Source organism: Corynebacterium sp. 51B, assembly GCF_008930785.1.
Taxonomy (GTDB): Bacteria; Actinomycetota; Actinomycetes; order Mycobacteriales; family Mycobacteriaceae; genus Corynebacterium; species Corynebacterium megadyptis.
In genome coordinates this window covers 172,287-229,692 of sequence record NZ_PQMK01000002.1, presented here as the reverse complement: position 1 = coordinate 229,692, position 57,406 = coordinate 172,287, and the positions used below count along the sequence as shown (strand labels likewise).

Genomic DNA, 57,406 nt, shown 5'->3' with positions numbered 1-57,406 from the left:
TAGCGCCGAGCTGGCGAAACGAAGGATTTCCTCACCGGCGCGCCGTGAGTGTGAGGGAACCTTTACAGGATTGTTATTGCTCGAGGGCGGTGGCGGCGTCTAGGACAGCGTCGCTGAGCGCACCCAGGATGGGTGATTCGAGTCGCCAGTGCTGCCAGTAGAGGTGGACTTCTTCGACGCTGTCATCAAGGAGGACCACGTCGCCGCTGTCGAGGAGGGGGCGTAGTTGCGTCTCGGGAAGAAGGCCCCAGCCGAGGCCGACGCGGGCCGCGTAGACGAAGTCTTCCGATGAGGGGATCCAGGAGATGCTGCGGTGGCGGCCGTCTTCGCCACTGCGTAGTCGCCCGAGCAAGTCGTGTTCCTGGAGCTCGTCATTGGGGCCGTAGCGCAGGGCGGGCATCGAGGCCCAGTCGAGGCTGCCGTCGGGGCGGGTGAATGTGTCGAGGAGCCGGGGATGCGCGGCCGCCCGATAGCGCATGACGCCGAGATAGTGGGACTCACAGCCGGAGACGGCCTCGGCCTCGCGGGTGACGGCGCCGAGGACGTCACCGCGGCGCAAGAGGTTGCGGGAATGGGATTCGTCTTCGATGCGTAGTCGCAAAGACGCACTATTCCACGAGGCGACGTCGGCAAGCACCGGCCGAAACCAGGTGGACAGTGAATCGGCATTAATGGCGATGGCTAGGGGCACGCGGCCGAGGCGCCCCCGCATTTGGGCGTTGGTTTCGGCCTGCAGCAGCGCCATGCGGCGGCCCGCCTGGACGAGGATTTCTCCTGCCTCGGTGGCGCGGACGGGGTTGGCGCGTTTGAGCAGTACCCGCCCGATCGTGTTTTCCAGCGCTTTGATTCGCTGGCTGACCGCCGAGGGGCTGATGCCGAGCCGTGAGGCGGCTGCTTCGAAGCTGCCTTCATCGACGACGGCGAGGAGCGTGTTCAGCTTGACGTTGTCCATGAAGCAATTTTAACGCAGGTGAAGAATACTTAATTTTCCTTCACGCGAGGAGTACAAGAATATTGAGTACGTGATTGCACTGAATGGCTTCTTCGTTGGATTGTCCCTGATCATCGCGATCGGACCGCAGAACGCGCTCCTGCTCAAACAAGGCGTTAAAGGAGTCGCCGTGGGCGCGGTCGTCGCCGTCTGCCTCCTCTCCGACATTCTGCTCATTCTCGGCGGCACTGCTGGAATGGGCGTACTCGTCGAGAAGGCCCCCACCGCGCTCGTCGCCCTGAAGTGGGCTGGGGTGGTGTATCTCAGCTACTTTGCCTATACCTGTTTCCGGGATGCGCTCGCTCCGAAGGCAGGCGCACTACGCACCACGGATGTACGCGATCCCGAAGAGATGGATCTGCGTGGCGAGGATGCTACTACGCACAACACCCCCGAGATCATCGCCGAGGCAGGCGCACTCCAGGACACGTCTTACCGCCGCACCGACATCGGCGAGGAGCACGGCGATCACGGCAGTGGCTACGTCTCCGGCGGCAGTGTTGCCACCAAGCGCCGCAGCCGCATCTCAACCTCCGAAAAACCGTGGCTCAGGCCGGTGATCGCCGCGCTCGTGTTCACCTGGTTCAATCCGGCCGCCTATATCGACACGCTGGTCATGCTGGGCGGGCTCGCCAACCAATTCGGCCCCGTCGGCCGTTGGGAATTTTCCGCCGGTGCCCTGGCAGCAAGCGTGTTGTGGTTTCCCACCATCGGTTTCGGTGCGCGTGCGCTAGCCCGGCCGCTGTCGAAGCCACAGAATTGGCGCCGGCTCAACTTCGCCATCGGCATTGTCATGGTGATCATCACGGTGCGGTTGGCTTTGCACTAGCGTGTGAAGCGCATGCGAGGTGGCGTCGACAAGCATTATCGACGCCACCTCGCTTTTTCCAACCCGATGACCTGTGGTTACGGGGCTGCCCACTGCGGCTGCGTAGTTACTTCTTCTTCGACGCGGTCGCCCCGGCCCAAATGTTGATTCCGGCATCATCGGAGGCCTCGTCGATGGCGGTCAACTCGGCGTCTGTGAAATCCAAATTGTCCAGAGCTGCCACGTTGTGGCGCAGCTGTTGCACAGAGGATGCGCCCACCAGGGCCGAGGCCACCGTCAGCTCACCGAAGTCACCTTGCTCGCGCAATACCCAAGCGATGGCCATTTGGGCGAGGCTTTGCCCGCGCTCGCGCGCAATGTCGTCCAGGGCCCGCACCATGGCTAGATTGCTCTCGGAGAGCATGCTTTCGCCAAAAGAGCCCTTTTCGGCCGCGCGAGAATCGGCGGGCACGCCGTCGAGATAGCGGTCGGTAAGTAGCCCCTGGGCCAGCGGCGAGAAGGCAATCACCCCAAGCCCATTGTCGGCGGCGGATTCGAGCAGGGACTCGCCGTCCTCGCCGGGTTCTTCCACCCAACGGTTCACAATCGAATAGCTCGGCTGATGGATCAACAACGGGCAGCCTTCTTCCTGCATGATCGAGGCGGCTTCGGCCGTCAGCTCTGGCCCATAGGAAGAAATACCCACATAGAGCGCTTTTCCGGAGGCGACGATATCGCGCAGGGCATACATCGTCTCCTCCAACGGCGTATCCGGATCGGGGCGGTGGTGGTAGAAGATGTCCACGTAATCCACCCCCAACCGGTCCAGCGATTGATCCAGGGAGGACATCAAATACTTGCGCGAGCCACCAAACCCGTAGGGGCCGGGCCACATATTCCACCCTGCCTTAGAGCTGATGATCATCTCATCGCGATGCCCCGCGAAGTCGCTACGCAGAATCTCACCGAAGTTACGCTCCGCAGAGCCTGCGGGCGGCCCGTAGTTGTTGGCCAAGTCAAAGTGTGTGACGCCGAGATCAAAGGCACTACGCACAATATCTCGCTGCACATCGAGACGACGGTCATCGCCGAAGTTATGCCACAACCCGAGCGACAGGGGCGGCAATTTTAGACCTGAATTGCCCACGCGACGATAGTTCATGGACTCGTAGCGGTCCGGCGCGGGTTGATAAGACTGGGGTGCTTCTACTGTGAATGACATGCTCCCAGTGTGCCTGCGTCAGTGGCGATCGTGCTACTACGAAACAGAGCCTCTCCCCCATTGCCGCTGCTAGCCCATAATATGGGGAAGATGACTACGCATCAGCTCTACGACTCCACTCTTGAACTACTTCGTACACTGATCCGCAACGCCTGCGTCAACGATTTCACTCCCGGCTCGGGCAACGAGGAGCGTACCGCCGAGACTCTCCGTGAGTTCTTCTCAGACGCCCCGGCCGAAGTTCGTGAGCGTCTCTCAATTGACAGCATTGAGCCCAGCCCAGGTCGCACCACTCTCATCGTTACTGCCGCCCCAGCCAAAGATGAGGGGCTCTCGCCTCTTACCTTCTTTGGCCACACCGACGTCGTTGTCGTCGACGAACAGCACTGGACCAAGCCGTGCTTCGACGCGGTGATCGAAAACGGCAAGATCTATGGCCGGGGCGCAGTAGACATGTTGTTCATCACTGCAGTGCAAGCTGTTGTGACTAAATGGGCTGCCGCACAGAATCATCTTCGCCGCCCGATCCAATTTGCTGCTCTCGCCGATGAAGAGGCACGCGGTGGACTCGGGGCGGGTTGGATCGCCGAGAACCGGCCCGATGCTCTTTCCTTTGATCATTGCCTCGGTGAGACCGGCGGTGGGCACATCGTGCTCAATGGCACGTCGCGCTGCGTAGTAGTCAACGCCGGTGAGAAAGGAGCTGCCCAGCGACGTATTCACTTCACCGGAGATCCTGGGCACGCATCGACTCCGTGGGGAACAAAAATGACCACTGGCATCCTGGGTGAAGTCACCACCCGGCTAGCCGCATTGTCTATCCCTTCTGATCAACCCCTGTGGGAGCCGTTCGTCCGTGCCTTCGAGTTCGACCCCGAAACTGAGCGCGCTTTTCTCGCCCACGAGACGAGCGATTACAGCCCGTTTGGCGAGATGTCACGCTTCGCGCATGCAATCTCCCACACCACTGTGGCGCCCACGGTTGTTCGCGCCGGCGGCCCCATCAACGTTCTTCCCTCGTCTGGGTATGTGGATCTCGATATCCGCCCGACCCCGGGCATGACCCAAGACGATGTCGATGCCCATCTCCTCGACGCTATTGGCGAGCTGCGTAGTCACTGCCGCATCGAACGACTGATCTGCGAAGATGCCACAGTATCCCCCACCGATTCGCCGCTCTACGACGCGATCAGCGCAACTTTGGCCGAGCTCTTCCCCGAGGAGCAGGTGCTGCCCATCATCGCTTCAGGTGGTTCAGACTTGCGCTTCGCCCGTAAAATGGGCGGCGTCGGCTATGGCTTTGCAGCACATGCCGCGGGGCGCACGCTCGGCAACGTGCAGGCCCAGCTGCACGCCCACGACGAGCACCTGCATCTCGAAGACCTGGAGCTGACTCTCCGCGCATACCTAGGAGTGACTGAACGCTTCGCAGCTGCGTAGTCCCCATGCGCCTTAACGACGCCGCCCGCACTGTTCCCAACCGCCTCGCACGGGCGTCCACCCTCCTCGTCCGCCGCCACTGCTAGGGACGCAGGGGTGTAGTTCTCACCAAAGGTGGCGCAACGCTAACTCTGAGCGTCGGTGGCGGTGTCCTGGCTGTGATAGGCACACGGCTCGGGCCAGGGCTGGGCCCGTACTTTTGCACCGGGTGCTTGCTGCGCTGCCACGGAGTCGTTGACGTGGACTTCTGGGCTGGATTCTGCGGCGTGTGCCCCGCGGGTCGCACCTACTCGCCCCGTCTTGGGGTCCCGCGCTGCATGATGTTTGCTGTGGTGGGCGCGGGTGTCATCGTTGTCGCTGTGGTGGATGCGACAAAGACAGGTGAGGTTGTCAATATCTGTCGCCCCACCCTGCGCATAAGGCTCGATATGGTGAATGTCGCATTTGGAAATGGGGGTCGAGCACCCAGGATGCGAGCACACATTCTGCGCCGCAGCCAAGGCAATGCGCTGAAAAATATTGGCACAGCGCTCGAATCGCCCTAGCCGAAGAACATCGCCGGTATGCGGATCGTGGACTGCAAGGAATCCGTATTTTTTCATGCCGAGCGCCATGACTTGCTCAGTGGTCAAGGGAATACCTGTGTTGGTGGGGTGCTCGATGCCGGCATTGGCGTAATCGCAGTGGGTGAAATCTTTAGGCGAAATGCACACCACCAGCGTGCTGTCTGCATTCCCTGTGCCGCGTTTAATGACGGTGCTAAACGCCTCTTCGTAGCGTTGGTGATAAGAACGCTGATCACCCTTGGGGCGAGGCTTTCTCATTTCGCGATCGACCTGATCTGTCAGGACTGCTGCTGCATCAGGTGCAATACGCCCGAATATCCCCACATTGCCATCGGTTCCGGGTTTGGTGATAGTTAAGCGTCGAGAAGCGGCGCTATCGCGGTGCGCGTCGGGCAGCGAACTATTTACCCGGCGCACGCGCAGAATCAGCAGCTCACGGGTGTCATCATAGGAATGCTCGGCGCCATAGCTGACCGCCTCGAGGCGAATCGATTCGCGAATGCGCGCATCTTTCGTGCGCAACCCAGCCAAACTCGTTTCAATAAGCCGGCGCATATCGGCGCTCAACCGATGACGCCGCAGCTTATCGACGCTCAAAGCCCGCAACTGGCGAGCCTCTTCAACGCGCTGCGCCGTCTCGTGAGCCGGCTCGTCCTCTGGCGGTGCGTCCTTTATCGGCCCGTATAACCGTGCCGCTTGGGTAGACACATTCGATGCCCGCGTTTTCGACCACCCCAGGGTGTCTTGTAAAAACCGCACGGGCTTTTTCGTACCAGCCACAGCAACAGCCTTCTCACTTCGCACGCGGTGCGCGAGCAAAACATCAGTGTGAGCTTTCAGGTCTTGAAGCTGCTCCAATCTCTGATAGGTGGCTATAACGTGGTCGAAATCCTCCACCCCTGATTCCAATTCTTCGGTGAGACGAAGCAAAAAGGCCTCGTATTGGCTAATTTCGTCGATAAGTGCAGTCATCGTGTGTCCCCCATGGCAACAATGCTCGTCGTTGTGTGTGTTGACAGCACTGTGACAAATCCGTGCCCCCTCCGCCACGCTTTCGCCGTGCCACGCGACTGACTTGTGGATTGCGCGAAATTTATGCACAGCCTGGGACGATGGTTGTGCGGTCATCGACACTCTCGGGTAGGCACTACGCATCAGAGCGCACACAGGGAAAACACGCCGCCACCGCTAATGCGTAGTCCCTTCCCCCACACACCAACCCACCCAGGCTGCGCGCACGAAAAAGCCGGCAGCACCTCTCTCGAGGTCGCTGCCGGCAGCTCTGCTGCGTAGTTACTGTAGCTTCGAAGCGATGAGCTGGTTGACTACCGCCGGGTCGGCCTTGCCGCGGGTAGCCTTCATCACGGCGCCGACGATGGCACCGGTGACCTTTTTGTTGCCGGCCTTGTACTTTTCCACGATGTCAGGGTTGGCAGCCAAGGCCTCGTCGACGGCCTTCTCGATGGTGCCGTCGTCGCGCATCACTTCAAGGCCGCGCTGGGACACAACCTCCGAGACGCTGCCCTCGCCAGCGAGCACGCCATCAACGGCCTGGCGGGCGAGCTTGTTGGTGAGCTTGCCCTCGTTGATCATGCCCACAACTTCGGCGACCTGCTCGGGGGTGATGTCCAGCTGCTCAAGATCGACCTCGAGCTCGTTGGCCTTTTGGGACAGATAGGACACCCACCACGAGCGGGCTTCAGCAGAGGTGGTGCCCGCGTCCATGGTGGCGACGATGAGATCGAGGGCGCCTGCGTTCACCAGATCGCGCATGGCGGCATCCGATAGCTCCCATTCCTCCTGCAAGCGCGCCCGACGCACCCACGGCAGCTCCGGCAGCGTAGCGCGGATCTCCTCTACCCACTCGCGCGGTGCAACCACCGGCGGCAGGTCAGGGTCATTGAAGTAGCGGTAGTCATCGGCGGTTTCCTTGCGGCGACCCTGCGTGGTGGTGCCATCAGTTTCCTGATAGTGGCGAGTCTCCTGGCGGATCGAGCCCCCATCCTGCAGCACCGCGGCCTGGCGCTGCATCTCGAAGCGCACGGCCTGTTCCACGGACCGCACCGAGTTGATGTTTTTGGTCTCGGTGCGGGTACCGAACTCGCTTTGCCCGATGGGGCGCAGGGACAGGTTGGCGTCGCAACGCATCGAGCCCTGGTCCATGCGAGCATCGGAGACCCCAAGGGCCTTGACGAGATCACGCAGCGCAGACACATAGGCGCGGGCCACCTCGGGGGTGCGGGCGCCGGCGCCTTCGATCGGCTTGGTCACGATCTCAATAAGCGGCACACCGGCTCGGTTGCAATCAACCAGCGAGGAGGTGGCGCCCTGGAGGCGTCCGTCGGCACCGCCGATGTGGGTCAGCTTGGCGGTATCTTCCTCCATATGAGCGCGCTCGATCTCGACGCGGAATATCTCGCCATCATCGAGCACCACATCGAGGTAGCCGTCATAGGCGATCGGCTCATCGTACTGCGAGATCTGGTAATTCTTCGGCTGGTCCGGATAGAAGTAGTTCTTGCGGGCGAAGCGCGAGGACTCCGCGATCGAACAATTCAACGCCAAGCCAATCTTGATCGCCCATTCCACGCCCTTGGCATTAACTACCGGCAGCGCCCCGGGCAGGCCCAAGCTCACCGGATCCACATTCGAGTTCGGGGTGTCTCCGAAATGCGCGGAGCTCGCCGAGAACATTTTAGTCTCTGTCGACAGCTCCACATGCACCTCAAGCCCCATCACGGGATCGTAGGTGGCGAGGACATCCTCGAAGTCCATCAGGTCAAAATCCGCTTGCGTCATAGCACCCCATAATAGTTCATGGCCCGCACGGAGATATCCATGCGGGCCATCATCCTTCTACTCTTTAGCCAAACAGCGCCTGAGCAGTGCGGTAGCGTCCCTCGGGCACGCTCTTCAGCTTGCCCACGGCAACATCGAGATCCACCAGCTCGATGTGCTCACCGCGCAACGCCACCGACTTGCCGAAGTCGCCATTGTGGCAGGCGCGGGCAGCGTGCACGCCATAGCGGGTGGCGAGCACACGGTCGAAAGCGGTCGGGGTGCCGCCGCGCTGGATATGCCCCAGCACGGTGGTGCGCACATCCTGGCCAAGGCGCTTTTTGATCTCCTCGCCGATGACCTGGCCAATACCATTGAAGGTCTTGTGGCCGAACTGGTCTTCCTCACCCTCATCGAAGTCCATGGTGCCTTCCTTGGGCAGCGCTCCCTCGGCGACGACGATAATGCCGTACTTCTCGCCCATCTGGAAGCGGCGTTCCATGCGCTTACAAATGTCATTGATGTCGAAGGGATGCTCCGGAACCACGATGTAGTGGGCGCCGCCAGCCATGCCGGCGTGCAAGGCAATCCAGCCCACGTGGCGGCCCATGACCTCCACGATCATCACGCGGTTATGGGATTCAGCGGTGGTGTGGAGACGGTCGATGGCGTCGGTGGCCACAGACACTGCGGTATCAAAACCGAAGGTGTAGTCCGTGCCATTGACGTCATTGTCAATGGTTTTCGGCACGCCCACCACGGGGATGCCATTATCGGAGAGCCACTTCGCGCCCTTGAGAGTGCCCTCGCCGCCGATCGGAATCAGGGCGTCAATGCCCGCATCCTCCAGGTTCGCCTTGACTTGATCGATCCCCTCGCGGAACTGGTTCGGGTGCAAACGGCCAGTACCCAAGATGGTGCCGCCGCGCAGCAGGATGCGGTCAATACTCTCGTCGTCATAGAGCTGGGTGCGGCGATCCTCAAGCAGGCCCACCCAGCCGTCTTGGTATCCCACCACAGTGGAACCATACTCGGCGGTCGCAGTACGAACGATACCGCGGATAACAGCATTCAGGCCGGGGCAGTCGCCACCAGAAGTCAGAGTCGCAATACGCATGCGTTTCAGTCTAGTCCTTATCTTTGTGTTATGCCCGATCGGACAGCGTATTTTCCGGTTTCGGAAACGTGTATTTGCTTACAGTCACTAATCCACAGATCATCGCCAGCATCGGCAAGGACATCGCAAGCGCCACGCTCGTCGATAGCACCGCCCCCACAGCGGCGGCGCCAATCACCGAACCAAGCTGACGCGTAGTGTTATACACCCCTGAGCCCGCACCGGAGAGCTCCGGGGTCAGCTCCCGCATGGTCGCCACCGAGTTAGGGGCCCACACGAACGCGCTCGCCACACCGAAAAGAGTGAGCGGGATCATCAGCAGCAGCGGGGCGGCGTCGATAAGCATCAGCCCCGTCATCGCCCCAAGCACAAGCACGCAGCCGCCGAAACCCACCAGCGACATCGTGCGCGGATGCACCCGGTCGGACATGCGCCCTGTCACCGGGGCGAGCACGAAAGCCACCAGCGCCATCGGGATCAGCAGGAAACTGGCCTGCTGAGCGCTCATCCCGTGGGTGGACTGCAGAAACAGCATCACCGGCAGCATCATCGAGTTCACACAAAAGCCCATCATGGCGATCGAGAACGCCCCGATCGAGAAGTTGCGGTAACCGAAAATCTGCAGCGGAACCAGGGGGTCGCGCTGGGCGCGGGCGGCGCGGCGTTGCAGCGCGATGAATGCTACTACGCAGCAGAGTGCCAGGGCGAACAACACCCACACCACTGGTGCGTAGTGGAGGGCAGGCCCCTGCTGCACCGCGAAGACCAACGCGAACATACCGACCATGCTGATCGCCACGCTCGCGAGATCAATCCGGCGCGCCACCCGCTCCAGTGCCGGCACCCAGGCCCACACCAACACAATCGAGACCACACCGATGGGGACATTGACGAAGAAAATCCACTGCCATCCAAAGCGGGACACCAGTAGCCCGCCGAGCAGCGGACCGGCGAGATTCGCCAAACCCGCCACCGCACCCCACACGCCCATGGCGGCGCCGCGGCGATGACGCGGAAAGATCCGGTTAATCACACTCATCGTTTGCGGAGTCAACAGCGCCGCACCAATGCCCTGCACCGCGCGGGCGATGATCAGCGCATGCACCGACTGCGACAACCCGCACGCCAGCGAGGACAGCGTAAACACCGCCATGCCCACCATGTAGACCTCGCGCTGGCCATACCGATCCCCCAAGCGCCCGGTCACCAAAAGCGGCACCGCAAAACACAGCAGATAGCTACTGGTCACCCACACCACCTCGGTGAGCGTCGCATCAAGCTGCTCATACAGCTGCGGGGTCGCCACCGCCACGATGGTCTGATCCAGCAGAATCATAAAGAAACCGATGCACAACGCCGCCAGCGCTTTCCACTGCGGCCGCAGACTCTCCTGCTCCATCGGCGCCGCGGGCCCCTTACCAGGCCGCGCAGCATCAGCGCTTGTCGACGCAATCTCGGGGCCAGCCGCCGTAGCAGACCGCGCCCGAGCCGCGTCGGAATCCCGTCCGGGAAAACGAGGAGTAGACATGGCACGCCAGTTTACTCCGCCGCCTCTGCTCGCCTGCGGGGCCATCGCGCCAGCCCACACTCGTTAGTCTCACAGTGCTACTACGCAGCAGAGTGGCTCACCCCCGATCACCGCCTCGGTTCACCCCACCGGCTGCGCTCGCGGGCTACGATAGCCGGTATGAACCTGAAAAAAGCTGAGAACGTCAATACTGCCGCCATGGTCACCGTGGGGCTGATCGGTGGCTGGCTCACCGCCCGAGAAACCTTGATCCGTCCCCTCGGCGGGGCTGTCCTTGCTGCCGCCGGCGGCTATGCGGCCCGCAGCTGGTACAAGAAGAGCGGCGGCGTGGTTGCTGCTGGGCTGACCGGACTCTATGTTGCTGGTTTCGGCCTCTCCCACCCGCTGGCGAAGAAGATCGGCGCCTGGCCCGCCGTGCTGACTGTCACCGCCGCCTCCGCTGGCGCCGCATGGGCGCTTAACGATAACGCCTAATACCGCTTTCCACCGCAGCACCCCACGCGCCACGGCTCGTGCCTTTCTACTCAGGCATGTCTCGCCGCGGCGCGTGATTGCTGTGGGCCCCTCGCCCCGCCACCACCGCCCCGCTACCGGCAGTCACCTCGGCGCGCGCTTGCGGTCACGCCGATCATCTGTACCCTCTCATCACTGGGCGAGCGGAATGCTTCCCACACGGCGATGCAGCGCGCCGCCGCCTGGTCCCGCCCCCAGCTCGGAGACCAGCACGTGCACCCGATCCACGAGGAAACTGGGCCCCGCATAGAGCGCGCAATCCTGGGCGAGTTCTGCGGTAAGCGATGAAACGCACGTCTTCTCCGGCCCGCCTCGATGTGCCTGCGCTCGTCCCCGCCGCGTGCGGGCCACCGTGAGATGCGGGTGCGGGGTGGCGTGGTCCGGTTCGATTCCAGGCAGCACACACCGCCGCATACACTCGGTCATCTCGCGCCTGCTCTCTCCCACCCCGATCCACAGATAGCGGCCGTGGAATTCCCCCGCACCGCGCAGCGACAACCGAAACGCCGGCATGTCACGAAGCGACTCCGCCAGGTGCTGCTGCACCGTGTCGATACTCCCGCTCGGCATCTCGCCATAGAACTGGCACGTGATATGCCAACTGTGCGGCTCGCTCCACCGCAGCTGCCCCGCCGCGTGCCCCGCCGCGGAGAGACTACGCAGCGCCGCGGCCAAGTGCTCGCGGGCCGGGTCACTGGGATATACTGCGGTGAATAGTCGCACACTCATACCCCTCAGCGTAGCGTTCTCACCAGCGCTTTTCGACGCCACCACCCGCCGCGTCCCGGAGTGAAAGCCCGAGCGAAGCTGCACTGGGGCAGCCTCGCGTAGGCACGCAGTGCTCTGCTGCGTAGTAGCAGAAGGCGCGGCGCACCTGGTTGTGCAGGTGTGCCGCGCCTGATCCGTGGCGCCAGCCGGAATATCAGCCGGTGCCGACAACGACGCTAGGAGCGCCCGGCCTCGAAGGCGGCGCCGACTGTGTAGAGGCGGTCGTCGCAGAAGGCGGGTGCCATCAGCTGGAGGCCGACGGGAAGTCCGCTGTCGGAAGCCATGCCGGCGGGAACCGACATGCCGGCCAGTCCTGCCAGGTTCAAGGGCAGGGTGAAGAGGTCGAAGTTGTACATGGCCAGCGGGTCGTCGATCTTGTCGCCCAGTTTGAAGGCGGTGGTCGGGGTGACGGGGCCGGCGATGACGTCGACGGTTTCGAAGGCGCGGGCGAAGTCGCGGGCGATCATGGTGCGCACGCGCTGGGCCTGCAGGTAGTAGGCGTCGTAGTAGCCCACCGAGAGGGTGTAGGTGCCGAGAATGATGCGGCGTTTGACCTCGTCGCCGAAACCGGCGGCGCGGGACATGGCCATGACGTCGTTGGCGGAGTGGGTGCCATCGTCGCCGGTGCGTAGTCCGTAGCGCATGCCGTCGAAGCGCGCCAAGTTGGAGGAGATCTCCGAGGTTTGGATCAGGTAGTAGGCGTTGAGCGCGTGGTCGAAGCTGGGGCAATCCACCTCGACGATCGTTGCGCCCTGCTGCTTGAGCTGCTCGAGGGAGGCGTCGATGGTTTCAAGCACACCGGCTTGGTAGCCATCACGGATGAACTGCTTGGGGCAGCCCACGGTGACGCCGCTGAGGTCGCCGTGGGCGCCCTTGGTGGCGGCGTCGACCACGGGGGCGACGGGCTTGTTCACGGAGGTGGCGTCGAAGGGGTCCTCGCCGGCGATGACTTCGTGCAGCAGCGCGGTGTCGAGCACGGTGCGGGCGGCGGGGCCGCCCTGGTCCAGGGAGGAGGCGCAGGCGATCAGGCCATAGCGCGAGACCGTGCCGTAGGTGGGCTTCACGCCCACGGTGTTGGTCAGCGCGGCGGGCTGCCGGATCGAGCCGCCGGTATCGGTACCGATCGCCAACGGGGCCTGCAGCGATGCCAGTGCCGCCGCCGAACCGCCGCCGGAGCCACCCGGGGTGCGCTCGGTGTCATAGGGGTTGCGGGTGAGTTTATAGGCCGAGTTCTCGGTGGAGGAGCCCATAGCGAACTCGTCCATGTTAGTTTTTCCGAGAATCGGAATACCCGCCTCGCGCAGCTTGCGGGTCACGGTGGCGTCGTAGGGGCTCATATAGCCCTCGAGCATTTTCGACCCCGCCGTGGTAGGGGCGTCGGTGGTGACGAAGACATCCTTCAGCGCCAAGGGAACACCGGCCAGGGCCGAGGCGGGCTGCTCGCCGCGGGCGAGAGACTCATCCACGGCATCGGCGGCCGCCAGGGCCTGCTCGTCGCCAACATGCAGGTAGGCGCCGATATCTCCATCGACCTCCGCAATGCGATCAAGGTAGGCCTGGGTGACCTCGCGGGACGATACCTCGCCGGAGTGGATCTTCGTGGCCAGGTCGGCGGCGCTGAGCGAGAGAAGTTCTACGCTCGATTCAACATAAGAGCTCATGTGGTTGCTATCCCTTCTCTATTCGCCCAAAATCCGCGGCACGGCAAAACGCTGCTCGGCCGAATCGGGGGCCTGATCAAGTGCCTGCTCCGGGGTCAGCGAGGGCTTCACCACGTCCTCGCGCATCCCAGTGGATACCGAGTGCGGGTGGCTCATCGGCTCGACGCCTTCGGTATCGACTTCCTGCACGGCCTCGACGTGATCAACAATATTGATGATCTGCGTGCCGAGGTGATCGAGCTCCTCGTCGCTTAGGGCTAGCCGGGCGAGGTCAGCCAAGTGGGCCACCTCGCTGCGAGAAATATCAGCCACGGTGAATTCGTCCTCCTCTTAGGGTTTCGCTGTAACTTCCCTAGCTTAACCTACGGCTACTACGCAGCAGAGTGCCCCGCCCCATGCGGTCCCACAACCCCCACCTCCTGCCACCTAGATCACAAAAGTCGCTACTATGAACGGTGTGTCCTACCTAATAAGAGTCCTCCTGCCCGACGAACCCGGCAGTCTCGGCATGCTTGCTGAGGCGATCGGTGTCATTGGCGGCAATATCCAATCGGTGGATGTTGTGCACCAATTCGACAGCGGCACCGTTATGGATGACATCGTGGTGGATTTGCCTTCTGGCACGCTCCCAGACAGCATCGTCTCCGCCGCGCAGGAAATCCCCGGTGTGATCATCGATTCGCTGCGCCCCTTCTCGGGCGTGGTCGATCGCCGCGGCCAGATCAAGATGCTGGCTGCTGTCGCCGAGAACTCCAGGCGTATCGAGGTAGCCATGAAAGAGCTTGTCGACGTCATCCCCCGCACCATGACCTCTGGGTGGGCCATAGTGCTCGGGCCCGCTGGGCGTGTAGCCGCCTCTACGGCCGCCCCGGAAGACGACGGTAATCTCCCGGAGATCAACGTCCATTCCGCCCGCCTCCTCGACCCCGAGGAAGAAACATGGGTTCCGGAACGCTGGGCGCTCTTGGATGCTTCGCTAGCGGTGGTGCCGCTAGGCGAGACTGACTTGCTGCTGGTGGTGGGCCGCCCCGGCGGCCCCGATTTCCTCTCCAGCGAGGTCGAGCACCTCGGCAACGTGGGCCACGTTATTGGCTCAATCCTAAAAGCTGCATAAAGCCCGCCTCGTCGAGGATCTCAAGGCCGAGGTCTCGGGCCTTGGTTTCCTTCGAGCCGGCATTCTCCCCGGCCACCACATAGGTGGTCTTTTTCGATACCGAGGACGCCGCTTTGCCGCCGCGCGCGACAATGGCGTCCTTTGCTTCTTCGCGGGTGAAGTTCTCTAAGGTGCCGGTGACCACGATGCTCATGCCCTCCAGTAGCTGCGGCAGCTCCGCCTGCTCGGAGATATCTTCCTCCATGGTCACCCCGCTCGCAGCCCAGGTGTCCACGATGGCCCGGTGCCAGTCCACCTGCCACCAGTCGGCGATCGATTCAGCAATCGTCTGGCCCACGCCTTCGACTTCAGCGATCTCGGCCAGGGGAGCGTCGAAAAGCGCTGGGATAGAACCGAAATGCTGGGCGAGCGCGCGGGCGGCGGTGGGGCCCACGTGGCGAATAGAAAGCGCCACGAGCACCCGCCAGAGCTCCACCCCGGTGGAGGCAGCAAGATTGTCCAGCAGCTTTTTGGCGCTCGCGTTGAGCGCGCCGGTGGAAGTTGTATAGACCGCAGAGGCGCGCAGATCCTCCTCGCTGAGATCGAAAAGCCCAGCCTCGTCGCGGAGAATCCCCCGGTCGATCAGATCCTGGGCGCCCTTCTCGCCGAGGGCCTCAATATCGAAGGCGCTCCGCGAGGCCAGATAGGACAGCCGGCCGGTGAGCTGACCGCGGCACGAGCGAGTATTGGGGCAGCGCCAATCAGCGTCATCGGCCTTGGCCGGGCGCAGTCGCGTGCCGCATTCAGGGCAGAGCGTGGGGAAGATATACTCCCGCTCACTGCCATCGCGCGTATCGGCCACCGGGCCCAATACCTCCGGGATGATCTCGCCGGCCTTGCGAATCACCACGGTATCGCCGATGAGAACGCCCTTGCGGGCCACCTCCTCGGGGTTGTGCAGGGTGGCCATGCTCACCGTCGAACCGGCCACGAACACCGGATCCATCACCGCATACGGCGTGACTCGCCCGGTGCGGCCCACGCTCGCCCGAATATCGATGAGCGTCGTGGTTACTTCCTCCGGCGGGTACTTATAGGCGATCGCCCAGCGCGGCGCCCGGGATGTCGCACCATAATCGCGCTGCTGCTGCAGATCATTGACCTTCACCACCAAACCATCGAGCTCAAACACGGCGTCGTGCCGGTGCTTTTCCCAGTAATTGACCTGGGCGATGATCTCCTTCGTGCTGCTCGCCGTGGTGGTATAGGGCGAGGTCGGCAGCCCCCACGCCGTCATCGCCTCATAGACCTCGAGCTGGGAGGCGGGGCTAAAGCCCTCGCGGGCGCCGATACCGTGGCAGACCATGCGTAGTTTCCTACGCCGCACCGCCGCGGTGTCTTTTTGCCGAAGGCTCCCGGCCGCGGCGTTGCGCGGATTAGCAAAGGGCTTGCCGCCTTCTGCGATCCGCGCGGCATTGACATCGGCAAAATCCTCAATGGCGATAAACACCTCGCCGCGGATCTCGACCAGCTCGGGCACCGGATACTCCGCGCTGTCCTGCAGCTGATGCGGAATGTCCTCGATCACCTTGGCATTGGCGGTGATATCTTCCCCCACCCGGCCGTCGCCGCGGGTAGCAGCCCGCTCCAGCTGGCCCTGGCGATACACCAAGTCGATCGACAGGCCATCGATTTTCAGCTCTGTCAGGTACTCCGGCGCCGGAGTGCGCTCCAGCCACGCCCGCAGCTCATCGAGCGCGAACACATTATCCAAGCTATACAGCCGCTCGAGATGCGTGACATTGGCAAAGCTCGACGACTCCGACACCGGCGCGCCCACCTGCAGGGTCGGCGAGTCCGGCACCCGCAGCTCGGGGTGCTCGGCCTCCAGGGTCTCTAGCGCACGAAAAAGCTGATCAAACTCTGCATCCGAGATCTCTGGCTGCTGGTTGTAGTACTTCTCGCGGTGATGGCGCACAGTCGTCGCCAGCTCGTCCCACTTTTTGCGCAGATCGTCTGTAGTCACAATCCGACAGTCTAGCGCGTGCCCACCCGCAGGATTGTGGTGCTACTACGCATCAGAGTTGCGCGAGATGGCGTCGTCACGCGCCCTGCCCCAACCGCACGTGGCGACCGAGTGTCCGGGGCGCAGTTTAAGCTAAGTAACCATGAACCACTTCGATCCGCAGAACATGCTCACCTTCGATCTTGAGACCACCACCGCCGACCCCATGGAGGCTCACATTGTCACCTCCGCGATCGTCTCCATCAAGGGGCGCTCGGTGGAGCCGCTGGAGCTACTCGCCGATCCGGGGGTGCCGATTTCGGAGGCCGCGACGAAGGTGCACGGAATCAGCACCGACTATGCCCGCGAGCATGGCCGCCCGCACGATGAGGTGCTGCGTGAGACCATCGACCGGATCTATCAAGGCTGGTCCGATGGCCAAAGCCTGGTGGTCTTCAATGGCACTTTTGACCTGACGATTCTGCGCCAACGCTCCCAAGACTTCGTGATTAAAGGCCTGGTCTATGACCCATATGTGATCGACAAAGCCAAGGATCCCTATCGCAAGGGCCGGCGCACCCTGGGCAGCCTGTGCGAGTTTTATGGGGTGCGCCTCGATAACGCCCACGAAGCGACCGCCGATGCCCTCGCCGCGGCGCGCATCGCGTGGAAGCAGCTGCGCATGTGGCCGGAGCTGGCGCAGATGGACGCCGATGCGCTCATGGAACAGCAGGCCGTGTGGTACTACGAGCAACAATCGAGCCTGAAGAAATACTTCGAAAGCCGCGGCAAGGACTCCTCCACGGTCTCAACCGTGTGGCCCATGCGCGGCTAGCTACATGATCCGTGGGCGCGGCGGCGGGCTTAGAGAATAATCGCCGCCGCGATCACGGCTAGGAAAATCACAGAGACGATGATGCCGATGATGGTGCTGGAGCGATCGTCTCCAGTAAAGTCCGGCAAGCCGTATTTGTTTTTAGGGAGCGAATCCGGATCCAGCTCCTCGCCTTCTTCTCGGCGCACGACGTTTCTCCTTGGATCGGCAAGTGATCGATGCGCTGCTAATCCTAGCTCACCGAACCGCATCCGAGTTCTCCCCCGCCTGCGCAACGCTTATCGACGCCATCTCGCAGCCACACATCCCCTAGCCCAGCTGTGCGCTGTTGCCGCCTAGAGATCCCCGGCGTCCCGGCTGAGCATCTCGCTCACCACGCGGGCCGTCTTCAGTGCGCGCGCCGCACTGAGCAGATCGCCGCGGCTGAGATCCTCCGCCGGGGCAATATCCACCGAATCGACGAGGACGCCTCGTGGCAGTGCCAGTTCATCGATGAGTCCGGCGGCCTCCTGGGCGCGGGCGCAGGGGCACTCCCCGAGTTCATCGACATAATCTGTACTACGCACCAGCCTCAGCCCGAGGCTAGTGCCCTGCTCGATCGCCTCGGCGAGCGCATCTTTGGTGGAGCTATCCCAGCCAGTGGCGGTGCTGAGGATCGCGTCGAAATGCATGCCCACCCTGATCTGATCCGGGGTGAGGCTGGGAAGGTGCAGGATACGACGGTCGGCGCTGGAGCCGAGTGCAGCCAGCGCGGGAGTGAGCTCATCGCGGTGGATCGCCGGGATGGGATCCAAGGTGGTGGCTGGGGTGAGGGTGCCGCACAGAATGGGCGCGAGAAGCGGCTCATCGATTTGCAGCCACACTGATGCGTAGTAGCGTCGCCGAATCTCGGCGATGTGGCGGGTGATGCCTTCATACAGACTCGCGCTGAGATCGCGCATGGCCCCAAGGTCGCGGAGGAGCAGCTGGCCAGTGCTGAGCTCGATGGAGGCCGCCAGGCTCCACGGGCCCACGATCTGTTCTTTGATGACGCCGCCGACGCCGGTGCCCCAGCAGGATTCGAGCTCGTCCAAGTCCCGTTCGGTGCGGTCGAGTATGCGGCGGCTGGCGATCTGGGGGCGCGCATCCATGCGCCAGGAGCGCGGGCCGCGGGAGACCTGCAGCCCCTCGAGCAGGCTCGCAGTGCGGCCGATAGCGTCGGAGCCTAGACCGCGCTGCGGTAGCTGGGGGATGGCCCGGTGATCGCCGGTTTCGCCTGCGATCACGGAGGCGGCGTCGATAAGCGAAAGCCCAGGCATGGGGCCGACAGAGTAGGCAACCATTATCGACCCGTCCCGCAAATAGTGCCGGAGCCGAGCACGATATCGCCGCCGGGATCGGGGCGGTAGAGCACGGCGGCTTGGCCGCGGGCGACGCCACGCAAAGGCTCCTGCAAATCCAGCACGAGCCGATCGGCGTCGCGATCCACCTGCACCCGCGCCGCCACGACGCCGCCATGCGCCCGCACCTGGACCTCGCAGTCGAACACGCCCTCCATGTCCGGGTGGAGCACCTTCACCCGATCGGCCTCGATGCGAGTGACGGTCAGCGCCTCGCGCGGACCAACCACCACGGTGCCCGTGGAGGCGTCGATATCGGTGACATAGCGCGGTCGCCCATCCGCGGCCGGGGCCTTAATATCTAGGCCCTTGCGCTGGCCGATGGTGTACTCGTGCACCCCAGAGTGCTGGCGCAACACCGCGCCTTCCTGATCGACGATCGCGCCCGGGCGCACCCCGATGTGCTTGCCCAAAAACGCCTGGGTGTTGCCGTCGGGAATAAAGCAAATGTCGTAGGAGTCCGGCTTCGAGGCGACCGCGAATCCCATTTCCTTCGCCTCCTCGCGGATCTGCGGCTTGGGAGTATCGCCGACCGGGAACATGCAGCGCTTGATCTCCTCGATGCCCAGCACACCCAGCACATAAGACTGGTCTTTGTCTGGGTCCACAGAACGCCGCAGATAGCCGTCTCCGCCATCGCTCGGCTGGGTCAGCTGTGCGTAGTGCCCCGTGACAACCGCATCGAAGCCCAGCGCCACACCCCGCTCGAGCAAGGCGCGAAACTTGATCTTCTCGTTGCAGCGCAGACACGGGTTCGGAGTCTCGCCGGCCGCATAGGAATCGACGAAATCATCGATCACATCCTCTTTGAAGCGATCGGAGAAATCCCACACATAAAAAGGAATGCCCAACTTATCGCACACCCGGCGCGCATCCGCCGAATCCTCCAAAGAGCAGCACCCGCGCGAGGACTCGCGAACCGACTGCGGATCGCGGGACAACGCCAAATGCACACCAATAACCTCATGGCCCGCCCGGACCGCCCGGGCGGCAGCCACTGCAGAATCCACCCCACCACTCATCGCTGCGAGAACCCGCACTGCTCGATCTCCTCCTTGTGCGCTCCCCCACGCCCGTGGACGCGAAGGCTGTAGTTAGGGCCGGCGGCGCCACTGGGTCGCTGGCGCTGGTGTACTCCTGTGCGGCGCCGGTGCGTGGCGCCAGTGTTAAACGAGGCCTCATCCTAACAGGCGCGGTTTGCTACTACGCATCAGAGTGGCTGTACGTATTCCCCTCTGGCAGCGGCGACTGCCGTACAAGCCGCCGAACACACTGCCGGATACTCCTCGCGCCTCTATCTGGATGGGTGCAGCCACTGCTGTGTCAGCGTGTCGATCACCTGGCGCGCGGGCCCGCGTGCCGCACCGATCTGACGGACCCCGTGCACCGCGTTGAGGGCGATCGCACCGTCATAGTCCGAGAGCCGGCAGACGTGCTCGGGCTGCCATCCCAGCTGGGGTGTCTGCTCCCGCAAGAGCGCGACGGTGGTGCTGGGGAGAATATCCGGGCTGGCGGGGATGCGGACCTGGCCGCCGCGAATCACTGCTAGGGACCAAAAAGATCCCTCGGTGAGTTCGCCTGTCTCCGGGCAGCGGAAAAGGATGTCGTCGTATCCGCGTGATTGGGCAGCGGCGATGAGTTCCCGGACGGGCTGAATATCGGTGTGTTTCTCTGATGCGTAGTAGCGCCGATACGGCACTTCTTCTACCTGAGTAATCGGCGCCCCACAGCCGGCCGGCAGCCCCCGGGTGCTCACCTCGACGGAGTCCCTATAGGCGGTGATCCGCACCACGCAGGGATCGCTGGGCAGGGCGGCGAGATGGGGCTGGAGGGTGGCGTCGAGAAGCGAGAGGGGCATGTCGAGGCAGCTGCCGAAGGCGCGGGCATCGTGGCGGAGGCGGCGCAGGTGATGCTGCCAGCCGCGGATGGGGCGGGTGTTGAGGAAGGTGGTGAAATGCCCCTGCGGTCGCTGGTTCATGCTCCTCCTTGCCGGCGGTGGTCCTGTGAGGCTTCATCGTAATTGGCGGCGGATGCGCGGGGCAGATCGGTCGGGGTGGGTGGCTGCTTCTAGGATTAAGGCCCATGAAGGTTCTGCTGATCGATAATGTCGATTCGTTCACCTATAACCTCGTTGACTACTTTCACCGTCTCGGCGCGAGCGTGACCGTACTACGCAATAGCGCTCCGCTGCCCCCGCTCGATGCTGTGGACGCGATCGTGCTATCGCCGGGCCCAGGCAGTCCGCACGATCAGGCGGCACTGGGGTGTTCCAGCGCAGCGCTGGAGGCGGCCACGGCTCGCGGCATTCCGGTGCTGGGGATCTGTCTGGGCGCGCAGGCGATGGCGGTGGTCAATGGCGGCGAGGTGCGCCACGCCCCAGAGCCGATGCACGGGCGGGTCGACTCGATCAGCCACACCGAGCATCCGCTGTTTCGCGGCGTGGAGCAGGACTGCGCAGCGACGCGCTATCATTCGCTGGCTATTACCCGCCTGCCCGAGTGCATGGAGGTGCTGGCCCGTTCCAGTGATGGGGTGATTCAGGCGATCGCGCATCGCAGTCTGCCGCAGTGGGGTGTGCAGTTTCACCCCGAGTCGATTCGGACGGATGCGGGGCTGCAGATTCTCGATAACTTCCTGCACTTGGCCGCCGAACATGCCGGCTGCCAGGTGCAGATTCATTCTTTCGCGCATCTCGTCGAGGAGACGGAGCTCTACTGCGTAGTCCGCCAGTGGGCGCGCTACTACGCATCAGCCTCCATGTGGCTCAGCGCCGCCACCGACCGCTTCAGCTATCTTGGCATCGGCTCCCGGGTAGAGTCCTTCGGTTTCGACGATGCGCCCAGCATGCCGACCGTGCACATCGACCGCAACGCCCCGGAGCTGGGCGCATTCACGCTCGGCTGGGTGGGCTACTTCGACTACGAGACGCCCACGCACGACCCCGACGCCGCCACCACCGCCCGTTCGTCCGATCCGGCCAGCCAGTGGATGTGGGTGGACTGCTGCGTCGTCGTCGATCGCGAGCTGGACCAGATGCATCTGCTCGGCCGCGGCGGCCTCGAGCAGTCGCTTATCGACGCCATCTCCGCGCTTGCTCCCCTCCCCGCCGAGCAGCACCCTACGGCCCAGCCCAGCCAAGCGCCCGCGCGCCCGCCGGTGACGTTGCTCTCGCCGCCACGTATCCGCGACGATCGCGCCAGCTACATGGACAAAATCATTCAGGCGCAACGCCATATCCTCGACGGCGACACCTATGAGGTGTGTCTGACTACGCAGCTGGAAGTGGAGGCCGAGCTGGATGTGTGCGCGGCCTTCGACTATCTACGACGCCGCCACCCCGCCCCCTATTCGGCCTTGCTCGAATTTCCCGACGTGCAGATCCTGTCCTGCTCGCCAGAAAAGATGCTCAGCATCGACGCCTCCGGCCGGGCCGTATCGAAACCGATCAAGGGAACCCGGCGCCGCGACAGCGACCCGGCCGTCGATCGCGCTTTAGCAGCCGAGCTACACACCGAAAAAGAGCAGGCCGAAAATTTGATGATCGTCGATTTGGTGCGCAACGATCTCACCCGCCACTGCCAGCCAGGCTCGATCACGGTAGAGAAACTCTTCGACGTTGAAAGCTACCCGAGCGTGCACCAACTGGTCTCTACTGTCTCTGGGCTACTACGCAGTAGAGACGATGCCCTCCCTCTCGTGCGCGATTGCTTCCCTGGCGGCTCCATGACCGGCGCGCCCAAGATATCGACGATGAAAATCCTTCACCAGCTCGAAGGCGCCCCGCGCGGGATCTATTCCGGGGCCCTCGGCTATCTCAGTAGCAGCGGCGCCATCGACCTCGGCATGGTGATCCGCTCCTTCATCATCAAGGGCACCACGGTGAGCTTCGGAGTAGGCGGAGCGATCACCGCCCTATCCACCCCGGCTGCGGAATGGGAGGAGATCATGGTGAAGTCGCACCTATTCCGCGAACTCATGGGAATCGACGCTCTCGAACAACCGCCCGAGGACCACGCAGCCACCTGCTCGACTACCCCACCCACCACCTAAGGACCGATATGGCACGCCGCAAGCGCTCCCGCACCGAGAAGCATCCGCGCACCAGCACACAGGCACTTGCTGGAAACTATGAGCTCAGCCACGATGAGGCGACGTTGAAATTCGATAACGGCTGGTGGCTCTATATTGATGGCCACCCCTCTTCGCACCTCAAAATCGGAGAACCGCGCTATCTCGCTTTCGATTACATGCAATGGATCGCGGCCTGCGTCGATAAGCATGTGCGGGCACACCTTGATCCGCAGCGGCTACGCATCACGCACTTGGGCGGGGGCGGCTGCTCCTTGCCGCGCTACTTCGCGGACGTGTATCCGCGCTCGCGCAACTCGGTGGTGGAATACGACGCGGTGCTCGCCGAGAAGGTGCGGGAATGGTTCGACATTCCGCGCGCCCCACAGGTCAAGATTCGCGTCGGCGAGGCCGCCGCCACCACCGCATCCTTCCGGCCGGAATCGCGCGATGTCATCATCCGGGACTGCTTCGCCGGCGGCACTGTCCCCGCAGCCCTCACCGAGCGGGAGTTCGCGCACAATGTGCACCGCAGCCTGAGCACAGACGGGATCTACATCGCCAACACCTCCGGCGCGGCGCGGGCCGAACGCTTAGTGCTCGACGAATTTTTCGCACACACCGGGATCATCGCCCCCGCCGCTGTGTTGAAATCGGGGTCTGCCCGCGCCGCCAACGCGGTGCTGGTGGCCTCCGATCGGGCGCTGCCCGATCCCGATGCACTACGCAGCAGCATCGTTCCCGCCCGATGCGACTTCCACTAGCCGCACCCAAAAGCGCCGTTGCCGCGGCAGTTATACCTGCACCAGCGCCTGCGCCTCCTCATCGGTGAGCATGGCCTCCTCGAAGGCCTGCAGCGCCGCACGCTGATCGAAATTCACGCCAATGAGCACGACTTCATTGGAGGGAGCCACCCCCGCGCTCGCCCAGGGCGCGGCTGGCTGGATGGTGAGGTTGGGCCCGGCTTGGCTCCACACGTGGGCCATCTCGAGGCGATCGGCGAGCCAGCAATGCCCCTTGGAACGCACCAATCCAGTTGTGCTGCGTAGTGCCTGTACCAAGCGCTCGCGGTCGAAGGGGCGATCCCCGCGAAAGACCACGGAGGAAATCCCGTACTCCTCGGTTTCGGGCGTGTGCGGATTCGCCAGCTCCTCGGTATAGCCCTGGTAGGTTGCCGCGGTCTGGACGTCGTAGAGGGCGGAGTCGAGGATGGCGTCGGCGGCGATCTCGCCGTGGGTCACGGGCACGATACGCGCCCGCGGGTTCATCGCGCGCACCGCCTCGATGGTGGCCCCCGTTGCGGCTTCGCCGGCGATATCGGTTTTGGTGATGAGGATGAGATCGGCGAATTCTGTTTGCTCCACCAGCAGATCGGCGATGGTGCGCTCGTCGTTTTCGTCGAAGCTGGCGCCGCGCTGCAGCTGGGTGATGAAGCTGGAGGCATCCACGAGCGTGACCATCGAGTTGATGGGGGCGACATCGCACAGGCGGGTGCCGTCGTCGAAGGTCCACTCGAACGTGGCCGCCACGGGCATCGGTTCGGAGATACCAGTGGATTCGATGACGATGTGGTCGAAGCGCTGCGAACGAGCTAGCTCGCCGACGCTGTCCACGAGATCCTCACGCAGTGTGCAGCAGATGCAGCCATTGGATAGTTCCACGAAGCGCTCCTCCCCGCGCTCGAGGTGACTGCCCTTGGCGATGAGGTCGGCGTCGATGTTGATTTCGGAGAAGTCGTTGACGATCACCGCGATTTTTCGCTCGCGGGCATCGTGCAGCAGGTGATTGAGCAGCGTGGTTTTGCCCGCCCCCAAAAATCCCGACAGTACGGTGACAGGGGTCGTGGCAGCAGGTGTGATAGGTGAACTCATGGCCCATCACAGTACACTATTGGAAACCGATTCCATTAAATGGGCGCGCGGCCCCCATCGCCGCTCCGCTTCAGCACATCCCAGCGACGCGGGCCATCTCAACAATCCGCGGAAATTCCTCCACGACGCGCACAATATCCTCCTCGCATGTGCTGCGCCCCAGCGTCATACGCACCGCCGAGCGCGCATCCGCCTCGGATACCCCCATCGCCAGCAACACCTCGCTCGCGCGATTCACCCCGGCCGCGCACGCCGAGCCCGTGGCGCACTCGATCCCGGCACTATCGGCGAGCATGATCAAGCTATCGCCCTCCGCCCCGGGCACGCTGAAGTGCAGATGCCCCGGCAAAAGCTGCTGCCCCTCACCATGCATACGCACATTCTCAATGGAGCCCCGAAGTCCACTGCGTAGTCGCTCTCGTAAATCTTCCAGGCGCTGCTTTTCGACGCTCATCTCCGCGCACGCTTCCCGCATCGCCGCAGCCGTGGCCACTGCCCCCGCCACGTCCACTGTGCCTGGGCGGATACCACGCTGCTGCCCGCCGCCACACAGAATCGGCTGCGGCACCGGCGAGCGCCGGGCGAGCAGCAGCCCCACCCCGCGGGGCCCGCCGAATTTATGCGCGCTCGCGGCCAGGGTGTGTGCCCCGAGTTCACGGAAACTCACGGGGATGTGCCCCACCGCCTGGACGGCGTCGATATGCACGGGCGTATCCACCGCCGCGGCTGCATCCACCAGAGTTTCTACCGGCTGCACGACCCCGGTTTCGTTATTGGCCAGCATCATCGTGGCCACCGAGTGCGGGGTGGACAGCACCGAGCGGATGGAGTCTTCGTCCACCGCGCCGCCGGGGCTGACGGTGAAATATTCGCACTCGCGGCGGGCCACGACCTCCCGCACAGCCGGGTGCTCGATCGGGCTACTCGCCACGGGCAGCTCGGGCTGGGCCTGCGCAAATCCGGCGACGGCCAGATTGTCGGCCTCAGTTCCCGAACTGCAGAAAATCACTTCGATGGGTTCACAATCGAGGCACTCGGCAATAGTTTCGCGCGCCTCAGAAAGCAGCGCATTCGCCGCCCGCCCCGAGCCATACTGCCCGCCGGGGTTGAGCGCCCCTGAGGCCTCGATCCATGCTTGGCGAACGGTCTCGCGCAGCGGTGCTGTTGCTGCGTAGTCCAGATAGATGCGCTTCATTGCTTCCTTAGCTTCTCCTACATCCGGTTGTGCTACTACGCAGCAGAGCCCCATCCCGTACTCCCCCACCCGCGCCTGTCGCAACCCCCTACGTACACGACGCGGGCACAGGGAGTTATCTAGCCGCGACGGTTGGTGATCTCCTCGATCAGCTGCGGCACCACCTCGTCGACATCGCCGACAACGCCGAAGTCCGCGATCTTGAAGATCGGGGCGTCTTCATCGCTATTGATCACCACGATGCGCTTGGAGGTCTGCATACCGGATTTGTGCTGGATGGCACCGGAGAGACCGAGGCCGATGTACAGATCCGGCGAGACGGTCACACCGGTTTGGCCGATCTGATAGTTGCCGTCGTAGAAGCCCTCGTCCACAGCGTCGCGGGTCGCGCCCACCGCACCGTCGAAGAGATCCGCCAGCGGCTCGGCTAGGGTCTTGAAGCCATCGGCAGAGGACAGGCCACGCCCACCGGCCACCACCACAGGCGCCTGGGTGAGCTGCGGACGATCCCCACGCTCGGTGGGGATGAAGGAGCGGACCTGGGCATCCAGCGGCGAGGAGTCGGGCAGATCGATAGTGGCCAGCGCCCCGGCGGCCGGTGCCGCATCGGGCGTGATGGCGCCGCCGCGCACCGCATAGATCGGGCTCTCGCCGCCCACAGCGGCTGTCACCGAGTACTGGTCGCCGAAGATGGACTGCGATGCGGTGCCATCAGGGTTGATCGCCACCACATCGTTGAGCACGCCCGAGGCGACACGCGCCGCAAGCCGCCCGGCGATCTCAGATCCAGCCACCCCGGCTGCCACCACGATCGGGCCGGGCTGGCCCGCGGCGAGCATCGACAGGGCATCCACCTCGGGGATGATGAGCCGCTCGGTGACGGACTCCGACTCGGCGGCGATCACCATTTCTGCGCCCCACTGCCCCAGCTGGGCGGCAAAACCCTCGGCGGTACCGGGGGTGCCCACCACCACCGCCGAGACTTCGCCGAGCTGGCGGCCAGCGCTAATCAGCTCGGCCGTGACTGCGTCGAGCTCACCATTGGAATGCTTGACAAGTACGTACGTCATTGTTGTTCACTACGCCTTTCTGACTGCGCTTTAGAGCAGGCCCTCGGAGGACAGGTAATCGGCGATGGCCTTCGCGCCGTCACCGTTGTCGCGGACGATCTGGCCGGAGCCGCGCTCCGGCCGCGGCGTGGCGGACTGCACGACGGTGGCGGAGTGGGCCACGCCCACCTGGGAGGGATCCACCCCGATAGCGGCCAGATCGATCCGCGTGATCTCGGCCTTCTTGGCAGCCATAATGCCCTTGAAGTTAGGAAAGCGCGGCTTCGCGGCGCGCTCACTGATGGAGACAACAGCTGGGTAGGACGCACTCATCTCATAGCTGCCCTGGTGGTCGGTGCGCGTGGCCTGCACGGTCTCTGCCTCCGGATCGGCGTCCACATCAGCCACCATGGTCAGCGCCGGGAGCTGGCGATACTCCGCCAAAATGCCCGGGATCATGCCCATCTGCCCATCGGAGGAGGCATTACCAGCAATAATGAGCGCCACATCATCGATGGTGTTGATCGCGTTGTGCAGCGCCCAGGCTGTTCCCATCGTGTCGGAGCCCGCCAGAGAATCGTCGACAAGCAATACCGCGTCATCGGCACCCATGGCGAGAGCCTTGCGCAGGCACTCCTCGGTGCCCTCGGGGCCCATGCTCAGCGCCACCACGCGGAAGCCGGCATCGGGGTGCGCCTCTTTGATGCGTAGTGCCTGTTCCACCGAGTACTCGTTGATCTCATCGATCACCTCGTCCGCCGCCTCGCGATCGAGGGTGAAATCCTCCTCGAGCGACTTCGTGGACCACGTATCGGGTACGTGCTTGACCAGTGCAACCAATGCTGGCATGAGCTCGTTCAATCTCCTTCGGGCAGTATTTCAACACATTTTTGTTGTCTATTTGCTTAGCGGACACCATCGTAATGCTTCCGCGGATGGCAGACAAAGGCCATCGCGCCCCGATCGAGGCGGGCGATCACGCAGGCATAGGCCTGCGATCCACGCAGTTTCAGTTTTTTGCGTAAGACATCGGGATCCACATCCACCCCGCGCACCAAAATTTCCAGGCTTCCCGCCGCGCGCCGCTTCATCACCTGCCGCAGCTGCTTCAACGGCACGGCCTCAAGCACCTCGAAGCCGCTCGCACCCGGCGGGATCTGCTCGCCAGTGAGATAGGCAATGTGCTCATTCAGCATCCACAGCCCATGACGCTGGGCATAGGCGCGCACCAGCCCCGCCCGCACCACGGCCCCATCGGGGTCGATGATATAGCGGCCGACCTCGCCCACGGGCGCCTCCGGCGGCTCCTCGGCGCTGGTGTAGCGATCCACCGTGCCCGCCTCATCGATCACCCAGGCCTCGCGGCCGCTCGCACCGAGCTGCTCGGAATAGAGGCAGGTTTCTTTGACCGCCCCCGCCACGCTCGCCACCGTCACCAGCCCCGGCCATTCTGCGTAGTCGATGCCCGGGGCGCACTTCACCACCACAGGGGTATCCGGATAGGCCGCCAGAAGATCCGGCAGCGGCGGCACCAGATCCTGCACCTTGGTGATGCGCCGCCCGCCAGCCCGGCGCGCCGGATCCGCCAGTACCACATCGGCGTCGGGCGCGACTGGGGCGAGAGCATCGGCGCGCACACACCAGCCCTGCGCCAGATTGTGCGCCGCCATGGCCACCCGCGCCGGATCGAGATCCGAACCGAGATAGCGCAGCCCGGCGCGGGTGAGCTCTAAGCCCTCGCTGCCGATCGAGCAGGTGACATCATTGACCAGCGCCTGCTCTCCACACAGCGCCCGTAGCCGCTCGGCGCGGGCAGCCGCCACCTGCCACGGGGTGGCCTGTTGGGCAGATTCCTGGCACATCAGCAGCTCCTCGCCACCAGTGCGGAACTTCTGCACTGCGGAGCGGCGAGCACTCACCAGCTCAACAACAGCGCGACCATAGTCGCCGAACTCCGCGCGGACGGCGGCGTGATCGGCGATCATGCTCGCCTTCGTGCAGGCATGCTCCCGCGCCCAGTGCGCGATGGCGGGACCGTGGGATGCGAGAAAATACACCTCGCTCGGGCTCAAGGACATAGCCCTACAGTGTAGTTGCCGCCCCCACTGCTACTACGCATCAGAGATCACACGTCCGAAATAGCTATTGCATTCCGGCTTATCGACGATCGGCTCCATGTCCACCTCTGGCAGCGTCGCTAAGAGCGCGGCGACAGAATCCACGGCACTGAGCACCCGCAGCTTCGACCAGGTCGGCAGCACGAGCTGCACCGTCCCCTCAGCCCAGCGCGCAAGCAGCTCTTGGGGCCGATACCAGCCGGCCGTCGTGGTTTCCCCAGAGAGCGCATCAGGTCGCTGTTCGCGCGGCGCGACCACCACGAAAGAAAAAGCGTCGAAGCTGCGCGCCGCGCCTGGAGGGCCGATCCAGCGGGCGAAGGGGTGCAGCAGCGAGGACGCTATCTGCAGCTGCTGGGTGTGCAGGAAATCGCCGAATCCGAGCTGCTTGGACTCGAGCGCGAGGCGTTGTTGATGAAACGTGTCCGCCCGCCGCAGCAGCTCCTGCGTGCCCTCGAAGGCAATGAGCGTGCCGGTTTCTTCGAAGAGTTCGCGGATCGCGGCGGTCACAATCGCCGCGGCGTGGCTCGGCGCAACTCCGAGTCTGTGTGCCCACTGCTCAGGCGACGGCCCGTGCCACAGCGCAGCGTGCATGGCGGAAGAAAGATAGTCGCCTCGGTCCACCCCACCACCGGGAAATACCGTGGCCGAGGGGAAGGTGGGCATGGAGTTCACTCGGTGCTGTGCATAGACCTCAAGACCGGCCTGCCCGTCGCGTACTAACACCACCGTGGCCGCCAGCCGCGGCGCGGGCGGGGTGTGGCCCGGCGGCAGCCGCAGGGCGGCCTGGGAGAGATCGCGGGCGGTGGGACGCTCCATCACTCTGCTGCGTAGTAGCCCTAGGAACGCGGGGCGCGGTGCGCCCCACCGGTGCGGGAGCGACGGGCGAAATAGCGGCCGTCGATGCGATCGAGGGTGATCTTCTGGTGGAAGGTGGTGGTGAGGTTCTCACTGGTGAGGACATCATCAATGAGGCCCTGGGCGACGATGCCGCCCTCGTCGAGAAGCAGTGCGTGGGTGAAACCACGGGGGATTTCCTCCACGTGGTGGGTGATCATCACCGTGGCCGGCGCATCGGGGTCCATGGCGAGATCGCCGAGATAGCCCACGAGGTCTTCGCGGCCGCCGAGGTCGAGGCCCGCGCCCGGTTCGTCGAGAAGCAACAGCTCGGGATTGGTCATCAAGGCGCGGGCGATGAGCACCCGCTTCTTCTCGCCCTCGCTGAGCGTTCCCCAGGTGCGATCCCGCAGATGCAGCGCGCCCACCTGCTCGAGGGTGTCGATGGCGTGCTCGAAGTCCATTTCCTCATAGGCCTCGCGCCAGCGGCCGAGAATGGCATAGCCGGCGGAGATCACCAGATCCGCTACCTTTTCATCCTCGGGGATGCGGGTGCCGATCGCCGAGGAGGTCATGCCGATCATGGTGCGCAGATCGCGCATATCGGTCTTGCCCACTTGCTCGCCCATGAGAAAGGCCACACCACTGGTGGGGAAGGCTTCTGCGGCGGCTAGGCGAAACAGGGTGGTCTTGCCCGCACCGTTCGGGCCGATCACCACCCAGCGCTCGTCCAGCTCCACCTGCCACGTGATATTGCCCAGGAGGGCGCGACCATCGCGCACGAAGGAAATATCTCGAAAATCGATCAGCAGGTCCGGATCCGTGGGGGCTACAGGCGAGGAACTCATAGCCTCCATCATGGCGGAAAAATGCAGTGCTGTGGGCGAGCCACACCCTGGCCTCCCCCCTGCGGCGCCCAAGCGGCGCCCCGGCGGCTGCGGTGGCGGCTGCGGTGGCGCGCGGCGGGATCGATTGAGCGCGGGGCGAGCACTGGTCACTATCACCTATAACTGTGGTCAAAATACCAAAAGCAGCACCCTGTAATTCCCCTTCTAAGCCAGTAGACTTGGGGTTCAACGTCGCATCGTCTATACAAAATCGTCTATATAAAACTGCCCCGCGCTCGAGCCCTTTTCGGGCGGCGCGGAGCGAGAGAAAGTGGTGTCTATTGTGACTGGCAGACTCGGTATTGATGACGTCCGCCCGTACATCTCAGGGAATCGTTGCCCCTCCAAGGCCGTCGTTGGTGAGGTCGTTCCCGTCTTCGCCCTCGTCTGGCGCGAGGGGCATGATGCTATTTCCGCCACCCTCAACGTTAAAGGACCCAAAGAGTCCTCCGTGGCTCCGAAGATGAAGCGCATCCCGATGAGCGCCGATGCCTTCGACCAGGACGAGCACCACGCGATCTTCGTGCCCGATGTACCGGGCCAGTGGAGCTTCCGCGTGGACGCCTGGTCCGATCCCATGGCCACCTGGCGCCACGCGGTCACCGCGAAAATCCACGCCGGCCAGTCCGCGGCCGAGCTGGCCAACGACCTGGAGACCGGCGCCCAGCTATTCGAGCGCGCCGCCAAGAAAGCGCCGAAGACCTATCAGCAGCAGCTTCTCGACGTCGCCGCCACGCTGCGTTCCGACGCCGAGGTCCGCGCCCGCGTCGCGCCCGCGCTCTCGAAGGACATCCTCGGCATCTTGGACCTGCACCCGCTGCGCGAGCTACTCACCCGCGGCCGCACCCACAAGGTCGAGGTCATGCGCCGCAAGGCCCTGGTCAGCTCGTGGTATGAGCTCTTCCCCCGTTCCACCGGCGGCTGGGATGACTCCGGCGCCCCCGTACACGGCACCTTCGCCAGCACCGCGGAGCAACTGCCGCGGATTAAGGCCATGGGCTTTGATACCGTCTACTTCCCGCCGATCCACCCCATCGGTGAGATCAACCGCAAGGGGCGCAACAACACCCTGGTGACCGAGCCGAACGATGTGGGCTCGCCCTGGGCCATCGGCTCCAGCGACGGCGGCCATGACGCCGTCCACCCCCAGCTCGGCACCCTCGAGGACTTCGACGCCCTTATCGCCCGCGCCAAGGAACTGGACCTCGAGATCGCCCTCGACTTGGCGCTGCAATGCGCCCCCGATCACCCCTGGGCTAAGGATCATCCCGAGTGGTTTACCGTCCTGCCGGACGGCACCATCGCCTATGCGGAAAACCCGCCCAAAAAGTACCAGGACATCTACCCGCTCAACTTCGACAACGATCAACAGGGCATCTACGACGAAGTTCTGCGCGTGGTGAAGTTCTGGATTAAACGAGGCGTGACCACCTTCCGCGTAGACAACCCGCACACCAAGCCCACCAACTTCTGGGAGTGGCTCATCGCCACCGTGCATGAAACCAACCCCGAGGTGATCTTCCTCGCCGAGGCCTTCACCCGCCGCCCGCGCCTCTACGGCCTGGCCAAGGCAGGGTTCTCGCAGAGCTACACCTACTTCACCTGGCAGATCTCCAAGCAGGAACTCACCGAGTTCGGCCAAGAGATTGCCCGCATGGCCGATATCTCGCGGCCCAATCTCTTTGTCAATACTCCTGACATTCTCCACGCCTCCTTGCAGGAAGGCGGCCGCGGCGCCTTCGCTATCCGCGCCACCCTGGCCACCACCCTCTCCCCGCTGTGGGGCATGTACTCCGGCTTCGAGCTCTACGAAGGCGAGGCCGTGGCCCCTGGCAGCGAGGAGTATATGGACTCCGAGAAATACGAGCTGCGCCCCCGCGACTTCGAGGCCGCACTGCGCAACGGCGACTCCCTCGAGCCCTATATCACCACCCTCAACCGGATTCGCCACGAACAGCCCGCCCTGCAGCAGCTGCGCTCCATCCACTTCCACGACATCGACTCCGACCAGATGATCGCCTACTCCAAGGTGGACGCCCTCACCGGCAACACCGTGCTGGTAATCGTCAATCTCGACCCGTGGAACGAGCACGCAGCGACCGTACGCCTCAACGTGGAGGCCATCGGCCAGGACTGGGATGCCGAGTTCGAAGTCACCGACCAGATCACCGGCAACCGCTACACCTGGAGCGCCGCCAACTACGTCAACCTCAAGCCCTGGGAGAACGTCGCGCACATCTTCGTGCTGCCCGACGTGCCCCCTGCCCGGCGCGAAGCACTGGCGTGGCGCACCATCGAGGACTACCGCCTCTAGTCCCACCGTCGGCACTGAGGGCTGGCAGCTGCGGCGCCCGGCGCGGCACCAACTGCGGTGGGTAGCACTACGCATCAGAGTGCGGGTGGCAGCGAGACGGCGTCGATAAGCGGCTCGCGCCGCTGAGAACCGGCGCTTCTAAACGCCCCTCCCCTTCGTAGCATCCGCTCCACCCCTGCCCACAGCGCCGTGCGCCACCTTGCAAGGGCGCGTGCCCACCGTCTATCCGGCCGCGGACACGATAGCTCTCAGACCGATCCGCTACACCGCATACTCTTCTGCGTAGTAGCTCAACCACCCGACCATCCGACAGAAAGCTCACCCCATGCCCTTCGATCCTCACGATCCCACCCTCGGCATCCCCGACCACGACTTGCAGCGTCTGCGGTATTGCCAGCACCACGACCCCCATGCTTTCTACGGCTGGCACGCCACCCCGAGCGGCGCGGTGATCCGCACCCGCCAGCCCGGCGCGGAGAAGGTGGAGATCCTCACTGCTGATGGCGGCACCCACGAGGCGGTGCACACCACGGATGGCATTTTCGCCATGCTGCTCGAGTCCTCGGAGCCGATTGACTATCGCCTGCGCGTCACCTGGCCGGGGATGGAACCGATCACCGTCGCTGATGGCTACCACTTCCTGCCCACGCTCGGCGAGACGGACCTGTACCTGATTGGTGAGGGCCGCCACGAGCGGCTCTGGGAGGTGCTGGGCTCACATGTGCGCACCATCGACACGGAGATGGGTCCGGTGGTCGGCACCTCCTTTGCGGTGTGGGCGCCGAACGCGATCGGTGTCGCCGTGGTGGGAAGCTTCTCTGGGTGGAACCCGGCCCAGTATCCGATGCGTTCGCTCGGGTCCTCGGGTGTGTGGGAGGTGTTTATCCCTAACGTCGGTGCGGGCGAGGTGTATAAGTACGCCATCCAGACCAAGGAGGGCTACCGCCGCGATAAGGCCGACCCCATGGCTCGTCAGTCGGAGGTGCCTCCGGCGACGGGGTCGATCATTAACGAATCCACCTATGAGTGGAAAGACGATGCGTGGATCACCAAGCGGGCGCGTTCCAATGCTCAGACCGAGCCGATGAGCGTCTACGAGGTGCATCTCGGGTCGTGGAAGCAGGGGCGCACCTACGAGGATCTCGCCGTGGAGCTAGTGGACTATGTCGATCACATGGGCTACACCCACGTGGAGTTCCTGCCGGTGGCGGAGCACCCCTTCGGCGGCTCCTGGGGTTATCAGGTCTCGGGCTACTACGCACCAACGTCGCGCTGGGGCACCCCGGATCAATTCCGTGCCCTCGTGGATGCCTTCCACGCCCGCGGTATCGGCGTGATCGTGGACTGGGTGCCGGCGCACTTCCCCAAGGATGAGTTCGCCCTCGCCCGCTTCGATGGCGAGGCTCTCTACGAGCACCCCGACTGGCGCCGCGGCGAGCAGCGAGACTGGGGCACCTATGTGTTCGACTTCGGCCGCACCGAGGTGCGCAACTTCCTCGTCGCCAATGCGCTGTATTGGTGCAAGGAGTTCCACATCGACGGCCTGCGCGTGGACGCGGTGGCCTCCATGCTGTATCTGGATTACTCCCGCGATGAGGGCGAGTGGCTGCCCAACCAGTTCGGCGGCCGGGAAAACCTCGAGGCCAAGCAGCTGCTGCAGGAAGTCAACGCCACTGTGGCCAGCACCTTCCCCGGCGTGCTCACCATTGCGGAAGAATCCACCTCCTGGCCGGGTGTCACCGCCCCGACCTACAACGACGGCCTCGGCTTCTCCCTGAAGTGGAACATGGGCTGGATGAACGACACCCTCGAGTACTTCGCGCAGGACCCCATCCACCGCAAGTACCACCACAACGAGATCACCTTCTCGATGGTCTACGCCTACTCAGAGCGCTACGTGCTGCCCATCTCCCACGACGAGGTAGTGCACGGCAAGGGCACTCTGTGGACCCGGATGCCGGGCGATCCCTGGAACAAGGCCGCCGGCGTGCGCACCCTGCTCGCCTACATGTGGGCGCACCCAGGCAAGAACCTGCTCTTCCAGGGCCAGGAGTTTGCTCAGGTGCAGGAGTGGAATGAAAACCGCTCCATCGATTGGGGAAACATGGAAGGCTGGGAAGGCGAATACCATCGCGGCGTGCACCAGCTGGTGCGCGATCTCAACTCCAACTACAAGGAGCTACCGGCGCTCTATTCGCTCGATAGCGACCCCGCCGGTTTCCAGTGGGCCAAGTCTGATGACGCGGACAACAACATCCTCGCCTTCTACCGCACCGACGACAAGGGCGAGAAGCTGCTCTGCGTCTTCAACTTCGGTGGCTCCTCCCAGCAGGCCTATACCCTCGGCGTGCCGGAGGCCGGACGATGGTCGCTGCTGCTGAACACCGATGCCGGCGCCTATGAGGGCGCAGGCAACGATATCGGAAGCGGCTTCGACGCCACCGACAGCGCCTGGGACGGCTACCCCTACTCCACGACGCTGCACATCCCCGCGCTCTCCGCGCAGTGGTACCGGCTAGACAGCTAGCTAGTACAGCGCCGAGGCCAGCTTGCCCCGCGCCGCCAACACGCGCGGGTCAGTGGTCTCGTACATGCCAAAAAGCTCGATGAGGCGGTCCTTGAGGGCCGCCTTTTCCTCGCCCTCGGCCTGGGTGATCGCCGCGATCAGCCCGTCGAAGGCCTCCTCCACACGCCCGTGCGCGATCAGGGCATCCGCTGCTGCGTAGTGCTTATCGACGCCACCCTGCGCCGCATCCCCCTCATCGTCCGCGGCAGCCTCGCTTGCACGGGCACGCTGGATCACCTCGGCACGCTTGGACAGCTGCACCAGCTCCGGATCCTCCGGATGCTCGGCCAGGGCCTCCTCGAGGATCGGCAGCGCCTGGTCGAGATCAGGCTCGGCGGCGTCAAGGAGACTACGCACCTGAGCGATACGCGGATCCTCCTCCGGCTCCTCGCCCGGCAGCCCCTCGAGTTTGCCGGCGACGGCGCCCACCACGGCGGCGGTCCACTGCTGCAGCGCCTCCTCGGGCTGGCCGCCCTGGAAGTCGGTAATTGGTTGGCCTTGGGCGAGTGCCAGCACGGTCGGCAGGCCCTGCACGCCCAGCGCCTGGGCGAGCTGCGGGGTGCTATCGGCATCCAGATAGGCGTAGATCCAGCTAATCTGCTCCTGCGTGTTGGCGAGACGGCTCAACACGGTGTGCATCTCCGCGGACTCGGGCGAGCGCTGGGTACCGATATGCACCACCACCGGCACCTGCATGGAGCGCTCCAGCACCTCGGACTTAATGTTCTGCTCGGTGACATCCACTACCGGTGCCACGGTCTGCCCACCATCGCGGCTCTGGGCGTGGCTCTTCGCCTCCGCGCGGGATTTCACCTCCCCCAGGTCAATAGCTCCAGCAACAAATCGTTCAGGTGCGTTCTCAGCCATGGTGCTCCTTAAATTCTGCGTAGTTTAATTCTGCGTAGTGTCGTCTACCGTGAGTTCGGCCGCATCCTCACTCAGCCTCACTCAGGTGCTTTTCTAGCGATGCTACTTTGCCCTTCAGCCGGTCGCTGTAGCCGGGCCGGATATCGGCTTTCAACACCAGCGACACCCGAGGACTCACCTCCATCACCGCCTCCGTGGCGCGCTTGACCACGTCCATCACCTCATCCCAGTCGCCCTCGATAAGGGTGAACATGGCATTGGTTTCACACGGCAGGCCGGAGGCGCGCACGACGCGCACCGCCTCAGCAACAGCCTCGGACATCTCGGCGTCCGTCGTGGGAGTGACGGTAGGTGCGACAGAAAAAGCAATCAACATGGGACACATCCTAGCTGTGCGTTTTCAGCCGCGCTGCCACCGGCGAGGGGTGTGGTGGCAGCGGGCGGCGTCGATAAGCGACACGCGATCGTGGTGCGCCACAGTGTGGTTTCTCTCAGTTCTCGCGGCCACCTTCTGCCCCACAGCCGCTGCTAAGTGGCTTAAAGTGGGGAGCATGAGTAATGACATTTCTGGCATTGAGATTCCCCACGAGTACGTCGTCTGCCTGGACCACGTGGGGATCGCTGTTCCCGACTTCGACGCCGCCGTGGAGTTTTACCGCTCCGCATTCGGCTGGGTGAACCACCACGACGAGGTCAATGAAGAACAGGGCGTGCACGAGGCCATGATCGGCCCGAAGAACATGTCCGCCACCGACGGCATGATTCAGCTCCTCGCCCCGCTGAACGAGCAGTCCACCATCGCGAAGTTCATCGATAAGAAGGGCCCCGGCCTGCAGCAGATGTGCCTGCGCACCAACGACATGGACGCCCTCTGCGAGCACCTGCGCAACCAGGGCGTGCGCCTGCTCTATGATGCACCGAAGCAGGGCACCGGCGGCGCCCGCATCAACTTCGTTCACCCCAAGGATGCCGGCGGCGTGCTTCTCGAGCTCACTGAGCCGGTGAAGTAACTCCCCCGCTCCCTTTTAGGCGCGGCCCCTACCGCCGCGCCCAACATGCGCGGTGCCAATGACGACGATCAGCGGCACCGCGCATCGTGTCTTTCGGCCACGCCACAATGTGCGCCGTGCCCGCGTAGATCGGCCCCTGACAGCCCGGGCACACATAATCCTTCACCGCAGACGGCCCGCCCATCTCGCGCACATAGTAATCTCGGCCGAAGCTATAGCTCGGCCCCTCCTCCACTCGGGTCCCCCAATAGCCGCTGCCATCGCGCGGCAACGGCCGCCGGGCATAGCGGCCCGTGGTGTTTCTGCGATTCCTCCGCGGCACGACACTTACCTCCCGTGTATCTGTGGTTGTTCCACTGCCACTCTGCTGCGTAGTAGCACCGCCGCTTATCGACGCCGCCTACCCGCCTTTTCCCTGCTCAGAACAGGCGCAGCTCATCGGATTCGAGCCCGCGCAGCTCGTTATAGTCGAGGACTACGCAGGAGAAGCCGCGATCTTCGGCAAGGGTGCGTGCCTGGGGTTTGATCTTCTGGGCGGCAAAGATGCCTCGTACCGGTTTCAGCAGCTCGTCGCGGTTGAGTAGTTCCACGTAGCGGGTGAGCTGTTCCACGCCATCGATTTCTCCGCGGCGCTTGATCTCGACCGCAACGGTTTGGCCTTTTTCGTCGCGGCAGAGAATATCCACCGGCCCGATCGCGGTGAAATACTCGCGGCGAATGAGGGTATAGCCCGGCCCCAAGGTGGTGATGTGTTCGGCCAGGAGCTCCTGCAGGTGCTGCTCCACCCCGTCTTTTTCCAGGCCTGGGTCCTCGCCGAGGTCGTATTCCAATTCGGAGTGAATGGCCTCGACTGTGATGCGTAGTTGCTCACCTTTGGAGTTTTCCACCACCCACAGCCGCACCCCAGCCTCGGCCTTGTCGGCATCGTCGATGGCCTGTTCGGTGAGCGTGCAGGGAGGTGTCATCCAGTTCAGCGGCTTATAGGCGCGATCATCGGCGTGGATGGACACGGAGCCGTCGGCTTTGATCATCAACAGCCGGTCGGCGGTGGGAAGATGGGCCTCGAGCCGACCCACATAATCAACGGAACAACGAGCAATCACAAGACGCATTCTGACTACATTAACAGAGTCAGCGATGGGGCCAGAGGGCTATTGATGCCCCTGGCTTTCGCGAAAATACGAGCGTGCGGCCCGCAGATTGGTGCGCACGCGCTGCCGTGAGGGCGCCGCTTCGATCCACGCGGTCAGCGCCATTTCGCCGTGCGCGTCCAAGGCTACTTCGTAGTGCTGGCCGGCGATATCCAGCTCGAGGACGGAGAGATTCGGCTCCATAAAAGAAGCCTCCCCCGCGGTGATCCGGCGCCGAGATACCACCTGGGTATCGGACCGGCTAAACACCATATTCGGGGAAGGCAAAAGGGAGCGCACCTTGTAGTAATAGAGCACCATGCCGCGATAGCGGAGCATTCCGTGACGCCAGCCATGCACTCCTTCGGCGGGCAGCCGCCGCATAATCACGGGGGTGCCCTGGGATCGCAGCGTAAAAAATCGCCACAGAATCAGGAGGGCAGCCACTCCGGCTGCCGCAATAATCACACTGGCGATCACTCGCACTTCCATTGCCACTCTCCCGCCGCGCATCAGGTACTCAGAGACTCGGAAATTATTCTCAGTCTACATCCATTGCAGGCCATCTTCTTCATTATTGCTTCTACCTGCGCTTTTCGACGCCATCTCGCCGCTATCTCCTCTGATGTCTGCTGAGAGACGCTGGGGGTGGCACGAAACGCGCCATAGCGAGAACCAGTGCAACACAAGCAAAAGGCGCCATCCCTATCTGGGATAGCGCCTTTATTCAGTAGCGTGTCAGCCTTGGGGCTTTAGCCCGCGTGGCGACGAACTGCCTTCAGCTCGGCTTCTGCCCGAGCCTTCTCCACAGCGTCGCCCGTGGCCAATGCTGACTCAGCAGCGGAAGGATCCACCTCGTCGGCCCACGTTGCATAGTCGGCCAGCACGGTGACCTTCTCCGGAGTGACGGAGAGGAAGCCGCCCTGGCAGGCGGCGACCTTCTTCTGGCCGTCTGTCGCGGTCAGAGTCACCACGCCGTTTTCGACGAGCTGAGCGAGCATAGGCTCGTGCCCTGGCAACACGCCGATTTCACCTTCGATGGTCTGCGCGGTGACGATGGTGGCCCGACCGGACCACAGCACGCGTTCTACGGAGACCAGTTCTGCGGCGATGTCAGCCATAGCTTAGCCCTCAACCTTCCGCTTGGATCTTCTTGTAGGCAGCCTCGACGTCGTCCAGCCCGCCAAGACCGTTGAAGGCCTGCTCCGGGTAGTGGTCGAATTCGCCGTTGCAGATGCGCTCGAACGCGTCGATGGTGTCCTCCAGCGGCACGTAGGAGCCGGGCAGACCGGTGAACTTCTCAGCAACGAAGAAGTTCTGACCCAGGAAGCGCTCGATACGACGGGCACGCTGCACCGTGATCTTGTCTTCCTCACCGAGCTCATCCATACCGAGGATGGCGATGATGTCCTGCAGTTCCTTGTTCTTCTGCAGAATACCGATCACGCGCTGCGCCACTGCGTAGTGACGCTCGCCGACGATACCGGGCTCGAGGATACGAGAGGTAGAGGTCAGCGGGTTCACGGCCGGGTAAATACCCTTCGATGCGATACCACGGTCAAGCTCGGTGGTGGCGTCGAGGTGGGCGAAGGTGGTGGCCGGGGCGGGGTCGGTGTAGTCGTCCGCGGGGACGTACACGGCCTGCAGCGAGGTAATGGACTTGCCCTTGGTGGAGGTAATGCGCTCCTGCAGGACACCCATCTCGTCAGCCAGGGTGGGCTGGTAGCCCACGGCCGAAGGCATACGACCCAGCAGGGTGGACACCTCAGAGCCAGCCTGAGTGAAGCGGAAGATGTTGTCGATGAACAGCAGCACGTCCTGGTGCTGGACATCGCGGAAGTACTCCGCCATGGTCAGACCGGACAGGGCCACGCGCATACGCACTCCTGGCGGCTCATCCATCTGGCCGAAGACAAGCGCGGTGTCTTGCAACACGCCCATCTCCTCCATCTCGAGGTGGAGGTCCGTACCCTCACGAGTACGCTCACCGACGCCGGCGAACACCGAGGTACCGGAGAACTCGCGGGCGATACGGGTGATCATCTCCTGGATGAGCACGGTCTTGCCCACACCTGCACCACCGAAGAGACCGATCTTGCCACCCTTAACGTAGGGGGTGAGAAGGTCAATCACTTTGATGCCGGTTTCGAGGATCTCGGTCTTACCCTCGAGCTGGTCGAATGCCGGCGGCTCGCGGTGGATGCCCCACTGCTCGCCGTCGCGGCCGAGACCCGGCTCGTCGAGGCAGTCACCGAGGGCGTTGAACACGTGGCCCTTGACGACGTCGCCCACGGGCACCGAAATCGGCTTACCGCTGTCCTTGACCTCTGCACCGCGGACGAGGCCGTCGGTGGGGGCCATGGAGATGGCGCGCACGAGGTTATCGCCCAGGTGCTGGGCAACCTCGAGGGTAATGGTCTTTGCCACTGCTTCGAGGGTGACCTCGACTGTCATGGCGTTGAAGAGTGCCGGAAGAGCGCCGCGGGGGAATTCCACGTCGACAACCGGCCCAATGACACGAACTACTCGACCGGCAATTGCGGTCTGAGCATCGTGCTCTTGTAGAGCTGTAGACATAATTTAGTCACTTTCTCCGCTTTCGGCGAGCGCTCCCGCGCCACCGACGATCTCTGTGATTTCCTGCGTAATTTGAGCCTGTCGAGCCTGGTTGGCAACGCGGGAGAGGTCATTGACCAGCTCGGTTGCATTGTCCGTAGCGGACTTCATGGCGGTGCGGCGGGAAGCGGATTCTGCCGCAGCGGCCTCCAGGAACAGGGCGTACACGGTGCGCGAGACATACTTCGGCAAAAGCTCTGCCAGAAGAGTGTCTGCGTCGGGCTCGAAAAGGTAGTCCGCTGCCACACCCTGGTGTTGAGTCAGGATGGAGTCCTCGGAGTCGAACTCATCAGTTTCCAGGACCGGCTCAATGGGCAGCACCTGCTGCACCGAAGCGGTCTGGGTCAGCATCGACTCAAACTTGGTGTAGACAACGTGGACCTGGTCAAAGCCCTGAACGCCCTCGCCCTCATCGCTCTTCAAGCCCTCACGGGGCTTGGTGTAGCCCTCGGAGCTGGCCAGGAAGCCATCGATCAGGTGACGACGCACGTCGTGCGTTTCTTTCCATGACGGGTCTTGCGAGAACCCAGTCCACGCACCCGCAAATTCTTCGCCTCGGAAACTGTAGTAGCCAACACCCTTGTTACCGGTGACATAGCGCACCGTTTCGTAACCGCGATCCTCCAGCATGCGCGTCAGCTCCGCTGCCTTCTTGAACACGTTGTGGTTGTAGCCACCGGCCATTCCTCGGTCACTCGAAACCACCAACACGGCGGCACGCTTGCCGTTTTCACGCTCGTGCAGCATCGGATGATCCAGGGAGCTGGCGGATGCCAGCTTGTTGATCACACGGTGCAACTCGACCGCATACGGCTGCGAGGCCTCAACCCGTGCTTGGGCCTTGGTGATTCGCGAGGTGGCGATCATTTCTTGAGCTTTAGTGATCTTCTTAGTGGAGTTCACTGACCTGATGCGGTCGCGAAGCTCGCGAAGATTAGCCATGAATCATCGCCTCCCTTCTTTTCCTTGGACGGTCATTGTGTGCATCACTGCTTACTTCTTAGCAGCTTTCTTGGACACGGAAATCTGGCTCTTGCTGACTTCGGTCTCGTCGAGTGCATCAACTTCCGGCTCATTGATAATCGGGGTTCCGTCCGAGGCCTGGAAGCTGGCCGCGAAGTTATCGGCTTCTTGGCGCAGCTGATCCTTGGACTCATCAGAGAAGGGAACGCCGCCCTTGATCTGCTCGAACACGTCACCGGCAAATGCATGCAGGTGCTCGTGCAGCTCAGACTCGAAACGACGGACGTCCTCAACGGGAACGGAGTCGAAGACGCCTTCGTTCGCGAGGTGGATGGAGACCATCTGGTCCTCCACGCTCATCGGGTTGTTCTCTGCCTGCTTCAGCAGCTCCACGAGGCGCTGTCCGCGCTCGAGCTGGCGCTTGGAAGCGGAATCCAGATCCGAAGCGAAGGCAGCGAATGCCTCCAGGTCGCGGTATGCGGCCAGATCCAGACGCAGGTTACCGGAGACCTTCTTCATGCCCTTGGTCTGAGCGGCACCACCCACACGGGAGACCGAGATACCCACGTTAATAGCGGGGCGGACACCCTGGTTGAACAGGTCGGACTCGAGGAAGACTTGACCGTCGGTGATGGAGATCACGTTGGTCGGGATGAAGGCGGACACATCGTTCGCCTTGGTCTCGATGATCGGCAAAGCGGTGAGCGAGCCAGCACCCATGTCGTCGGAGAGCTTCGCAGCGCGCTCCAGCAGACGGGAGTGCAGGTAGAAGACGTCACCGGGGTAAGCCTCGCGTCCCGGAGGACGGCGAAGCAGCAGGGAGATCGCACGATACGCCTCGGCCTGCTTGGTGAGGTCATCGTAGATCACCAAAACGTGCTTGCCCTGGTACATCCAGTGCTGGCCCAGAGCGGCACCCGAGAAGGGAGCCAGCCACTTGAAGCCTGCAGCATCGGAGGCCGGGGCCGCCACGATGGTGGTGTAATCCAGTGCACCGTGCTCGCGCAGAGTCTCGCGGACTCCAGCGATGGTCGAGCCTTTCTGGCCGATGGCCACATAGATACAACGGACCTGCTTTTGCGGGTCGCCGCTGTCCCAGTTGGCCTTCTGATTCAGAATGGTATCGATGCAGACCGCGGTCTTACCGGTCTTGCGGTCACCAATGATCAACTGACGCTGACCGCGACCAATCGGGGTCATTGCGTCGATTGCCTTGATGCCGGTTTGTATCGGCTCTTCGACCGGCTGGCGCTGCAGCACGGACGGTGCCTGCAGCTCCAGTGCACGCTCTTCTTGCGATGCAATTTCGCCCAGGCCGTCGATGGGCTGGCCCAGGGGGTTGATAACGCGGCCGAGGAAGTCATCCCCAACCGGAATCGAAAGGACCTCTCCGGTCCGCTTTACTTCGTCGCCCTCTTTAAGAGTCTCGTAGTTACCCAAAACCACAACGCCGACGCGGTCAGTGTCAAGGTTCTGAGCGACGCCAATCACGCCGCCAGGGAACTCGAGCAGCTCATTCGCCATCACCGACGGTAGCCCCGAAACCTGGGCAATACCGTCAGCTGCCGAAATGACCACGCCGACCTCCTCGCGGGAGGCCTCCGGGGAGTAGCTCGAGGTGTAGCTAGCAATCGCGCTACGGATCTCATCGGAGGAGATCGTCAGCTCCGCCATGTTCTTCCTGCTCTCGGTTGTTTCGTCCAGCATGTTGTCCAAAAATGTAGTCGTGTCAGTGCGTAGTGCCTGCGACCCGCGATGCGGGTTTAGGCGAATGCGCGGCGCATTCTTTCGATCTTGCCCTTGGTAGAGCCGTCGATCACTTCATCACCGACGCGGATGATCACTCCACCGAGGAGGCTGGTATCAACCTCGGTATGGACGTTCATCGCACGACCGTAAATACGTCCCAGTTTGTCCGCTAGTGCCTGCTCCTGCGTGGAGTTGAGCTCTGATGCAGCAACGACATGGGCAACTGAGCGGCCAGAGACCTCTGCAGCGGAGTCAACGAGAGAAGCCAGATCATCGATCGGGTTCTTCTCCGGGCGACCAATGGCTTGCAATGCAAGCGCCTCGGTCACCGCGGTGACCTTGCCGTAGAGAACCTTGGCAAACAGCTCACGCTTCCGAGATGCAGGTTGGGTCCGGTCGCTGAGAAGATGAGTCAATTCGGGCTCATCTTCCAGGATGCGGCTCAGTCGGAAGAGCTCGCCTTCCACCTGCTTCAGCTGACCCTGCTCCTGTGCGGAGCGGAACAGGAAGCGTCGTCCAACCTCAACAAGTCCGGTGCGCATTTCGCGCGGGTTGGACCAGTTGAGCTTCACAATGTCGCACAGCACGCCAAGGGCGGTCTCCGAGACTTTGCCCCCAAACACCGTCTCCATCAGGCCGGCGCGAGCGTCGGCCGGAGCGGCTGTATCGGCTGCTGCCACACGCAGGCCGCGGTCAACATCTAGGGCATCGACGATGTCGAACAACTCGGTGCCCGTCTGAGCGGTAACTGCTACTGCGTTGTCGGAGCTGTTGGCCACGCGGTCAACAAATCCGAACGCCTGGTTTAGCGCCTCGCGGCTCGCTGCGTGCATATCGCTCACTTTCCTGCCGGAGCCACGCTATCGAGCGAGGACAAGAAGTTATCGATCGTGCCCGAACGCTTGACGTTGTCGGAGAGTTGTTCTCCGAGCAGACGCTCAGCAAGGTTGATCGAGTTCTGTCCCATCTCGGAACGCAGTTCAGAAACAACCTGCTCGCGCTGGGCAAGAAGCTGCTTCTCTCCGGACTCAATAATGCGGTTGCTCTCTTCGGTGGCCTCGGCCTTCATCTCGTCCACGATCTTCTTGCCCTTGTCGCGGGCTTCTTCGCGGATCTGCTGTGCTTCGGCGCGGGCCTCAGAAAGCTGCGCGTTGTACTTTTCCAGCGCGGCCTTTGCCTCAGCCTGTGCGGCCTCGGCGCGTTGAATGCCGCCCTTGATCCGGTCCTCACGCTCGGCCAGGACCTCTTGGAACTTCGGAAGTACGAACTTCCAGAAGAGGAACAGGATTACGATGAGCGAAACAAAGGACCAGACGAGGTCGTAGTTAGCAGGCAACAGCACGGAGAATTGTCCCTCCCCGGGAAGCTCCTCCCCACCGGCTGCTAAGTAGGTATAGACGTTCGTCATGAGTCTTTAGTGCTTTCGTGTCTGTTCGTCTTAGAGGATGAAGCCGGCGACCAAGCCGATGAGGGCGAGGGCCTCAACGAAGGCGATGCCCAGGAACATGGTGGTACGCAGCTGGCCGGCCATCTCAGGCTGGCGAGCCATGCCCTCGAGGGCCTTACCAACGAGGATGCCGATGCCGAGGCCCGGGCCGATGGTGGCGAGACCGTAGCCGACGGTGGCGATGGAGCCGTCAAGACCGTTAGCGGCCTGTGCGAGGATGACTTCGTTCATGATGTGTCGTTCCCTTTCTAGGGGCTCAGCGCTTCCTTAACTGAGCCTGGAATTGTGTGGTTTTTTGGTCCGCTGGAATCAGCGGGTCAGTGTTCGTCTGCGTGCAGAGAGAGTTCGATATACACGGCCGACAGCAGGGCGAAGATGTACGCCTGCAGGAAAATGACCAGCATCTCGAACAGAGTAAATGCAATCGCTGCGAATAGGGTCACTGCGGACAGCGCGGTCCAGCCATTCATCTGCCAGAAGAAGAAGTTGGTGGCAGAAAACAGCAGCACCAGGATGATGTGACCGGCCAACATGTTGGCCATAAGACGCAGAGTGAGGGTTGCGGGGCGCAGCACGAAGGTGGAGAAGAACTCCAGCGGAATCACCAAGAAGTGCAGCGGCAATGGGAGATTAGGAATCACCACAGAGGACTTGACGTACTTGAAGAATCCGTAGCGCTTAGCACCCGCATAGACGAAGGCGATGTATCCGAAAATTGCCAAGACCAGCGGCATGCCGATTCTGGCATTCGGGGAGATGTTGAGGCCAGGAATGATCGAGGGGAGATTCATAGCCAGAACAAGGAAGAAGATGGTGGCAATGACCGGCAGGAACCGGCGCCCCTCCTTCTTGCCCAGGATATCTTCCGAAATGTGAATACGAACGAAGTCAAGGAGCATCTCGGCTACGTTCTGGAGGCCACGCGGAACAACCTTCGGGTTGCGCATAGCCACAAGGAAGAAGATCGCCAACAGCACCGCCATAAGCAGGCGGACGAACATCAGACGGTCGATTGCGAACCAAGTATCGTCGAACCAAATTGGACCCGGGGAAAATTCGTGTTCCAGAGAGGGCGGATGGAACTCACCCTTCATGGACAGTGTTGTAACGCTCAGCGTTCTCTCCCGTGTTCGGGCCGAAACGCCCCGTACAGAGCAGCTTCGGTGCGATGGACGTCTGATTTTCTTTGGCCGTACCGGACTCCGTCGCACATCTCGTGACGGCCAATTGTGGGCAGCGCATAGGAGCGTTTGCCCGTCGATAAGATTATCAGGCTTGTCTCAAGTTCACCCGAAAGATGAAACGGCCACGCCCACCCCTCGCCTAGACATAAGAAAAACCCGCGCGTAGCGGGCATTTTTCGCCTCTTGTAAGCTGTCTCACAGGGGCTATACGCCCCTGTTATGGGGGTGGTTCCGCCGGCACGAGTTCTCGCGATAACTATTGAGCAGAGTGAATAGATGCACCACCAGCCCCAGCAGCATCCCCCCAGTAGAGGGGATTACGGCGGGAGAACATGTCTTGTGTGGGCAGCGAGTAGGCGTCGATAAGCATCCGCCCCAATCACAGCTAGTTAATGGTGGTCACCTTGGTGGTCATAATTGCCCAGACCTCGGCGCCGAGCACGATCACCAGCGCCGCCACCGTGGTCACGACGAGCGCAATCGGATCGTAGAACGTCAGATCGCGCAGGGCCCACAGCACGATGATGAGCACGACGATCTTCACGAGCCAGCCGCCCAGTACCACCACACCCGTCATTTCCGGCGAGGTATGGGAGGTGAGAAGGGTGCTGAGCACGGTGAGCAACACGAAACCGCCACCGATAGCCGCACCGAGGAGCACGCCCCACACCCCGGGGAGATCGCGGATGAGCCACCACAGCAGCAAGGACACCACCGTCACGGCCACCAGCGCCAGCGAACCCATCTTCATCGCGCGCACCAAGGGGCGCCGCGGATCATCGTATTGCGAGGCGGTTTTTTCAGTCATAATGCGGAAATTGTACACACTACGCACAAGCGCAGCGCCCGGCTAGGAACCCCGCGCCACAGAGGTCGAGCTGCGGCGCATATGGTGCCCTCGCCCACTGCCCGATGCGCCCGCCGCGCGACGCAGCGAAGGCAGCACCGTCAATACCACGGCGAGCAGGGCGCTCACTCCGAAGATCGGGCCGGCGATGCGCGCCGGAAACACCGTGAACCCCACCGCGCCGAAGGCCACCACCGACACCCAGGTGTACAAAATGAGCACCACGCGGCGGTGGGTATGGCCGATGTCGAGCAGGCGGTGATGCAGGTGCTTGCGGTCAGCGGCAAAGGGCGAGCGCCCCGCGGAGACGCGCCGCACCACCGCCAACACCAGGTCCAGCACGGGGATGAAGATCGCTGCCGCCACCACAATGAAGGGGCTGAGCAGGGCGACGATGTCCTCGGTGCCGTAGAGGCTCATATTGATCTTGCCCGAGGCGGAGGTGGCGGCGGCAGAAAGCAGCAGCCCGATGAGCATCGCTCCGGTATCGCCCATGAAAATCCGGGACGGCTCGAAATTATGGGGCAAGAAACCGGCACAGACTCCCACCAAGGCAGCGGCGATAATCGCCGGTGGATAGGCCGAGACAGCCCCGCCTTGATCGTGCAGCACCGTCAGGGAGAATACGAGAATGGCCGCCCCGGCGATCATGCCCAGTCCTGCGGCGAGACCATCGATGCCATCGACGAAGTTAATGGCATTAATCAACGCCACCGTAAACACAGTGGTAAAGACCGTGGACTGGACACTATCGAGGATGACGGTGGTGCCCTCCCCAAAAGGCACATAGATCAACGTCCACGACAGTCCGAGGGCGCTCATCACAATGGCGGCCAGAATCTGGCCGATGAGCTTCGTGACGGCGTCGAGCTCGAAGACGTCATCGATCACGCCCACCACGACAATCACGATGCTCGCCCAAAACACCGCATGCATTTCGGGAGTCATGGGCATAAACCCACGCGTCAGCGCCGGCAGCTGGGAGGCCATCACCACCGCCAGCACCAGCCCGGTAAACATCGCTACCCCGCCGAGCTGTGGCTTCGGGATTGTGTGCACATCCCGATCCCGAATATCGGCCAGCAGCCCGGCGCGCACCACCGCATGCCGAATGATGCCCGTGGTGAGATAGGTGACCGCGCACGCCGCCAGCAAAATGAGCGCAAGCTCACGCAGGGGAACACCCGCTCCACCAGCGCCCATCGTGTTGTCCTTTCCTTCTCGTGCTACCCAGGTGTAGCGTCTCGGGCCATATCCACTACTGCTACTACGCAACAGCGTGGCCTCTAGAGTGGCCCCACGCCCTGTGCACTCTTCGTCTCAGCAGTCTAGGCCACCGCCAGCACTCGCGGGGTGGCCGCGGCCTCGGCACGGGCCGATTGGTTTCTTTTCGCGCACCGCCGCGTGCTGCCATTGCGCCGCGCGCCGCCGCCTGCCGATGCCTGCCGCATCACCGCGCGCCGAGCGATGGCGCCGCGGGCGGTGAGTCCTCGTGTACTTTAGCGGGCGCGGAGCTGCTCTGGGTCGATCTCCAGCACCTCTGCGATCCGTTCCGCAGAGATTGCACCCTCGCGGAGCAGCCGTGTCTTGTTGCCGGAGAGATCAACGATGCTCGAGGGCTGCCCCATGGCGCACTCCCCACCGTTGAGATAGGTCGACACCGCGTTGCCGAGCTGCTGCTTGGCGTCGACAACGGTGGTGGCCGGTGGCTGCCCGGAGATATTAGCGCTGGATACGGCCATCGGGCCGGTTGCGCGCAGCAGGTCGATGGCCACGGGGTGCAGCGGCATGCGGAGCATCACGGTGCCGCGGGTATCGCCGAGGTTCCACAGCAAAGACGGTGCTTGTTCGATCACGATGGACAGCCCGCCGGGCCAAAAAGCCTCGACGAGGCGTTGGGCATTAGGCGTATAGGTGTGAACGAGGCCGCGTACTGTGTCCCAGCTTCCAATGAGTACCGGCACCGGCATGTCTGGTCCCCGCCGCTTCGTGGCGAGGAGCTGATTCACCGCCTGATTATTGAAGGCGTCGCATCCCAAGCCATAGAGGGTATCGGTGGGAAGCACAACGAGCTTTCCTTCCGCAACCTCGGCTGCGGCGGTGCGGACACCGAGCTCGCGCTTGTCATCTTGGGAGCAATCGAAGATCCGAGACACGTCGAATTCTCTCCTTATACGTCAGCGGCAATTGTGGTGGTGTAGCAAAAATAGTACGCCCCAGAGCACACAGCGCGATAACACCGTCCACGATAGGCCGCCTATTCGGGTGCTCGCAGCTGCAGGGTGGCTAGGCTCTCGGCGGCGGCGCATGCCGCGCCACGTGGCCTCAGCACACGCCGGCGGCCTATGCCCGCAGCACACGCCAGCGGCGCTATAGTCCGCCGAAAAGTATACCGCCGACGATCACTGCGCTGAGGATAGAAAAGGCCAGCGCGAAGGGCACAAAACGCAGCACAAAGGCCTTGCCCCACATGCCGTATTGCATGGCTATGAGCTTGATATCCACCATCGGGCCCACCACGAGGAAGACGAGCTGCGCTGTGGGCGAAACATGGGTGAAGGAGGCGGCGATAAAGGCATCGGCCTCAGAGCACAGGCTGAGCACGATCGCCAGCGCCGCCATCACGGCGACGGCCATGAGCGGATACTCATTGATCGTCTCGAACCAGGAGCGCGGCACGGTCACCTTGATCAGTGCCGCAGCCATCGCGCCCAGGGCGAGGAAGCCACCAGCGTTCATCAGATCGCTCAGCGCGGAGGCGCGAAACACGTCCAGTTTCTTCGCGTGGCTGTGGTCGTGGCCGCGGCCGATCTCCATGTGCTCCTCTCCCCTGATGCTGATCCACATCCATCCCACGAGGATGGCGGCAGCGAGCGAGGCGAGAAACCGCGCCCACACCATGAGGGGAAAGCCATTGAAGGCCACGGCGGTCGAAACGAGTACCACCGGATTGATCGCCGGCGCGGCGAGCATAAACGCAAGCGCCGCAGCAGGCGGAATCCCGCGTCGAATCAGTGACCCACTCACCGGAACCGAGCCGCATTCACAGCCCGGAAGTAGCAGACCCGAGCTGGCCACGGTGGGCACGGCGAGAAATTCATTGCGCGGAGTGATTGTGCGTAGTGCGGTATCTGACACAAACGCCGAAATCGCTCCCGACACGATCACGCCGAGCACCAGGAAGGGCATGGCCTGCAGCGTGATGGCCACGGTGATCGAGGCCCAGGATTCCACTGCGCCGCTCATGGGCAGGATAGGCCCGCGGATGCGTACCACCAGCAACGCTAAAGCGAGCAGAGCTACCGCAGCGACGGGAATGAGCCACCAGCTCCGCGACCCTGTGCCGTGCCTGCGCTGGGTCAGATCGCTCGCGGTGTGCGGGGGATGCGCGTGCGTGGTCATCTCACACCTGCTTTCTTAGAGATAAGGGCGGTTGGGTTGATCGATCGGCTCGGTTTCTTCCACCCGCAGCACCGGCCATTGTGCGTCGGCTGCGGTGTCTACTGTGCCGCCGAGCTCGTACCACTGATCTGAAGCTGGTTCCGCGAGGCCTTCTAGGCGTACTTGATAGGGAATGGCGTCGGCCGCGCAGCAATAGATCTTGAACCGCCCGAGAAACCAGCCTCCCTCTGCGCCTTCTGAGGCGAAGCCGACCACCCGGACCTTAACCCCATCGAGGTCCTCTTTGGAGCCAAAGTAGAAGCGGTTGGCGAGATCCTCGAGCGTGATCTCATTGACCTCATCGCGCGCCAGCTCGGGAAAGGCGATGGTGCCATCGGGGTTGCGCTCCACCCGCACCAGTTGTTGGGCGCGTTGCGCCTGCGGATCCCCCATGCTTGTCGACGCCCCGCCCACGGCCGCCGATCCCAACATCGACGCCCCTAACGGGTCCGGCGCGCTCACCACCGCGAGCAGCACGGGCACAAGCAACACCCACGAGGTGGCACGCACTGGGTGCTCCCCCGCTGCGGTGGCCGCGTCGAGCCGCACCCGCACAAGGGACCATACTCCCAGGCCGAAAAGCGCCAGCCCGGTGAGAATCATGACCGGCCGAAAGAAGGGCTGCACATAGTTATTGAGCTGCCCAGTGATAGCCAATACGAGCAACACGATGCTCAGCAGCACCACGATGGTGGAGGCCAGCACGGTAGAAAGGCCCTGTGCGGGGCTAGTCTCGCGCGTGGGAGCGCAGCAGGCCTGCTGAGGCGGAGATGAATGCTCACACGGAGCCATGGTGAGTAGATGTCCTTTCCACGGGGCTACTACGCAGCAGAGTGATCTGAAAATCAGTGTAGGTATCTGCGGGGCTAGGGCGCGCCACCGCCCTAGCCGCGAGACCTAGGAGGTGCGGGAGCGGCTGCTGAACAGAGCGATACCGCCGACCACGACGATCACCGCCACACCGGCCAGAATCCACCACACGGTGTGCGTATTCGAGGAGGTGGCGTCGTACTGCGCCTGTTTATCCCATTGTGGGCTGAGATCGATGACACCTGGATCCGTGTTGAGCTCGAGGGCATTGGCGGCGACGTAGAAAATATCTGTTTGATCCAACTGCCCCACCACGTTCTGCGCGCCGGGCCCGGAGGCGGCCACCTGAATCTGCGCCCCGGTGTGGGTCTGACCGCCGAGCGCCACATCATCCTCATTGGAGGGCGCGGTGGCGTAGTTCATGGTCATCTCCACGCCTGGGGTGGTGCCGGCCAGGGTGATGGTGCGGCCAGCTGTGATCGCCCCTAGGTTGGTGATCTGGGAGGTGTGCGCATGATCGGTGGTGGAGATGATCAAGGTGGGCTCGCCGGTGGTCTCTACCCACTCGCGGACTGTGGCGAGAGTGGCGTCGTAGTCGCTGAATTCACCGAACTGGCCGCAGGCATCGGCGTCGTGGCCGGCCTTGTCCACCGAGGCGGCTTCAACCTGTAGCAAGAAGCCGGCGTCGTTGCGCAATAAATCCAAAGCCGTGGTGGTCATCTGCTCCAGCGATGGGATCTCCGGGCCGCGCTCGCTATTGGCGCTGCACTGCTGGGCGGGGGCGATGGCGCCGTCTTCGGTGGGGATCGATTGGGCATAGTGTCGCGGCAGATTGCCGGGTGCGAACAGACCCAGCACCGGGCTGCCGGTATGAGCGTCGCTGAGCCGCTGCATCTCCTCGGTGGTGCTGACAATCTGATAGCCCTGAGCCTCGGCGTTCTCGAGCACACTCTTACCTTCGGTCCAGTCGTTGCCGGCCCACATTCCGCCGCGTTGCACGATCTGCTCGAAGGCCTCGCGGCCGCCGCCGAGAGTCACATCGGCGCGCAGATCCACGATCTGCTCCGAGATCGACCCGAGCCCGCCATTCTCCCGGTACTGAGAGTCCATGTCTGGGCCTTGACATTTCTCATTGTTCTTGTCCTTCTCCGGCCCATAGCACTTGCGGTTCAAGGCGTGCGTGGCGAAGGCTGCTGGGGTGGCATCTTGCACCTCGGCGGTGGTGACATTGCCGATTTTCATGCCCTTGGCTTTGGCCAGCTCCGCCATGGTGGGCACCGGTACTCCCGTGACGTCTACGCCCACCGCGCCGTTATAGGTTTTGATCCCCGAATTCCACGCCGAGCCCGAGGCCGCGGAGTCGGTAACGAGATCCGGTTGGCCAGTGCTGGGGGAAAGCGCATAGGTGGTAGCACTGCCGGTGAAGTCGAAGTTGTCATAGCCGGGCAGCCGTCCCGAGGGGCCCACGAGATAGTTGCGGGCGGAGGTGATCTCGGAATTACCGGTGCCATCAGAAATCATCAGCACCACATTCTTCGCCTTATCCGTAGATAGCCCGTGCCCCTGCTTGCCATATTGCGCGCAGTCTCCCGGCTGGGGCGCGCCGCCATCGGCGGTGACGAGATAGCACGTCTCGCGTACATCATCACGTGCCTCGGCAGACTTCTTCAGATCGATGCTCTGGAACGGAGAGGACTCAGCCACCTCCCAATCGCCGAGGCGCAGCGCATTGGCCATCACATAAAACATGTCGGTTTGGTCGATCGTGCCGATCACATTCTCTGCTCCCGGACCGAAGGCGGCCACGCGCAGCTCGGCACCATTGTGCTGGGTGGAGAATTTCTCCTCCCCTTCGATCACCTCTGCGGGCAGCGTGCCATAGCCGACGGCCTGGCCCACTCCATCGTTGGTGGCCAAGCGGGTCGCGGGGCTGACCGACTCCGCACTATCGGGAAGGATCTGCGCCGAGTGGGCGTGATCGGCAGCCAGCAACACCAGGGTGTTGCCATCGGCGCGGGCAAAGTCGAGGGCTTCTTGGATGGCCTCGTCGATGCGCTCGACCTCACCAATCATTCCGCACGCATCGGCGGCGTGATTGCGCTTATCAATGCTGGCCGATTCCACCTGCAGAAAAAAGCCGGTCTCGGCCTCAGGATCATCCAGCAGCCGCAGGGCCGTGGAAGTCATCTCGGCCAACTCGGGCTCGCTACCGATGTCATTGGCACTACAGGTCTCGGGCGGCTTCTGCGCCCCACCGACGGTGGCCGTCGAGGGGGCGAAACGGGTGGTGAGATTGCCGTCGTTGAACAACCCCAGCACCGGCTCCTCCTGCGAGGCCCGCTCTACTGCGGCCAGCTCCTCGGCAGTGGTGACGACGGTATAGCCGGCGTCGGTGGCGTTATCGAGCACGCTGCGGCCTTCCTGCCAGGTCATCGTGCTATCCAGATAGGGGGTACGCGCCGGGCCGCCCTCTTGCACGATCTCGCGGAAGGATTCCATGCCGCCGCCGAGAGTGATATCGGCGCGGGTTTCCACCAGCTGCTCCGAAATGGATCCCAAGCCGCCGTTGTTGCGGTACTGCTCCGAGTACTCGCCTCCCTGGCAGCGTTCGTGCTTGTCCTCTTCCGGCCCGTAGCACTTGCGCCCCACGGCATGCGCCGCGAGCGCCGCCGGGGTGGCATCCTGGATTTCCGAGGTGGTGACATTGCCCGTGCGCATGCCCGCTTTTTTGGCCATTTCGACGATATTCGGCACCGGCTCGCCCTCAAGGTCCACGCCGATGGCGCCGTTATAGGTTTTAGTGCCGCTCGTCCACGCGGTGGCCGAGGCGGCCGAGTCTGTGACGAGGTTGAAGCTGCCGTCGCGGTCAATAGAGTGATGGGTATAGGTGCCGGTGGCGGGCAATTCATCGATGCCCGCGAACCGTCCGCCCGCACCCTTGAGATAGTTCCGCGCTGCGGTGATGGTTTGTTGATCCATGCCGTCGCCCACGATGAGGATCACGTTGCGCGCAGTCTCCGCACTCCGGCCCGGCCCCGCAGTGCCGAAGCGGGCGCAGTCGCCCGGGCCTGGGGCGCGGACGGTGCCGTCGTCAGTGATGGCGATGCAGTCGTCGCCGTCGCTGGGTGGGGTGGGTGTTGCTGTGTCCTCGGCATGGCCGAGCGGGGCTAGTCCGAATCCGGTGAGTGCTGCGATGAGCAGGCCCGATGCGCACAGTCGGGGCACTCGAGTCGATATCGCCATGATGCTGTTGTATCCCTTTTAGCTATCCACGTCGGGAGCCAACTCGCCGTCGCTGCTCGAGGAATTCGCAGCGGGCACTGAGGTGGCTCGGGCATAGTCGATGCCTCAAGGGATCACTCTAAAAAGGGAGCGTGACACGGCCTGTACCGTGACGCTACGCACATGTGAATAGTCGGTGACGAATAAGAAACTTGTTAGTTTCGGAAAGCTATCACGAATCGATGGATGCCATTAAGATCGTCGAGCACCTCGGCGGGGCTGAAGGCTCCACACCGATCAAGAGCGGCCCGCACTAACTGTGAGGTGGCATCATCATGTTCGATGCCCACTGCCCCACTGGGGCGAAGCAACCGCGCCAGCACGGGAATCATCGGCTCGATCACCCTCATCCCGTCCGCACCAGCAAATACTGCCGCATGAGGATCGGCGGCCACCTCTGGCTCGACGACGCTGCCCTCCGGCACATACGGCGGGTTCGTCACTATCAGATCCACTTGGCCATCCAGCGCCCTAAGCAGCTGCGGATCGGTGGCGTCACCCGCGAACACCTCGAGGTTCGGGTACGTGGAGGCGTTCTGCGTAGTATATTCCCGCGCCCGCGCACTCAGCTCCACCGCACTCACCCGCGCCTGCGGCACAGCCGCGGCAATCCAGCAGGCCAGCGCGCCCGAACCGGTGCACAGATCCACCACGCGGGGCGCGGCTATCCCCGCGTGCATCATGTCCTCTAGGCGCTGCACGGCCCATTCGGCGAGTACTTCGGTTTCGGGGCGCGGAATAAATACCCCGGGCCCCACGGCAAGGTCGAGGGGGCCGAAGGCGGCGCTGCCGAGAATGTGCTGGAGCGGCTCCCTGCCGGCGCGGCGAGAAAGGAGTTCCTCGAAGTCTGTGGGTCGGGGCAGAACGTCACCGTGATGAAAAAACAGGCGGGAGCGGTCGATGCCGAGGTGGTGGGCGAGCAGCGAGGAGGCGTCGTTAAGCGCAGAAGAGCAACCGCTCGCGGCGAGACGAGCGGTTGCTTTCTGTAGTGCTTGACGGACCGTGAGGTCGGTCACGTTAGTTCTCCGCCTCCAAGCGCGCGGCGCGTTCGGCCGCCTGGAGCGCGGTGAAGAGATCATCCAGCTGACCATCCAGCACCGAATCAAGGTTATTGGCCTTGTAGTTGATGCGGTGATCAGAGATGCGGTTTTCCGGCCAATTGTAGGTGCGGACGCGCTCAGAGCGGTCCATGGTGCGCACCTGATTGGCGCGGCCCTCGGCGGCCTCCGCCTCGGCTTCTTCCTCGCGCATCTGCTGCAGACGAGCAGCCAGCACCTGCATGGCGCGGGCACGGTTCTGGATCTGCGAGCGCTCCTTTTGGCAGGTCACCACCACTCCCGTGGGCAGGTGGGTGATGCGCACGGCCGAGTCAGTGGTGTTCACGCCCTGGCCGCCCTTACCGGAGGAACGATAGACGTCCACGCGGATGTCCTTTTCGTCGATCTCCACATCCTCGACCTCATCGGGCTCGGGGTAGACGAGCACACCGGCCGCGGAGGTCTGGATACGACCCTGCGATTCGGTGACGGGCACCCGCTGCACGCGGTGCACCCCGCCCTCGAACTTGAACACGCTCCAGGCGCCATCGCGGGAGGGCTGCTTCGAGCGGATCGAGAGGGTGATGTCCTTGACGCCACCCAGATCGGACTCGGCGAGATCCAGCACCTCGGTGGAAAAGCCATTCTTATCGGCGAACTTCTGGTACATGCGCACCAGCTCGCCGGCGAAGAGCGCGGCTTCTTCGCCGCCGGCACCGGACTTCACTTCCATCACGATGTCATCGCCATCGTGGGGATCGCGCGGGGCCAGCAGATCGGCGAGCTGCTCCTCGAGTTCGATGGCGCGCTGCCCCAGCCGCTCGGCCTCCTCCGCGAAGTCATGATCCTCATAGGCCATTTCCTTCGCGGCTTCGTGGTCTTCGCGGGTGGACTTCAGCTCCTTGTACACCTTCACGATCGGGCCGAGCTCCGAGTAGCGCTTTGCGACGCGGCGCGCGGCCTTTTGATCGTTATGGAGTTCAGGATCAGCCATCTGCTGCTCCAAGCCGTGATATTCGGCCAGGATGTCATCAACTGCTGAAACTTGGCTCATCTTAGGAGTATTCCTCCTCCTGGTCGGCCGCCATCGGCGCGGAGGATGCCACCTGCACCATGAACTCGCCGTTGTTCTTGGTCTTCTTCAGCTGCTTGATCAGCAGGTCAATGGCCTGCTGATTGTCCAGCGCAGACAGGATACGGCGGAGCTTGTGCATGATGCGGGCCTCTTCCGGGGCGAGCAGCAGCTCATCCTTACGAGTACCGGAGGGATTGACATCCACGGCCGGGAATACGCGGCGCTCGGAGATCTTGCGATCCAGCTTCAGCTCGGCGTTGCCGGTGCCCTTGAACTCCTCGAAGATCACGGTATCGCCGGCAGAGCCGGTCTCCACCATGGCGGTGGCGATGATGGTGAGGCT

General features: G+C 63.1%; 53 protein-coding genes (1 of these 53 running past the window's edge). 10 read left to right on the top strand and 43 right to left on the bottom strand.

Annotated features, from left to right (window positions below; translation table 11 throughout):
• Window positions 1-73 precede the first annotated feature (73 nt).
• Entirely contained in the window at window positions 74-952 is an 879-nt protein-coding gene (locus GBB14_RS03990; protein ID WP_151529995.1) for a LysR family transcriptional regulator ArgP, read from the bottom strand.
• A 70-nt stretch (window positions 953-1,022) separates the two neighbouring features.
• Here GBB14_RS03990 and GBB14_RS03985 point away from each other — a divergent pair, with 70 nt between their 5' ends.
• Entirely contained in the window at window positions 1,023-1,820 is a 798-nt protein-coding gene (locus GBB14_RS03985) for a LysE/ArgO family amino acid transporter (protein WP_151529994.1), read from the top strand.
• 106 nt (window positions 1,821-1,926) lie between these two features.
• Here the strand turns inward: GBB14_RS03985 and mgrA are convergent, their stop codons facing one another.
• On the bottom strand, window positions 1,927-3,021 hold the full coding sequence (gene mgrA, locus GBB14_RS03980; RefSeq protein WP_151529993.1) for an L-glyceraldehyde 3-phosphate reductase: 1,095 nt from the start codon (window positions 3,019-3,021) through the stop codon (window positions 1,927-1,929).
• 90 nt (window positions 3,022-3,111) lie between these two features.
• Between mgrA and GBB14_RS03975 the strand changes: the two genes are divergently transcribed.
• Window positions 3,112-4,461: a M20/M25/M40 family metallo-hydrolase gene (locus tag GBB14_RS03975; RefSeq protein ID WP_370451585.1), complete on the top strand. Its 1,350-nt coding sequence runs from the start codon at window positions 3,112-3,114 to the stop codon at window positions 4,459-4,461.
• A gap of 125 nt (window positions 4,462-4,586) precedes the next feature.
• Here GBB14_RS03975 and GBB14_RS03970 read toward each other — a convergent pair whose 3' ends face one another.
• From GBB14_RS03970 to GBB14_RS03955, 4 genes are all read right to left on the bottom strand, one after another.
• Window positions 4,587-5,999 (bottom strand): HNH endonuclease signature motif containing protein, encoded by a 1,413-nt coding sequence (locus GBB14_RS03970; RefSeq protein ID WP_192796163.1) that lies wholly within the window; start codon window positions 5,997-5,999, stop codon window positions 4,587-4,589.
• A gap of 321 nt (window positions 6,000-6,320) precedes the next feature.
• Window positions 6,321-7,826: an Asp-tRNA(Asn)/Glu-tRNA(Gln) amidotransferase subunit GatB gene (gene gatB, locus GBB14_RS03965; RefSeq protein ID WP_151529990.1), complete on the bottom strand. Its 1,506-nt coding sequence runs from the start codon at window positions 7,824-7,826 to the stop codon at window positions 6,321-6,323.
• A 64-nt stretch (window positions 7,827-7,890) separates the two neighbouring features.
• Window positions 7,891-8,922, bottom strand: coding sequence for a 6-phosphofructokinase (locus tag GBB14_RS03960; protein ID WP_151529989.1), 1,032 nt, complete (start codon window positions 8,920-8,922; stop codon window positions 7,891-7,893).
• A gap of 28 nt (window positions 8,923-8,950) precedes the next feature.
• Window positions 8,951-10,450: a DHA2 family efflux MFS transporter permease subunit gene (locus tag GBB14_RS03955; protein WP_225976609.1), complete on the bottom strand. Its 1,500-nt coding sequence runs from the start codon at window positions 10,448-10,450 to the stop codon at window positions 8,951-8,953.
• 159 nt (window positions 10,451-10,609) lie between these two features.
• On the opposite strand from GBB14_RS03955, the gene GBB14_RS03950 reads away from it, so the two are divergent.
• Window positions 10,610-10,924 carry a hypothetical protein gene (locus GBB14_RS03950; protein ID WP_151529988.1) on the top strand — a complete coding sequence of 105 codons (315 nt, stop codon included), beginning with the start codon at window positions 10,610-10,612 and terminating at the stop codon, window positions 10,922-10,924.
• A gap of 171 nt (window positions 10,925-11,095) precedes the next feature.
• Here GBB14_RS03950 and thpR read toward each other — a convergent pair whose 3' ends face one another.
• The 3 genes from thpR to gatC form a co-directional block, all read right to left on the bottom strand.
• Window positions 11,096-11,692, bottom strand: a complete 597-nt coding sequence (gene thpR, locus GBB14_RS03945; RefSeq protein ID WP_151529987.1) for an RNA 2',3'-cyclic phosphodiesterase — start codon at window positions 11,690-11,692, stop codon at window positions 11,096-11,098.
• A gap of 215 nt (window positions 11,693-11,907) precedes the next feature.
• On the bottom strand, window positions 11,908-13,392 hold the full coding sequence (gene gatA / locus GBB14_RS03940; RefSeq protein WP_151529986.1) for an Asp-tRNA(Asn)/Glu-tRNA(Gln) amidotransferase subunit GatA: 1,485 nt from the start codon (window positions 13,390-13,392) through the stop codon (window positions 11,908-11,910).
• A gap of 18 nt (window positions 13,393-13,410) precedes the next feature.
• Window positions 13,411-13,704 (bottom strand): Asp-tRNA(Asn)/Glu-tRNA(Gln) amidotransferase subunit GatC, encoded by a 294-nt coding sequence (gatC, locus tag GBB14_RS03935; protein ID WP_151529985.1) that lies wholly within the window; start codon window positions 13,702-13,704, stop codon window positions 13,411-13,413.
• Window positions 13,705-13,849: 145 nt separating this feature from the next.
• Between gatC and GBB14_RS03930 the strand changes: the two genes are divergently transcribed.
• Complete coding sequence (locus GBB14_RS03930) at window positions 13,850-14,506, top strand: amino acid-binding ACT domain protein (protein WP_192796027.1); 657 nt, start codon at window positions 13,850-13,852, stop codon at window positions 14,504-14,506.
• On the opposite strand, the gene ligA is transcribed toward GBB14_RS03930, so the two are convergent.
• Entirely contained in the window at window positions 14,478-16,511 is a 2,034-nt protein-coding gene (gene ligA / locus GBB14_RS03925; protein ID WP_151529983.1) for an NAD-dependent DNA ligase LigA, read from the bottom strand. The two genes, GBB14_RS03930 and ligA, sit on opposite strands and share 29 nt — an antisense overlap.
• A gap of 142 nt (window positions 16,512-16,653) precedes the next feature.
• Here ligA and GBB14_RS03920 point away from each other — a divergent pair, with 142 nt between their 5' ends.
• The gene (locus GBB14_RS03920; RefSeq protein WP_151529982.1) at window positions 16,654-17,325 is read left to right on the top strand and encodes a 3'-5' exonuclease; all 672 of its coding nucleotides are present in this window, start codon (window positions 16,654-16,656) and stop codon (window positions 17,323-17,325) included.
• A gap of 29 nt (window positions 17,326-17,354) precedes the next feature.
• On the opposite strand, the gene GBB14_RS10585 is transcribed toward GBB14_RS03920, so the two are convergent.
• The 4 genes from GBB14_RS10585 to GBB14_RS03905 form a co-directional block, all read right to left on the bottom strand.
• The gene (locus GBB14_RS10585) at window positions 17,355-17,513 is read right to left on the bottom strand and encodes a hypothetical protein (RefSeq protein WP_192796162.1); all 159 of its coding nucleotides are present in this window, start codon (window positions 17,511-17,513) and stop codon (window positions 17,355-17,357) included.
• 147 nt (window positions 17,514-17,660) lie between these two features.
• Window positions 17,661-18,647 (bottom strand): hypothetical protein, encoded by a 987-nt coding sequence (locus tag GBB14_RS03915; RefSeq protein ID WP_151529981.1) that lies wholly within the window; start codon window positions 18,645-18,647, stop codon window positions 17,661-17,663.
• Window positions 18,647-19,744: a tRNA 2-thiouridine(34) synthase MnmA gene (mnmA, locus tag GBB14_RS03910; RefSeq protein WP_151529980.1), complete on the bottom strand. Its 1,098-nt coding sequence runs from the start codon at window positions 19,742-19,744 to the stop codon at window positions 18,647-18,649. The genes GBB14_RS03915 and mnmA overlap by 1 nt, the downstream gene beginning before the upstream one ends.
• A gap of 254 nt (window positions 19,745-19,998) precedes the next feature.
• Window positions 19,999-20,682 (bottom strand): aminotransferase class IV, encoded by a 684-nt coding sequence (locus tag GBB14_RS03905; RefSeq protein ID WP_151529979.1) that lies wholly within the window; start codon window positions 20,680-20,682, stop codon window positions 19,999-20,001.
• Window positions 20,683-20,786: 104 nt separating this feature from the next.
• Here GBB14_RS03905 and GBB14_RS03900 point away from each other — a divergent pair, with 104 nt between their 5' ends.
• Window positions 20,787-22,754, top strand: a complete 1,968-nt coding sequence (locus tag GBB14_RS03900) for a chorismate-binding protein (RefSeq protein WP_151529978.1) — start codon at window positions 20,787-20,789, stop codon at window positions 22,752-22,754.
• Window positions 22,755-22,762: 8 nt separating this feature from the next.
• A complete protein-coding gene (locus tag GBB14_RS03895) occupies window positions 22,763-23,536 on the top strand; it encodes a spermidine synthase (protein ID WP_151529977.1) in 774 nt (257 codons plus the stop codon).
• Between the two features lie 30 nt (window positions 23,537-23,566).
• Here GBB14_RS03895 and GBB14_RS03890 read toward each other — a convergent pair whose 3' ends face one another.
• From GBB14_RS03890 to GBB14_RS03860, 7 genes are all read right to left on the bottom strand, one after another.
• A complete protein-coding gene (locus GBB14_RS03890; RefSeq protein ID WP_151529976.1) occupies window positions 23,567-24,643 on the bottom strand; it encodes a GTP-binding protein in 1,077 nt (358 codons plus the stop codon).
• Window positions 24,644-24,713: 70 nt separating this feature from the next.
• Window positions 24,714-25,838, bottom strand: coding sequence for a cysteine desulfurase family protein (locus tag GBB14_RS03885; protein ID WP_151529975.1), 1,125 nt, complete (start codon window positions 25,836-25,838; stop codon window positions 24,714-24,716).
• Window positions 25,839-25,957: 119 nt separating this feature from the next.
• Window positions 25,958-26,908, bottom strand: a complete 951-nt coding sequence (locus GBB14_RS03880; RefSeq protein WP_151529974.1) for an electron transfer flavoprotein subunit alpha/FixB family protein — start codon at window positions 26,906-26,908, stop codon at window positions 25,958-25,960.
• Between the two features lie 30 nt (window positions 26,909-26,938).
• A complete protein-coding gene (locus tag GBB14_RS03875; protein ID WP_151529973.1) occupies window positions 26,939-27,736 on the bottom strand; it encodes an electron transfer flavoprotein subunit beta/FixA family protein in 798 nt (265 codons plus the stop codon).
• A 56-nt stretch (window positions 27,737-27,792) separates the two neighbouring features.
• Window positions 27,793-28,965: an SAM-dependent methyltransferase gene (locus GBB14_RS03870; RefSeq protein WP_151529972.1), complete on the bottom strand. Its 1,173-nt coding sequence runs from the start codon at window positions 28,963-28,965 to the stop codon at window positions 27,793-27,795.
• A 33-nt stretch (window positions 28,966-28,998) separates the two neighbouring features.
• On the bottom strand, window positions 28,999-29,820 hold the full coding sequence (locus tag GBB14_RS03865; RefSeq protein WP_151529971.1) for an NUDIX hydrolase: 822 nt from the start codon (window positions 29,818-29,820) through the stop codon (window positions 28,999-29,001).
• A 20-nt stretch (window positions 29,821-29,840) separates the two neighbouring features.
• Window positions 29,841-30,698 (bottom strand): ABC transporter ATP-binding protein, encoded by an 858-nt coding sequence (locus tag GBB14_RS03860; protein WP_151529970.1) that lies wholly within the window; start codon window positions 30,696-30,698, stop codon window positions 29,841-29,843.
• A 310-nt stretch (window positions 30,699-31,008) separates the two neighbouring features.
• Here GBB14_RS03860 and GBB14_RS03855 point away from each other — a divergent pair, with 310 nt between their 5' ends.
• Together GBB14_RS03855 and glgB are read left to right on the top strand one after the other, a co-directional pair.
• Window positions 31,009-33,039 carry an alpha-1,4-glucan--maltose-1-phosphate maltosyltransferase gene (locus tag GBB14_RS03855; RefSeq protein ID WP_151529969.1) on the top strand — a complete coding sequence of 677 codons (2,031 nt, stop codon included), beginning with the start codon at window positions 31,009-31,011 and terminating at the stop codon, window positions 33,037-33,039.
• 325 nt (window positions 33,040-33,364) lie between these two features.
• Window positions 33,365-35,566, top strand: coding sequence for a 1,4-alpha-glucan branching protein GlgB (gene glgB, locus GBB14_RS03850; protein ID WP_151529968.1), 2,202 nt, complete (start codon window positions 33,365-33,367; stop codon window positions 35,564-35,566).
• Here the strand turns inward: glgB and GBB14_RS03845 are convergent, their stop codons facing one another.
• Window positions 35,567-36,472, bottom strand: a complete 906-nt coding sequence (locus tag GBB14_RS03845; protein ID WP_151529967.1) for a tetratricopeptide repeat protein — start codon at window positions 36,470-36,472, stop codon at window positions 35,567-35,569.
• 67 nt (window positions 36,473-36,539) lie between these two features.
• Complete coding sequence (locus GBB14_RS03840; RefSeq protein WP_151529966.1) at window positions 36,540-36,848, bottom strand: thiamine-binding protein; 309 nt, start codon at window positions 36,846-36,848, stop codon at window positions 36,540-36,542.
• A gap of 175 nt (window positions 36,849-37,023) precedes the next feature.
• On the opposite strand from GBB14_RS03840, the gene mce reads away from it, so the two are divergent.
• Window positions 37,024-37,482, top strand: coding sequence for a methylmalonyl-CoA epimerase (gene mce, locus GBB14_RS03835; RefSeq protein WP_151529965.1), 459 nt, complete (start codon window positions 37,024-37,026; stop codon window positions 37,480-37,482).
• Window positions 37,483-37,510: 28 nt separating this feature from the next.
• Here the strand turns inward: mce and GBB14_RS03830 are convergent, their stop codons facing one another.
• From GBB14_RS03830 to rho, 20 genes are all read right to left on the bottom strand, one after another.
• Window positions 37,511-37,804, bottom strand: a complete 294-nt coding sequence (locus GBB14_RS03830; protein WP_192796161.1) for a hypothetical protein — start codon at window positions 37,802-37,804, stop codon at window positions 37,511-37,513.
• Between the two features lie 97 nt (window positions 37,805-37,901).
• Window positions 37,902-38,594 (bottom strand): endonuclease NucS, encoded by a 693-nt coding sequence (gene nucS, locus GBB14_RS03825; protein ID WP_151529964.1) that lies wholly within the window; start codon window positions 38,592-38,594, stop codon window positions 37,902-37,904.
• A 39-nt stretch (window positions 38,595-38,633) separates the two neighbouring features.
• Window positions 38,634-39,104 (bottom strand): DUF2550 domain-containing protein, encoded by a 471-nt coding sequence (locus tag GBB14_RS03820; RefSeq protein WP_151529963.1) that lies wholly within the window; start codon window positions 39,102-39,104, stop codon window positions 38,634-38,636.
• A gap of 260 nt (window positions 39,105-39,364) precedes the next feature.
• Complete coding sequence (locus GBB14_RS03815) at window positions 39,365-39,733, bottom strand: F0F1 ATP synthase subunit epsilon (protein ID WP_151529962.1); 369 nt, start codon at window positions 39,731-39,733, stop codon at window positions 39,365-39,367.
• A gap of 10 nt (window positions 39,734-39,743) precedes the next feature.
• Window positions 39,744-41,189, bottom strand: a complete 1,446-nt coding sequence (atpD, locus tag GBB14_RS03810) for a F0F1 ATP synthase subunit beta (protein ID WP_151529961.1) — start codon at window positions 41,187-41,189, stop codon at window positions 39,744-39,746.
• 3 nt (window positions 41,190-41,192) lie between these two features.
• A complete protein-coding gene (locus GBB14_RS03805) occupies window positions 41,193-42,170 on the bottom strand; it encodes a F0F1 ATP synthase subunit gamma (protein WP_151529960.1) in 978 nt (325 codons plus the stop codon).
• Window positions 42,171-42,221: 51 nt separating this feature from the next.
• A complete protein-coding gene (atpA, locus tag GBB14_RS03800; protein WP_192796160.1) occupies window positions 42,222-43,898 on the bottom strand; it encodes a F0F1 ATP synthase subunit alpha in 1,677 nt (558 codons plus the stop codon).
• A 56-nt stretch (window positions 43,899-43,954) separates the two neighbouring features.
• Window positions 43,955-44,773, bottom strand: a complete 819-nt coding sequence (locus GBB14_RS03795; RefSeq protein WP_151529959.1) for a F0F1 ATP synthase subunit delta — start codon at window positions 44,771-44,773, stop codon at window positions 43,955-43,957.
• Window positions 44,774-44,778: 5 nt separating this feature from the next.
• Window positions 44,779-45,348: a F0F1 ATP synthase subunit B gene (locus GBB14_RS03790; RefSeq protein ID WP_151529958.1), complete on the bottom strand. Its 570-nt coding sequence runs from the start codon at window positions 45,346-45,348 to the stop codon at window positions 44,779-44,781.
• Window positions 45,349-45,378: 30 nt separating this feature from the next.
• Window positions 45,379-45,618, bottom strand: coding sequence for an ATP synthase F0 subunit C (locus tag GBB14_RS03785; protein ID WP_018019996.1), 240 nt, complete (start codon window positions 45,616-45,618; stop codon window positions 45,379-45,381).
• A gap of 86 nt (window positions 45,619-45,704) precedes the next feature.
• On the bottom strand, window positions 45,705-46,481 hold the full coding sequence (gene atpB, locus GBB14_RS03780; protein ID WP_151529957.1) for a F0F1 ATP synthase subunit A: 777 nt from the start codon (window positions 46,479-46,481) through the stop codon (window positions 45,705-45,707).
• Window positions 46,482-46,956: 475 nt separating this feature from the next.
• Window positions 46,957-47,379 (bottom strand): hypothetical protein, encoded by a 423-nt coding sequence (locus GBB14_RS03775; RefSeq protein ID WP_151529956.1) that lies wholly within the window; start codon window positions 47,377-47,379, stop codon window positions 46,957-46,959.
• Between the two features lie 42 nt (window positions 47,380-47,421).
• Window positions 47,422-48,621, bottom strand: coding sequence for an MraY family glycosyltransferase (locus GBB14_RS03770; RefSeq protein ID WP_225976608.1), 1,200 nt, complete (start codon window positions 48,619-48,621; stop codon window positions 47,422-47,424).
• Window positions 48,622-48,917: 296 nt separating this feature from the next.
• Window positions 48,918-49,574, bottom strand: a complete 657-nt coding sequence (locus GBB14_RS03765) for an L-threonylcarbamoyladenylate synthase (RefSeq protein ID WP_151529955.1) — start codon at window positions 49,572-49,574, stop codon at window positions 48,918-48,920.
• Between the two features lie 214 nt (window positions 49,575-49,788).
• A complete protein-coding gene (locus GBB14_RS03760) occupies window positions 49,789-50,820 on the bottom strand; it encodes a permease (protein ID WP_151529954.1) in 1,032 nt (343 codons plus the stop codon).
• A gap of 15 nt (window positions 50,821-50,835) precedes the next feature.
• Entirely contained in the window at window positions 50,836-51,564 is a 729-nt protein-coding gene (locus GBB14_RS03755; protein WP_192796159.1) for a TIGR03943 family protein, read from the bottom strand.
• A gap of 192 nt (window positions 51,565-51,756) precedes the next feature.
• Window positions 51,757-54,912, bottom strand: a complete 3,156-nt coding sequence (locus GBB14_RS03750; RefSeq protein WP_151529952.1) for an alkaline phosphatase — start codon at window positions 54,910-54,912, stop codon at window positions 51,757-51,759.
• Window positions 54,913-55,106: 194 nt separating this feature from the next.
• On the bottom strand, window positions 55,107-55,967 hold the full coding sequence (gene prmC / locus GBB14_RS03745) for a peptide chain release factor N(5)-glutamine methyltransferase (RefSeq protein WP_225976607.1): 861 nt from the start codon (window positions 55,965-55,967) through the stop codon (window positions 55,107-55,109).
• A 1-nt stretch (window position 55,968) separates the two neighbouring features.
• A complete protein-coding gene (prfA, locus tag GBB14_RS03740; protein ID WP_151529950.1) occupies window positions 55,969-57,042 on the bottom strand; it encodes a peptide chain release factor 1 in 1,074 nt (357 codons plus the stop codon).
• A 1-nt stretch (window position 57,043) separates the two neighbouring features.
• Window positions 57,044-57,406 carry the final stretch of a transcription termination factor Rho gene (gene rho / locus GBB14_RS03735; RefSeq protein ID WP_151529949.1) on the bottom strand. Its footprint extends 1,635 nt past the window's final position, so 363 of the gene's 1,998 nt are visible here — the last part of the coding sequence; the start codon falls outside the window, past its right edge; the stop codon is at window positions 57,044-57,046.

Excerpts from the sequence above, each read along its gene's own strand:
- GBB14_RS03990 (WP_151529995.1), bottom strand. The coding sequence starts at position 952 with ATGGACAACGTCAAGCTGAACACGCTCCTCGCCGTCGTCGATGAAGGC.
- mgrA (WP_151529993.1), bottom strand. The coding sequence starts at position 3,021 with ATGTCATTCACAGTAGAAGCACCCCAGTCTTATCAACCCGCGCCGGAC.
- GBB14_RS03975 (WP_370451585.1), top strand. The coding sequence starts at position 3,112 with ATGACTACGCATCAGCTCTACGACTCCACTCTTGAACTACTTCGTACA.
- GBB14_RS03970 (WP_192796163.1), bottom strand. The coding sequence starts at position 5,999 with ATGACTGCACTTATCGACGAAATTAGCCAATACGAGGCCTTTTTGCTT.
- gatB (WP_151529990.1), bottom strand. The coding sequence starts at position 7,826 with ATGACGCAAGCGGATTTTGACCTGATGGACTTCGAGGATGTCCTCGCC.
- GBB14_RS03960 (WP_151529989.1), bottom strand. The coding sequence starts at position 8,922 with ATGCGTATTGCGACTCTGACTTCTGGTGGCGACTGCCCCGGCCTGAAT.
- GBB14_RS03955 (WP_225976609.1), bottom strand. The coding sequence starts at position 10,450 with ATGTCTACTCCTCGTTTTCCCGGACGGGATTCCGACGCGGCTCGGGCG.
- GBB14_RS03950 (WP_151529988.1), top strand. The coding sequence starts at position 10,610 with ATGAACCTGAAAAAAGCTGAGAACGTCAATACTGCCGCCATGGTCACC.
- thpR (WP_151529987.1), bottom strand. The coding sequence starts at position 11,692 with ATGAGTGTGCGACTATTCACCGCAGTATATCCCAGTGACCCGGCCCGC.
- gatA (WP_151529986.1), bottom strand. The coding sequence starts at position 13,392 with ATGAGCTCTTATGTTGAATCGAGCGTAGAACTTCTCTCGCTCAGCGCC.
- GBB14_RS03920 (WP_151529982.1), top strand. The coding sequence starts at position 16,654 with ATGAACCACTTCGATCCGCAGAACATGCTCACCTTCGATCTTGAGACC.
- GBB14_RS03915 (WP_151529981.1), bottom strand. The coding sequence starts at position 18,647 with ATGGTTGCCTACTCTGTCGGCCCCATGCCTGGGCTTTCGCTTATCGAC.
- GBB14_RS03905 (WP_151529979.1), bottom strand. The coding sequence starts at position 20,682 with ATGAACCAGCGACCGCAGGGGCATTTCACCACCTTCCTCAACACCCGC.
- GBB14_RS03900 (WP_151529978.1), top strand. The coding sequence starts at position 20,787 with ATGAAGGTTCTGCTGATCGATAATGTCGATTCGTTCACCTATAACCTC.
- GBB14_RS03895 (WP_151529977.1), top strand. The coding sequence starts at position 22,763 with ATGGCACGCCGCAAGCGCTCCCGCACCGAGAAGCATCCGCGCACCAGC.
- GBB14_RS03890 (WP_151529976.1), bottom strand. The coding sequence starts at position 24,643 with ATGAGTTCACCTATCACACCTGCTGCCACGACCCCTGTCACCGTACTG.
- GBB14_RS03885 (WP_151529975.1), bottom strand. The coding sequence starts at position 25,838 with ATGAAGCGCATCTATCTGGACTACGCAGCAACAGCACCGCTGCGCGAG.
- GBB14_RS03880 (WP_151529974.1), bottom strand. The coding sequence starts at position 26,908 with ATGACGTACGTACTTGTCAAGCATTCCAATGGTGAGCTCGACGCAGTC.
- GBB14_RS03875 (WP_151529973.1), bottom strand. The coding sequence starts at position 27,736 with ATGCCAGCATTGGTTGCACTGGTCAAGCACGTACCCGATACGTGGTCC.
- GBB14_RS03870 (WP_151529972.1), bottom strand. The coding sequence starts at position 28,965 with ATGTCCTTGAGCCCGAGCGAGGTGTATTTTCTCGCATCCCACGGTCCC.
- GBB14_RS03865 (WP_151529971.1), bottom strand. The coding sequence starts at position 29,820 with ATGGAGCGTCCCACCGCCCGCGATCTCTCCCAGGCCGCCCTGCGGCTG.
- GBB14_RS03860 (WP_151529970.1), bottom strand. The coding sequence starts at position 30,698 with ATGATGGAGGCTATGAGTTCCTCGCCTGTAGCCCCCACGGATCCGGAC.
- glgB (WP_151529968.1), top strand. The coding sequence starts at position 33,365 with ATGCCCTTCGATCCTCACGATCCCACCCTCGGCATCCCCGACCACGAC.
- GBB14_RS03845 (WP_151529967.1), bottom strand. The coding sequence starts at position 36,472 with ATGGCTGAGAACGCACCTGAACGATTTGTTGCTGGAGCTATTGACCTG.
- GBB14_RS03840 (WP_151529966.1), bottom strand. The coding sequence starts at position 36,848 with ATGTTGATTGCTTTTTCTGTCGCACCTACCGTCACTCCCACGACGGAC.
- mce (WP_151529965.1), top strand. The coding sequence starts at position 37,024 with ATGAGTAATGACATTTCTGGCATTGAGATTCCCCACGAGTACGTCGTC.
- nucS (WP_151529964.1), bottom strand. The coding sequence starts at position 38,594 with ATGCGTCTTGTGATTGCTCGTTGTTCCGTTGATTATGTGGGTCGGCTC.
- GBB14_RS03820 (WP_151529963.1), bottom strand. The coding sequence starts at position 39,104 with ATGGAAGTGCGAGTGATCGCCAGTGTGATTATTGCGGCAGCCGGAGTG.
- GBB14_RS03815 (WP_151529962.1), bottom strand. The coding sequence starts at position 39,733 with ATGGCTGACATCGCCGCAGAACTGGTCTCCGTAGAACGCGTGCTGTGG.
- atpD (WP_151529961.1), bottom strand. The coding sequence starts at position 41,189 with ATGTCTACAGCTCTACAAGAGCACGATGCTCAGACCGCAATTGCCGGT.
- GBB14_RS03805 (WP_151529960.1), bottom strand. The coding sequence starts at position 42,170 with ATGGCTAATCTTCGCGAGCTTCGCGACCGCATCAGGTCAGTGAACTCC.
- atpA (WP_192796160.1), bottom strand. The coding sequence starts at position 43,898 with ATGCTGGACGAAACAACCGAGAGCAGGAAGAACATGGCGGAGCTGACG.
- GBB14_RS03795 (WP_151529959.1), bottom strand. The coding sequence starts at position 44,773 with ATGCACGCAGCGAGCCGCGAGGCGCTAAACCAGGCGTTCGGATTTGTT.
- GBB14_RS03790 (WP_151529958.1), bottom strand. The coding sequence starts at position 45,348 with ATGACGAACGTCTATACCTACTTAGCAGCCGGTGGGGAGGAGCTTCCC.
- GBB14_RS03785 (WP_018019996.1), bottom strand. The coding sequence starts at position 45,618 with ATGAACGAAGTCATCCTCGCACAGGCCGCTAACGGTCTTGACGGCTCC.
- atpB (WP_151529957.1), bottom strand. The coding sequence starts at position 46,481 with ATGAAGGGTGAGTTCCATCCGCCCTCTCTGGAACACGAATTTTCCCCG.
- GBB14_RS03775 (WP_151529956.1), bottom strand. The coding sequence starts at position 47,379 with ATGACTGAAAAAACCGCCTCGCAATACGATGATCCGCGGCGCCCCTTG.
- GBB14_RS03770 (WP_225976608.1), bottom strand. The coding sequence starts at position 48,621 with ATGGGCGCTGGTGGAGCGGGTGTTCCCCTGCGTGAGCTTGCGCTCATT.
- GBB14_RS03760 (WP_151529954.1), bottom strand. The coding sequence starts at position 50,820 with ATGACCACGCACGCGCATCCCCCGCACACCGCGAGCGATCTGACCCAG.
- GBB14_RS03750 (WP_151529952.1), bottom strand. The coding sequence starts at position 54,912 with ATGGCGATATCGACTCGAGTGCCCCGACTGTGCGCATCGGGCCTGCTC.
- prfA (WP_151529950.1), bottom strand. The coding sequence starts at position 57,042 with ATGAGCCAAGTTTCAGCAGTTGATGACATCCTGGCCGAATATCACGGC.